Raw genomic sequence first — 57,671 nt, 5'->3', positions numbered from 1 at the left:
GCATTTTCAGAAGGCACTAGCATATCATGGAAATTCGAAAAAAACATATCGCCTTTTTTTATCCAAAGACCCCCATCTGATGGGTAAACCATAACCTTACAAAATTTTCCAGTATGAATTCCTATACCCTCAAAAGTTGCTTTATTTAATTTGGAGATTGTAGTTCAACCCCAAGTGCTTTTTCTAAAGAATTCGGTTCATCTTTCAAAGTTCCAGTTAATATTACCTTAACGCTATTGTCCGAATATTTTAGAACCTTAGTGTCAAGCGTTTCAATCCAAGCCTTTAGTTTGTTCATATTTTCGGGATTAGAAAGAAATTGCTTTAAACTTACTCCTCTGGAGTCTTTTAGCATCATTATTACAGAGATCATTCTTTCTTTTGCGTTTTTCATTGCCGCTTCATATGAGCTTTTAAACGGATCGGCACTGTTAAATCCTCCAACGCCAAAACCTATAGCAGTTATTTGATTTTTACCCCAATCAATTGAGGCATTTGGATATTCTTCCACAAGATTAGACGAAAAGGCATCTGTAGAAAAAGAAATTACAGACAACAAAATTAAAGCTGTGATAATAAGCAAATACTTTAAATTTGTTAATTCCTTCACCTTTCCTCCTAAAACACAAAATATTTTATACATTTACATAAATTAATTATACTTCTTCTGACTTATTATGGGACCTTAAGATCTCAATTTGTTCTTCCAGTTTCTTAATTCTTTTTTCAATTTCAGGAAGTCTTTCTATTAATATCCTCTCTTTAAAAAAATCTATATAAGGTCTTGCAGGATATCCCATAACAGTTGACCCATCAGGGACGTCTTTCATAAGGCCTGATTTTGCGAGAACTGTAGCGCCTTTTCCAATTGTCAGATGATCTTTTACCCCTACCTTACCAGCGAGAACAGCGTTTTCTTTAACGTGAACGGACCCAGAAAGACCAACCATAGAAACAAGAATTACGCTTTTTTCAAGAATACAGTTATGTGCAATTTGAACTAGATTGTCAACTTTTACATTGTCCTTTATAACAGTATCAACAAATGAACCCCTGTCTATAGTAGTGTTTGAACCTATATCTACTTCATTTCCTATTGAAACGCCGCCTATTTGAGGAATCCATGTATGATGACCACAAGAATCAGTAGCGTAACCAAAACCGTCGTTTCCTATAGTTGCGCCCGCCTGGATTACACAATTTTCACCAACTCTACACATCTCCCTGATGCATGCGAATGGAAATATCCTTGTACCTTTGCCAATATATGTATTTTTGCCAACATAAACAAACGCAACAAGCTCAACCCTATCCTCTATAACAGCTCCATCCTCTACAACACAATATGGTCCAACATATGCCTTATCAGAAATCTTAGCTCTTTCTGATATTACAGAAGTTCTGTGAATTAGAGGATCTCTAAAACTTCTTGGATAAAAGATATTAAGAACCTTTGACAACGCTAATTTTGGCGAATCAACTTCAATAGTAGGCCTGTTTGATTCAAAGCCTCTATAACAAAGAAAGGCACCCGCTTTCGAAAATCGGGATGCCTCAAAATTGGCTTTATCTAAAACAAAACTTAGATCTTTCTCACATGCTATGTTAAGGGGTTTTACGTCTGTAACTTCTAAATCTTCACCCCTTAATACTCCACCAACTTCTCTAGCTATCTCAGATAAAAGTTTATTGGCCATTCACCTTAGCTATTACCTGATCAGTAATATCTACGCCTCCCCACCAAACAATAGCATTATCCAAAACTATCGAAGCTCCAACTTGTTTTGCTACAGCGTCAATAGCGTTCTTAATCTTGGGGAGTACGGTCTGCAACTTTGCATCTATAGCAGCCCTTGCAGCCTCAACTTCTTTTTCTTTAGCAGCAAGCTCTTGATTGATCTGATCGTATAATTTTTTTAACTGCTCTTGAGATTCTCCTGAGGCCTGAGCCTGAGCAAACTCTTGCTGCTTTTGATTTCTTAATTGTTCAAACTGGATCTCGACTTGATTCTTCTGATCAATAAGAGGTTTTAGCTCGTTTACCCCAGCCTCAACTCTTACAAGATCAATATAGGCAATAACACTATCCTTTGCCATAGCCTTTGTCTGAAATGCAAACAACATCAAAACCAGACACGCAAGAAGCAAAACACCTTTTTTCAAATAAAACCCTCCTTTTAATTTCGACAAACTATTAACAAAAGACACTTAAATTAACCTCTAGAAAGGATTTCCCATCCCGAAATAGCCCTTAAAGTGATTAGAGGAATAAGCTCCATCAATACGGACTGGACCAAATGGAGTATTTAGCATTATACCCATCCCGACGCCTGCGTGAAGTTTAAAATTAGGCCAATCAGAATTGCCGCCCCAAGCATCTCCAATATCAGTAAAGAGAGCGCCTCTAGTCCCTCTTATGAATGGGAATCTGTATTCAAAGTTACCAATTGCAAAATATCTACCGTAATATTTATTATCCGTTATGCCTCTAACTGTTCCCTGGCCACCAACATAATATTGATAATACACTGGCATTATTTTTCCTGAGGGTACTATAGAAGTGCCGCCCATCAACCTGCCAGCAAAAACGTGCTCTTTTGATTTATCTAAAGGTATATAGTCTCTAAACTCTGCTATTACCTTTTCAAACGAATACAAGCTTGAACCTCCAAGAAAACCGTTAGTCTGCGAGATGCTTGCGCTTGCAAAGTATCCCTGACGAGGGTCTCTAGTTTGATCTCTAGTATCTCTTGATAGAGTATAGGTTAAAGATCTGTAAGAACCGTTTGGTCTATCATATTGGTCGTTTGGGTTAACAGTTCCAGTCGTAGAGAGGTGAACCCTTTCATACCCAGGAGTAATAGTTTGCCTGGTGTATTTGTCAAAAATTGGGAAACCAAATGACACGTTAAATCCTGCGGTCTTTTCGTCAGTAGTATAACCACCTATTAGCAGACCATAAGTTCTGTAGTTATACAAATTGGCAGCAAATGACATGTTGTGATCGTTGAAATTGGGATCATAAAAACTAATCGAATAGTAAGATTGCTTTGCTCCAAATTGTAGCCCTATAGACATAGTCTGAGCCCTGCCAAACATATTGTTATCAGACAAGCTTATCATCCCAATAGCGCTATATGCAGTACTATATCCTGCCCCAAAGGTAACAGAACCAGTTTTTTTCTCCTTTACATCTATATCTAAAAATATTTCGCCTGGCTTTGTTCCCGGCTCAAACATCACGCCTACGTCACTAAAGATGTTCATATCATAAAGTTTGTTTATATCAGCTTTAACCTTGTTGTAGTTAAATATGTCACCTGGTTTTACAGTTAGCTCCCTTCTAATGACGTGTTCTACTGTTCTGTGATTGCCAAGAATTTTAATTGCTTGAATTTTTCCTTCTGCTATGGTTACCAGCAAATATCCTGAAGGAGAAAGACTTGCATCCATTATTCTCGCTGCTGTATAGCCCTGGCTGGCATAATAATCTTCAACCCTTTTGAGAGCCTTATCCATTTCGTTATAGTTAAATATCTTGCCCGTAGGCATGTTCATTATGCTCAAAATTTTATCAGTAGGGATTACGCTGTTACCCTGTATAAGGATTCCTTCCAAAATTGGATTTTCTGTTACTTCGAAAATTAATTCTACTCCGTCTTCAAATGGTTTGGTCTTAGCTTTTACATCGCTAAAATAACCGAGCGCATATATAGACTTCAAGCTCTCCTGCACGTCGTTAGGAGTTATCATAGAACCTATTCTGAAAGGGACTGCAGACAAGATATCTTCAGTTGCAACGTGTTTATTACCCTCAACAGCAAAAGCAGTTACTTTCATATAACCACTCGGCAAAGTAGTTTCTGCTGCAAAGGAAACTGAACTAATACTTATTAACAAAAACAAAACAAAAATAGTGTTTATAAAAAAACGCCAGGGCATATTTTCTCCCCTCTCAATAAATTTGTAAACCAATAAAGTTATCATATCACAATTGTAAACTTGATAAAAGATAATTAATAGTAGAATCTTTCCAATCTTCGTCGCTATTAAGAGGAAAATTGTCCAAAACAGAGAAGGGTGGCCTTTTTGCAGGGGTCGTAAATTCATCTGAACTTACAGGAGTAATCTTTATGTCTATTTTCAAAAAGTCAAAGATAAATTTAGCCCATTCAAATCTTGAGCAATATCCAGAATTAGTAATATGATAGATACCATATGGCATATTTCTAATAGTATACATAGTCTTAGAAGCTAAATATCTTGCACTAGTCGGGCTAGAAAACTGATCGCATACAACTTTCAAGTTATCTTTGCCCTTTGACCATTCTATTAGCTTTCTTGGGAAAGAGTTTGGTCCGTCGCCAAAGACCCAACTGGTTCTAATAACATAATATTTTGAACACAAAGAAGAAATCTCTCTTTCTCCTGAAAGCTTTGATCTTCCATAAACCGAGATAGGATTTGGTTCATCATATATCAAATACGGTTTGCTTTTAACCCCGTCAAAAACGTAATCTGTACTGAAGTGAACAAGAATATAATTAAATTCATTTGAAAGGACAGCAAGATTTCTTGGGCCAAGCGCATTAACTCTGTAAGCTGCCTCCCAATTAGATTCGGCCTTATCAACAAGATTATACGCAGCACAATTTAGCACTACATCAGGCATAGATTTTTTTATTGCCTCTTTTAGTTCAAAAAAGTTAGTTATATCCAGCATATCTTTTGTAAAGGATACCAATTCAACATTAAAATTTGATGAGTTATTTATGAATTCCTTTGCTAATTGTCCATTTGAACCTAACAGGATTGCTTTCAATTAATATACCTCAACCTGAGCATCGTCGCCTATAAAAAATTTATACGCTTTAACTAGGCCCTGCTTTTTTATAATTTGTGCTCTTCTCCCTATCAAAGAAGCATCTATTCTGGCCACAGCAAAAATTCTACTTTCTTCAAGAATCACAGAGTGTTCGATCTCGCTTTTTGAGATATAACACCTGTCTCCGATACTAGTATATGGCCCAATAAATGAGTCAACTACAACAGCCCCCTCTCCAATAACAGCCGGCCCTCTTATTTCACTCCTTTCAATTTTTGCAGAACTGGCAACCTGCACTCTACCAATAATTTTAGAATCAACGACATCTCCAAGAATTTCTCTTTTTATTCTCTCATCCAAAACTACCCTATTTGCCTCTAAAATTTCATCCTTTTTTCCTGTGTCCAACCACCATCCTTCTAATATCTGAGCCTTTACAGAATTCTTTTTTGAAACCATCATATCTATTGCGTCTGTAATCTCAAGCTCGTTTCTCCAGGATGGCTTTATAATCTTTATAGCATCGTGAATCTTGTTTGAAAAAATGTATACTCCTACAAGAGCAAGATTGGATGGAGGGTTTTTTGGTTTTTCTATAAGCTTTTTTACATTACCTTCATCATCTAAGACAGCCACCCCAAATCTTGTAGGATCGTCAACTTCTTTTAGGAATATTAAAGCGTCAAGGTTTTCAGTAAAAAATCTATCTACATAAGAACTAATGCCATTTTCAATAAGATTATCGCCCAAAAACATTACAAAAGGACTATCTTTTAAAAAGTCTTGGGCAGTTTTTACCGCATGTGCCAAACCCAAAGGCTTTTCTTGTAAGATAAAATTAAAGCTTACCCTTTTATTTTCAAAAGTATATTCTGAAAGTACCTTTCTTACCTCTTCTCCTGTCTCAGGAGCTATTATAATACCAATGTCCTCTATACCGGCTTGCAATATGTCATCTATAACAAAATAAAGTATAGGTCTGTTAGCTACAGGTATTAGTTGTTTTGTAAAGGTATAGGTAAAGGGTCTAAGTCTTGTACCCTTACCCCCGCTCAATATTAAGGCTTTTGCTCTCTCCATATGAACCCCTTCAATTTTTTCTTACTATTATAAAGCACAATTATTAATTTTGTTTATTCTTAAGCATTTTAACTCTTAATCCCTTTCCCTAAAAAAATAGAAAAATATTTGTTAAGAAACCATATTATAAAAACAGATAGAATAAGTGAGATAGCTGTTAAGCTAAAGCCGCTAATACACTCTTCTATAAAAAAATTTTTTCTTGTTATAAATAGATCTGGAAAACCAAAGTGATAAAAAAGGATCTCATTAACTTTTTGAAAAAAATAAAATATTGCCTCATGAAGAGTAAATATGGTTAACGTATTTCTACCGAGATAAAGCATAAAATTATTGTTCTTTGTAATATTTGAAACGTAAAGCCAGAGAAAAATTCCGCTAAAAGTTACTATATAGCCAAAAAAATTAGAGAGAAATGAACCGTTAAAAATACCAAATTCATCAAATAACAAAAAAAGAGCAACATTTAACGTTAGAAGAAATAAAGGAAACAATAATTTTTTTATCCTCAAAAAACTATTTAACAGTTCATTAAGAAATTTAGAACTTTTGAAAAAATACCCCAAACCAAACCATATAAAGCCAGCAGTTATTCCCCAAAAGAATAAAATTGAATAGCTTCTAATAGCTTTCAACCATAAAACTTGAGTGTCTTCAAAAAGTTTGAGAGATGAGCTTATTGCTTCTACCTGTGATCCAACAAAAATACAAAAAATAAAAACTAAAAGAAATATGTATTTAGCTTTTGAAAATCTTAGAATAAAATCGTATAAAGTAGAGACAAAAAATAATGCAGGCAAAAACCAAAGAGGTGTTGTAAACTGATTTTCTTTCACTATTAAAAGATTGGTAAAATACGTAAGGAAATTTGGTCTGTGAGAGGATAGAATAACAATAGAATATATGTAAATAAGAATACCAAAAAAGAAATAGGGGATGATATATCTGTATATATTTCTTAAAAAGACCTGAGTTGGCGCCATTTTGAACTTTGGATTAAATACAAATCCTGCTATAAACCAAAAAAGAGCTAAATGAAACGAATAGGCATATTTAATTAAAATTTCAGGGGAAAAATAAGTAGTATGTCCAAATGCTATCCAAAAAATTCCATAAAATCTTGCTTTATCAACCCAATCAATTCTTTTCTGCATAAACAAATATATTAACATAAATAAAATTTATTAAATACTGCTTTTTAAAGTTTATAAATAAAAATTAACTTAAAAAAGGCAGCCACAAATTTTAACATTTTTGTGACTGCCAAAATAGATTAAATTAAATCCAAAAATTAAAAATTTTTACTTAATGCTCTTGTGACAAAACCACCAGTCAAAACAATCAGCTTGATTTGACCTTTCAGCAGCACCCTTTACGTCAGAAGGAGGAGGAATTATTACGTTAGAACCGATCATATCACTATTGGGCCAATTTGCAGGAATTGCAACTTTATTGTTGTCAGAAGTTTGCAGGGCTCTGACAGACCTTAGAATTTCATCAATATTCCTACCCAATTCCTGCGGATAATACAATATAAGCCTTAATATAGCTTTATCGTCAATTACAAATACAGCTCTGACTGTATTCGTTCCCTTTGCAGGTTGTATCATCCCAAAGGACTTTGCAATCTCGCCCATGTCATCTGCAATTATAGGAAACTCAATATTCACTCCAAGTTTTTCTTTAATCCATTCAACCCATTTGATGTGAGAAAATACTTGATCTATTGAAAGACCAATTAATTCTGTATTCAAAGCTTTAAACTCGTTTAATTTCTTTTGAAAAGCTACAAATTCAGTAGTGCATACTGGCGTAAAATCAGCTGGATGACTAAATAGAACAACCCACTTCCCTTTATAATCTTCAGGAAGGTTAATTAAGCCATGAGTAGTTTTAACCTTTCTGTTTTCAATCTTTTCTCCTAAAAGTGGAAAAGTCATAAAATTACCTCCTTTTAATAATAATAATTATTATTAATAATAATCTAAATTAGGAATTTGTCAAGGTTTTTGTAGAAAAATTTTTTTAGGATTCAAAATGTTTTTCGGATCAAAAACAAATTTTATAGCTTTTGCAAGTTCAATAGTGCTTTTATCAAATTCTAGTTCAATATAAGGTGCTTTCATGTATCCAATCCCATGTTCTCCAGAAAGCGTACCACCAAGTTTAAGTGCTAATTCGAATATTTCTCCTATAGCATCTTGAACTCTTTTCATTTCTTCTTTATTTCTTTTATCAGTAAGTATATTTGGGTGAAGATTCCCATCACCAGCGTGACCAAAAATTATTATTTTCAAAGAGTATTTCTTTGCAATCGAATTTATCCCTCTGATCATTTCTACAATTTTCGAACGCGGGACAGTTGCATCTTCAGAAATCTTTGTTGGAGCTATTTTCCCACAAGCGGGAGATATTGCTTTTCTTAAATCCCAGATTTTATTCATTTCAAAACTATTCTTTGCCAAAATAAAATCTAAACCTCTCAAAGTCAAAAAATTTTTAAGAGTACTTACAAGAGATTCTACCTCTTTCTGTGTACCATCAACCTCAAGGATAAGAAGAGCATTTGTATCAATAGATAAATCAAAAAAAACATACTCTTTCACTATGTCTATAGCAGTTCTATCCATTATTTCAAAAGTTTTGGGAACTATACCCAAGCTAATTATATCGTTTATACAAGCTGCGGCATCTTCAAGATCTTTGAAGTTTATTAAAAAGAGTTCTCTTGCTTCAGGTTTTCTTAAAAGTCTTAAACCCACTTTTGTAAAAATACCAAGAGTACCTTCAGAACCAATAAACAAAGAGAGAATTTCTGGATTTTGAAATGCGTCAACATTTATAATGCTCCCATCTGACAGGACAACTTCTATAAATTCAACATAATCTCTAGTTACCCCATATTTAAAACACATTGGACCCCCTGCGCACTCAGATACATTGCCACCAAGAGTACACCATGCACTGCTTGCTGGATCAGGTGGATAAAACAGATCGCTTTTGGAAGCTAAATCTGCCAGATCCTTTGTTACCACACCAGGCTCTACAACGGCCAAATAGTTTTCTAAATCAAGCTCAATAATTCTATTCATTTGCGTTAGCACAAGAGAGATGCCACCTTTTAATGGCACGCTCCCGCCTGAAAGGTTAGAACCAGCTCCTCTACAGGTAACAGGAATATAATGTTTGAATGCAAGATTTAGAACTCTGGATATCTGTTCAGTGCTTTTTGCAAAAACAACAACGTCCGGCAAGGAACTTTTAAAAGTTGCATCATAAGAATATAAGTATAAATCCTCTAAATTGTCAGTAATATATTTCTTATCTATAACTTTTTCAAGCTCTCTTTTAAAATCAGAGTATGAAATTTGGCTTTTAAAATCGCTAAAGCTTAGATTATTTTTTTCTAATGTGTTTAAAATATTTTTCTTTAAAAGATCAATTTTGTAATTTGAGTTAAGATCATAGTAGTAAGTTTTATCCTTTTGAAATTTTTGCAGAAGTACTCTTTCAAAAGCTTTTAAATCGTTTATGTTTTTAAAAATCAAACAGCACAACCCTATAAGTGGAAAGAGTATTTCATAGCAGTTAATGTTTAAATCCTTTACTATATTTTCAATTTGTGTTGTCTTACTAACAAAATCTGTTTTGTTTAATTTTATTTTTTTAATCAACCCTTCTTCATTTGGGAAATCCAGGTTAAAAATTTCATTGCTTTCCAGAATATCTATATTCAAAAAGTTTAGTTGATTTTTAAGGTATTTTTCTAACTTTTTTTCAACAACAATTGATGCAATAAATTTACCAAAAAATTCTTTTTTCCGGATCAAATAGAAAGAAAACGGTTCATATTTTAACTTTTTTAAAGTAGAACACAGGTTTACAAGCTGAGTAATATCTTCAAGGAAGAAATTAAAATCTATTTTTTCCTTTTTTGGATGAATCCTTAAGATTATTTTTTTTGGGAAAGCTAAATCCTTAAAACCTAATAAAAACCTTGTAAAGTCGTAGCCGCTTGCACATTTTAATACCTTTTTATCTAAGTTTATTTCTCCTCCAAAGTTTGTTTCAAAAGTTGCGCCCAAAGCAAAGTTAAAGATAGTACCATAGAGATGATGCGATGGGTTGGGCAACTTTAAGTGAAACAAGTCAACAACTCTCAATTGCAAGTAAAGTTGATTAAGAGTTGGCAAGAATACAAGAGCTTCTTCAGACAACTTTTTATTTAAGTCTTTAATTAGAATATTTGGATCAACAACAAGTACTTGATTTATATTATCTATTTCTAATAACATGCAGGATACCCATCGGCTCTTGGCTCTGATCCCCCCACATAAACTTTGTTGTCCAATTTTATAATTATTTGCCCTCTACCAAAACTTATTGAGTCAGAAGTAACCTCAATATCGTGCCCTCTTCTTACAAGATCATCAACTATGCTTTTGTCAATTTTGTTCTCAAAAAGCACCTTTTTCCCGCCAAGCCATTGAAATCTTGGAGCATCAAGTGCAGCCTGTGGGTTATCTAAAAAGTTAATCATATTTACAAGAACCTGAACATGTCCTTGTGGCTGCATAAAGGCGCCCATCACCCCGAATGGGCCAATTGCATTGTTATCTTTCAATATAAAACCAGGAATAATCGTGTGATATGGTCTTTTTTTAGGAGCTATACAATTAGGATGCCCTTCTTCAAGCACAAAATTAGCCCCCCTATTATGCATTGAAATTGCAGTGTCTTCTATCACTATTCCAGAACCAAACCCCATGTAATTGCTCTGTATATAACTTACCATATTTCCATCTTTATCTGCTGTACAAAGATATACAGTATTGCCACAATAGGTATTCTGAACTTTTGGCAAAAAGGCTTTATCCAATATAGCTCCCGCTTTGTTAAGACCGTACTCCTCACTAAGAAGCTCTGAAATGTCTTTTTTCATGTATTTAATATCTCCAACTGAAGAGAGAGCTTCCTCAAAAGAGAGCTTTATTGACTCAATACACCTGTGAAAATACGAACTATCTCTTGAAATATCAAAATGCTTTAATATATTTAGAGCCATAAGAACAACTAGGCCCTGAGAGTTAGGCGGAATCTCAACAATATCATATCCACGATAATTTAACTTTAGTGGCTCTACCCATTCGCCTTTAAAATCTCTTAAATCAGTCTCGATTATATAACCGTTATGTTTTTTGAAAAAGGAAACAATCTTCTCAGCTATCTTGCCATCATAAAAGGACTTACAATTAGTGAGGGCTAATTCCTCCAGCGTTTTAGAAAGGTTTAGATTTTTAAATATTGAAGCAGGCTTTGGAGGGCCATCCTTTGCGAAATTCTCAAACCAGTGTTTGAATTCATCGCCTTTTTGTTCTAGAATGGCGTTATAAAAGCTCTTCCATAACCTAGAAATTGTTGGCGATACAGGATACCCATAGCGCGCCAAATCTATTGCAGGAGCAAATACTTCAGATAGCTTTAATTTTCCAAACTTCGAGGATAGCTCTCTCCAGCCCCACACTACTCCTGGAACAGTAATAGGCTCAAAGCCAAATTTAGGCATCTTTTTGAAGCCTTTTTTGATTAATAGATTAAGATTTATATTTGAAGGAGCAAAACCGCTTGAATTTAGAGCATAAAGTTGTGAATCTTTCCAGACTATGACAAAACAGTCCCCTCCAATTCCGCATGAGGTTGGTTCGACCACAGTAAGAGCAACAGCCGCAGCCAAAGCCGCATCAACAGCATTACCTCCCTTTTGCAGAATAGTTAACCCCGCCTGAGATGCAAGCGGCTGAGTAGTAAGAACCATTCCATTTTTTGCAAAACAAACGTGTCTTTCTGAAGGGTAGGGGTATCTTTGAAAGTCAAACATCTTTCACCTCGTTTTTTATAGTGGTTTCTTAAAATTATATATTGTTATGAGAAAAATTCTTCTATAATATTATTATTAAAAATAAAAAATACTGGGGGAAAAATGAACAGGTTAAGAGTGGTATTGCAAGGATACCCCCTGAAGTCAAACAGGGGATGGCTTGGATGGTGCAATGTAGTCTTGATGTTAACTTCTGAGGGCTATTTTCTCTTTGATACAGGAAGCTATGGAGATAGAAGAGAACTTTTAGACTCTTTAGACAATTTGGGGATTGCTTTATCAGAGATAAAGGGAATATTCCTTACTCACTTTCACTTTGATCACGCAATAAATATTGAGCTTTTTGAAAACGCTAAAATTTATCTATCTGAGAGAGAATACAACTATATTACAAGTTCGTCTTTCGAAAAATCATCAGATCTTTATGTGCCCAAATCTATGATCAGCTATCTTCTAAGTAGAAACCCAATTCTCCTAAGGGACAATGAAAGAGTATTAGATGACATTGTAGCAGTAGATTTGCCAGGTCACACTCCAGGCTCTATGGGATATCTCTTAGAGAGGACAAAAACTTTGATCGGAGGAGATGCTATAAAAAACATTAAAGAATTTTATAATGAATTAGATACCCTTCTAGTTTTTGGCGACATAAAGGATTACAGAGAGTCGCTAAAGAGGGCAAAAAAAATAGCAATTAACTTTGTTCCAGGTCATGACTCAATCTTTAGTTTTGAAAAAGACGTCAAGAAATTAACAGATTTAGAGGTTATAATTTATAGCAACACAAATTGGAAAGAGACAGCTCCAAAGGAATTTAAAATTACTTAAAATATAATGAAGGAGAATAATTTATGAAAAGGTTTACATTTATCTTTTTAATCTTAACGTTACTTGCTTTTACAAACACTTCATACGCAGAATTTAGCTTTAACAACATATCTCAAAGCGATTTTTTGCTCAAGCAAGGGGAGACAAACCTTGTTTTACCAGGAGAATACTTTGAAATCAAAATCAATGAAAAAGATAACAGTAATTTTTCCATAGATTATGATAAAAGTCTCGTAGAATTAACTAGAGAAGAAAGTTTGCCAGATAGCAAAATCTATTATTTCAAAGTAATTTCTGATAAGACTTCATACACAAAGATAGTTGCCAAGTCAAACAAAGAGAATTTAAAGCCTCTTACGTACGACGTTTACATATCAACGCCGCATGACATACCTTTAGTAACAATTAAGGATATACATGACAATCCCGAGAAATTTGTAAATAAATTTGTCAGGTTAAATGCTAGATTTCTTGGCTGGTCTAGGCCAACCAATACGAACGATATTTGGGGTGCTCTAGTCACTAAGTCAGATACTGTAATAGAAGACAACACTGGCGCCGCCTTCATATCAGGAACAAACTTTATGTATAAAACTGACAGTGCCGTTTCTTTTATAGCAAAAGTAAAGCCAGATGAAAAAGCTGGATTTGAAATTAGATTGGTAAAGCTTCTCAAATGATTTATTTTTCTTCTCTGCCATATAAGTATTCAAATATATACGTAATTAAAGAAAATGACTTTGTTACAAGACTTTTTCTTAATGACTCTAGCTTTTCATATTTTTATGAGGAGTTTAAACCAAAAAGAAACGACTTAATTTTAGAAGATGAAATTACACAATTAGCTGAATATTTGAATAGAAAGAGAAAAAGTTTTAATATTAAATTTAAACTTTTGGGCACTAACTTTGAAAAGCTTGTTTGGGAAAGAATATTATCCATAGAATACTCAGATGTCAAAACATATTCTGATATTGCAACAGAAATCAAAATGATCTCTGCTACAAGAGCAGTGGGCAATGCCTGTCGGAAAAATGTACTCCCAATTATTGTTCCATGTCACAGGGTTGTTTCAAAAAAAGATTTAGGCGGATTTTTTGGCAAAAAAAGTGAATTTCTTACAATTAAATCCTATCTTTTAAATTTAGAAAGGGCTTCTTGAAGAAGCCCTTTCTATAAGAACTTTAAGTTTTTAAAATTCTATAGCTTAAATTTATCCACTTCTTTGTCAAGTCCTTCTACCTTTTCCTTAAGAGATGCCGAAATCCCTTTAAGCTGCTCCATCATTCCAGTCTGCTCCTGGGTGGTAGCACAAATCTCCTCTGTAGATGCAGCGCTCTCTTCTGCTATTGCAGCTACGTTTTCAACCTCTTTTTGAACCTCTAGTGCAGCATCGTTCATTTCATTGGCACTAGCTGAATACTCTTCTGAAAGGGCAGCAAGGTTACTGACATTTGTTTCAATATTTTTTATACCACTTGTAACTTCGTTAACGCTCTCTCTTGCCCTTGTTATCTGCTTTAAAAGTCCAGCAATGTTAACAGTGATCATATTAAAGGACTCCATAACTTCGGAGGATAAAGACCTGCCCGCATCTACCTCAGAAAGCGCCTCTGTCATAGAAGCTGATGCAGCTTTAGTTTCCCTTCTAGTTTCGTTAATCAAGTTAGCTATTTCGTTTGCTGCCTTTTGTGACTCTTCAGCAAGCTTTCTAACTTCATCAGCTACTACTGCAAAGCCTCTTCCCGCATCTCCTGCTCTTGCCGCCTCAATAGCAGCATTCAAAGCCAAGAGATTTGTTTGATCGGCTATATTTGAAATCAAGTCAACGATCTTTCCAATATCATCAGACCTCTGATCGAGAGTGCCAATATTTCTGGACAAATCGTCAACTGCTTTTGCAATCCTCTCTGCCAGCTCTTCTCTCTTTTTAAGTATCTCATGACCGTTTTTGGCCTTTTTATCAACTGTATTAGCAAGGTTATTAACTCCCAAAGCAGCCTTTTGAAGCGTATCGGTGCTCTTTGCAATATTTGCAATGCTTTCTGCAATTGAAGAAGCGTTTGTGGCTTGTTCCTCTGCTCCCTTTGCAATAGCGCTAATACCTCTAATGAGCACCTGAGCGCTATTGGTCAACTTTTGTGCAATATTAGAAAGATTTTCTACACCCTTTGCAGTTCCTTCAGAGGTTCTAGATGCCTCCTTTGCTGCAGATGATACAGAATCTGATACTTTAAGCAATTGTTCTGAAATCTTTAGGATCTCATCCGATGAAGAGTTGATGTTAGAGATAATGCTTACAAGACTCTGCCTCATTTTTTCAATGGATTTCGCAATGGTTCCCATCTCGTCTTCGTATACCCGCTGCATTTTAGTGCTAATATCCCCTCTTGCTATCCTCTCTATTCCGTCAACAGTTTTATATATAGGTTTCATCAAGAATATCTCCAGGGCAAAGAGAAGAAGGGCCATACCAATAACAATTGCAAGTAAGTTAAGACCAAATTGAATCAAAGTGAAGTTAAACAGCTGAGAATCATAAAATTCAGCGCTTTTTGCTACAAAAAACATTCCTATTACTTTACCATCAATATCTTTCAATGGTGCATAGTATGAATAGTAAGGCTTGCCAAATAAAGTATTTTTAATCTGCAAAGGCTTACCTTCCTTTAAGACAGTGTCTATAACCTTTGGGTTATCCATCTTTGTTCCAATAGCCCTTGAACCATCTTGTTTTTTAAGAGTGGTACTCACTCGCGTGTCGTTATCAAAAAACGTTGCCTCTGCGCCCATCTTTTCTTTGATCTGATCTACGATAGAAGTAGACCCTGATATCATCATTCCTGTAGAAACAGCGCCAATAATCTTACCTGTTTCATCCTTTATTGGAGCACCAGCTCTAATAGAAAGTCCACTAACATTACCTTTAGAAATCCCCGCTACCACCTCTCCTTTAAGAGCTTTCTCTACTTCAGCAGCCTCTTTTAACACGTCAAGTCTTTTTCCAGGATCGTGTCCTCTCATTAAAACCTGTCCCTGAGGGTTTACAACTGTAACGAAAAATCCGGGATGGTCTTTTACATAGTTAACTAAGATAGTCTGAAGTTGCGCCATGTTATTAGTCTTGATCGCAGAAATTACATCTTGCTCCTTTGAAACCAATATAGCCATTTGCTTTGCTGTTGAAATGTCGCTATCAAGAAGCATGTTTGCACCGTCATAAAGTGTTTTTACGTCATAGTTTGCAGAGATATCAAATGCATTTTTTAGCTGCAAAAGCCCTCCGCCCGAAAGAAATAGACCAAAAACAAGAAAGCTTACAAAGACAGAAAATCCTAACTTCTTTCTTAAAGATAGATCTAAAAAAAACTTAAAGAACTTTTTCATATACTGCCCCCTTAAAAGCGTAATGATAATTATTTCTAGATATAAGTTACTTTTATAATAGTATTATATAGCAAAAAAATAAAAAAAATTAATTTTTAATATAATTTAGTATATTCTAATTACTAGTTATTAAATTTATAAAACAAAAACCCCTCCATTTCTGGAGGGGTGAAGTATTTAAAAGTAAAATCTAACTAGTCTTTAGAAATCTCCCATGCCGCCCATGCCGCCCATGCCGCCTGGTGCTGCAGGAGCTGACTCTTTCTTTGGCTTATCGGCAACAAGAGTATTAGTAGTAAGTATCATACCAGCGATTGATGCAGCATTTTGGACTGCTGAACGAGTTACCTTCGCAGGATCTACAATCCCACTTTTAACCATATCAACATATGTTCCGTTAGAAGCGTCAAATCCAATACCAGGTTTTTCCTCTTTTAGTCTTGCAACAACAACTGACCCTTCAAATCCAGCATTTGAAGCTATTTGCTTACAGGGAACCTGAAGCGCCTTCTTAACGATGTCGAGTCCTACCTTTTCCTCACCCTCAAATTGCAAATTGTCAAGAGCCTTCAAGGCGTGTATCAAAGTTGCACCGCCTCCTGGGACAATCCCTTCTTCAACTGCGGCACGAGTAGCCGAAAGAGCATCCTCCATACGGTGTTTCTTTTCCTTAAGTTCAGTTTCTGTAGCAGCTCCCACTTTGATTACAGCTACTCCGCCTGAAAGCTTGGCCAAGCGTTCTTGAAGCTTTTCTCTGTCATAATTGGAATCTGTCTGCTCGATTTCCTTTTTGATCTGGGCAATTCTTCCTTTGATAGCTTCAACAGAGCCCTTTCCATTGATTATTGTAGTCTTTTCCTTTGTAACTTTTACTTTTTCAGCTCTTCCAAGGTTCTCAATCTTGGTATTTTCAAGCTTCAAACCTACATCCTCTGATATCACATCTCCACCAGTGAGTATAGCTATATCCTGAAGCATAGCCTTTCTTCTATCGCCAAATCCCGGAGCCTTTACAGCAACTACGTTTAGAGTCTTTCTCAGTTTGTTTACAACAATCGTCGCAAGTGCCTCGCCTTCTAGATCTTCAGCAATAATAAGCATCGGCTTGCCATTTCTAGCTATTTCTTCAAGAATAGGCAAGATATCTTTCAAGGCACTTATCTTTTTATCGGTAATTAAGATATATGGTTCATCGAGCTCCGCTTCCATTCTTTCGGGATCAGTAACAAGATATGGAGACACATAACCTTTATCAAACTCCATACCTTCAACAATATCAACGCTAGTTTCAATGCCTTTAGACTCTTCCACAGTTATAACGCCATCTTTCCCAACTTTGTCCATTGCTTCAGCAACCTTTTCACCAATAAACCTATCGTTGGCTGAAATGGTTGCTACCTGTGCGATAGCCTCTTTGGTCTCAACAGGCAGACTCATTTTCTTGATCTCTTGAATTACAACATCAACTGCCTTCTCTATTCCTCTCTTAATTGAAAGAGGTGAAGCGCCCGCTGCAACCATTTTAAGTCCTTCTTGAACCATAGCCTGAGCGAGTACAGTTGCGGTTGTTGTACCATCACCCGCTATATCATTAGTTTTAGAAGCAACTTCTTTTAAAAGCTGAGCTCCCATATTTTCATATGGATCTTCTAACTCAATTTCCTTAGCGATGGTTACGCCGTCATTAGTAATGGTAGGCGATCCCCACTTTTTCTCCAACACAACATTTCTTCCTTTTGGTCCTAAAGTTACCTTTACAGCATCAGCAACAGCATTTACACCTTTTTCAAGTGCTCTCCTTGCCTCTTCATCAAATGCTATCATTTTAGCAGCCATAAATTCACCTCCTGATTATCCTTTAATAGCGTATATATCGCGTTCTGAAAGGATTAGATAATCCTTCGAGTTAATCTTAATTTCTGTGCCACCATACTTGGCAAACACAACTCTGTCCCCTACTTTTACTTCCAGTGGGACCCTCGTCCCATTGTCAAGAATCCTTCCTGGTCCAACCGCTACAACAATACCTTCTTGTGGTTTCTCTTTTGCGGTGTCTGGCAGCACAATGCCAGATACAGTCTTCTCTTCAGCTTCCACAGGCTCTACAATTATGCGATCGCCCAATGGTTTAAGATTCATAGAATCACCTCCATAAGTTTTTAACAATTGTTAGCACTCAATTAAGATGAATGCTAACAATAGATATTATATTGTCTCAGAACTAAATGTCAAGAGGCAAAATACAGATATTTTAAAATTACAGGCTGTCAGTTGGACGTTTTTTTGGCAGTGTAAAAATTAATATTCCGGAAACGATTAAACACAGGGCTAAACACAAATATGCCAGAGTATATGATCCTGTATAACTTTTTACAATGCCAATTAAAAATGGACCTACCCATCCTCCAATATTTCCAATAGAATTAATCAAACCAATTGCTCCCGCAGCTGCAGTTTCTGATAAAAAAGTAGTAGGAATAGACCACCACACTCCCATTCCACTATATACTCCTATTGCAGCAAAGTTAATAAAAACAAAATTTAAAACTGGGTCGTGAATAAGAACGGTACCGGCAAGACCAATTGCTCCTATAAAAAGAGGCAAAGCTACATGTAATCTTTTTTCACCTTTTCTGGAAGACGAATTGCCAACAATTAAAAATCCTATTAAAGAAAGAACCATTGGGATTGTAACCAAAAAGCTAACATTGGCGTTAGATAAACCTGAAACAGATTTCAATACGGTAGGCAGCCAAAAGCCAAAACCCCAAAAACCTACAATCCACATGAAGTATATAAAACCAAGTTTCAAAACTTCTAAATCTTTTAACCCATCCCACAAAGTATATTTCTTTACATTGTTTTTTGCTGTTATTTCATGTTGGTAAAGTTCTGAAAAAATTTTCTTTTCTTCGCTGGATAGCCAGTTTACATCCTTTGGCCAATCCTTTATCCAAAACCACAAAACTATACCAAGTACAAGAGATAAACATCCCTCTACTAAAAATAAGAGCTGCCAACCTGCCAAATTAAAAATTGACATTCCAATTAAGATCCCGGCCAAAGGCGATCCTAAAATGCTTGCAACCAATAAGGATGTGAGCATAACGGAAATTGCTCTGGCCCTTTCGTTTGGAGCAAACCATCTTGGGAAAAAGATGGCATAGCATACAGGGTAAAAGCTTGCTTCAGCAGCTCCTATTAAAAATCTAACAATATAAAATTCAATGGGAGTTTTAACAAACATCATCAAAGTTGTAGCAATGCTCCAGGTGATAAGAATTCTTACAATCCATTTTGAGGCGCTCCACTTTGCTGCAAATATTGCACCAGGCACTTCAAAGAGTACATATCCCCAAAACAAAATGCCTGCACCAAAACCAAAAACCTCTGGAGTAAAGCCCAAAGCTTTATTCATAGTTAGCGCTGCGTAGCTCAGATTGAGGCGATCGAGAAATGCCAATACAGAAGCAATAAATAATGGCAAAATAACATTGAAATACCTCTTGCCTAAAGTTCTTTTCAATACCTCATCTACCTGAGTTTTATCCACCACCAAAACCTCCCTTGAAAATAGTATTACGTAATTATATAGTAAAAACTTATAAAAATTTAAAATTACATTTATAAACAAGATTGATAATTAATTTGAAAACTTCTAAATTTTTAAATTTAAGATATATAATATGCATATACTAAATTATAAATTTTTAAGGAGAGAACATGATAAGACGCCTTTTTTCTGCAATACTCTTCTTTATTTGTCTATTATTTGCTCCTTTTAACGCTGTAGCAAGTGCCGATATCTTTAACTTGATAATCAGACCTGGAGTTACTCAGAACGAAATTGATAATGTTAATTTAGCACTTAATACCACCAAAGAGATGATCAAAGATTATGGCTTCGTATTGAACGAAAGAATAAATGTGGTCTTAACAAGTGACAAAGAGGACTATAAAAATGCTTTAATTGAGTACTTTCATTATTCAGAGGCTTTAGCAGAAAAGGAAGCAAATATATCAGGAGGGGAAAGCTCTACAAAAGAGCCTATTGTTATAATCAGGGGCTCTGATAGGCTTGACAAGTATAAAGCAGAAGCATTTAGAGTCCTTCCACACGAGATCTTTCACCAAGTACAAAGACAATATGGAAAGCAAACAAATGTGCCAATATGGTTTGACGAGGGAACTCCAGAGGCATTTAGGTATATTGCCCAGGTAAAAGCTGGTATTACTTCAAAAGAGATAGCGTTTCAAGATCCGCTTGCAAGACTGAACATGTACGTAAAGTTAACCCATAACTCTTTACCAAACCCAGAAACTTTAAATGAAGCTACCTGGAGAGATTGTATGTCAAAAAAGATTCCCGTGTACCCTCTTGCCACTCTTATGGTTCTTCACTTAACAGGGGATAATTTTACAAAAATTCAAGAAGTATATAGGCTTATGCACGAAAACGTGTCCTGGAGCAGAGCCTTTACTAAGGTATTTGACGTTACACCCAATGATTTTTACAAAGACGTTATGGAAAAGATAAACTTTGAAATTGAGCACTCATAACTTTTAATTAACTAAAACATTTCTACACAAAGCCAATATTGCAAATTTTATTTGCCTAAGAAAACGTTCTCTTTCCAAAGACCGTCATAAATAATTTTGCCCTTAGAATCTCTAAAAGTTCCATAGCCGTCTCTTAGACCATTTTTAAACTCGCCCGTATAAACATTGCCATCTTTATATTTTATCGAACCCTTTCCGTTATAAAGGCCTCTTTTAAACTCGCCTTCGTATGAAACAACGTTTGAATTTTTGTTTAAATATTCGATCTTGCCAAAACCGTCAAAAACGCAGCCTTTTACATCTCCTTCATATTTATAGTTTGGGGTCTCAATTGTTGCATGTCCTTCTCGCACGCCGTCTTTCATAAATCCAGAATATTTATAAAGCTCGTTTCCATTCTTGCCATAGAGAACAAAAACGCCTTCACCGTTTGCTAAACTGTTTTCACATGGTCCTGACCACGAGAGTGACTCACCATCTTCTAAAGGTCTTAACAACTTAACCTGACAAGAAGAGTTAGGATCTTCTACCTTTACAAAATCAGCAAAAGCAATCCGTTGGAAAACAAAAAGACAAAATAAAATTATTAGCATTTGAAAATATCTCAAAGCGTGTGCCCCCTTCAATCTTTTTTTTAATTTATCATAAAATATCTCAAATGACAATAAATTAAAGTTCCGTTTGATATAATAAAAAAATGGAAGAGAAATTTACGATAGAAACGATTACTGGAAAGACTTCATACATCCCAGGTTCAGTTAACTGTGGATTTTATGAGACCTGTATGATAGACACCCCATGGGAAATGCACAACCACAAAAAGATAAACCCACAATATTTACTTCTAACTCATGGACATGCAGATCACTTTAGAATGGCTTTTTTATTTAGGGGCAAGGGAGCAAAAATAGTTGCTCCTAAAGAGGAGTGCATATTTGTAGAAAACCCGGAAATTAACGTAAGGGCAACATTTAGTTGGGCTATACCACCAGATGCAATGATCAGCTCTCTTATGAAGGGCGTTCCTTGCAAAGTTGATATATATAGCGAAAACTTTTTCTATCCAGGTATTACTGTAGTCCCTTTGCCAGGACATTCTATATCTCAGGTGGGATATCTAACATCTGACAAAATTTTTTTCACAGGAGATGCTTTATACACAAAAGAATTATGGAATACTTTTCCGCTGCCATATTCAATTGATCCTTTGCTTGTAAAAAACTCTCTTGAAAGAATAGCTAACATTGACTTCGATTACCTTGTTCCAGGTCATGGTAAAATTCTATCCAAAAAAGAAGCGATAGAAGAAATAGGGTATCATATAGAGAGAATTAACGAAATAGACAATCTCATTCTCAGGCTTTTAGAATCTCCTTGTTCCACAGAAGAGATAATTTCAGACGTCTTGTCATCACTTGAAATAAACAATTCTCTCGCCCAATATTGGATTGCAGTAACCGTTATAAAGAGCCACCTAAGCGCCCTTACCAGGATAAATAAAGTTGATTTCTTTCTGGAAAACGCAAGGGTTTATTGGGAAAGGGTTAAATAAACTCAAACTTATCGACATTAAAAAGGCCGTTAACAGTAAGCTTTACATGACCAATCACTTCAAGCGCCATAAAGCTTAAAGTGCCAAGAGGATCACTTAAAATAGAACCATTTTTTCTAATAGCATCGTTTAACTTATCCAATTCAGAAATTAGATTGTCTTCGTCTAAGCCTGACAGTATACCGGCAAGAGGCAATCCTACCTGTGTGAAATATTCTCCATCAAAATAGACAAGACCACCTTTTAAGTCGAAAACCCTCTCAACGGTCTTTTTGATAGATAAATCGTCTGCTCCCACACATATAACGTTGTGACAATCGTGAGAGATAGATGTTGCGATTGCCCCTTTTTTTAATCCAAAACCCTTAATCTTACACGCTGAGCCTTTATTTTTTTCATATCTTGATATCACTACTAACTTTAGAATGTCTTCACATAGATCAAATTCTTCTTTATTAGTAACAATCAAATCTGTAATAAGGCTTTTGTCTCTCACAAGAATACAAAGAGATTTTACTTTATCGTCAATTGAAGGCACTGAAATTTCATCTTTGTTTACTCTAAAAGAATTAAAGAATAATTTAGAAAATTTCTTTTTTTTAGAATTAAAATTATCTATTATTCTCCCACTAATTATTATTTTATCTATTTCAAAATCCTTTAAGTCTTTAAATAAAACTAGGTTTGCAAAATTGCCCTCTTTAATTTGAGAATACCTATTCAAACCATAATGATTAAGGGTATTGTAAGTAGCAGCTCTAAGCGCAAAAATAGGATCTGTGCCCAGTTTTATAGCTTTTCTTAAATTAAATATTACACTACCAGTTTTTCTAAGATCAAAAACGCTTTTATCATCAGTACAAAAACCCACTTTATCTGGGTATTGAGCAATTATTTTATAAGCCGAATCTTCAGTAGTCTCAGCGCTACCCTCCCTGATAAAAACAAACATTCCTGCATCTATCTTGCTTTTTAGATCTTCGTAGCTCTCGCTTTCATGATCGTCTGCAATGCCCTTTGAAACGTATCTTTTCAACAATTCAAAATCTTTAAAAGGGAAGTGACCGTTAATTAAGATATTTTTCTTCTTTGCAAGATCTAAAATTGACCTATAAGGTTCATCTTCATTTATAACCCCATATACGTTCATCATCTCTCCTATAGAGATTACATCAGGCTCTTCTACAAGCTTCTTAATGTTTTTAGCTGTTATCTTTGACCCTGATTTCACAAATCTCGTAGCTGGAACACATGACGGTATAGCAAAAAATATTTTTGACAAAGAGTTTTTAGCATCTTTCATAAAGAGCCTTATTCCCTTTACCCCCAATATATTTGCAATTTCATGATTATCTGAAATCACATAAAGAGTTCCTGATTTCGCTACAAGATTGCCAAAAACAGAAGGAGGAAGCATTGAACTCTCTATATGACAGTGGCCATCAATTAATCCTGGAGAAAGTACTTTGTTTTCAGCTTCAACTATTACCTTTGCTTCAATATTTTCTTTGCCTACATATGAAATTAGATTTTCTCTTATTCCAACAGAGGTTTTTATAAATATATTTTTTTTAAAATCAGGTATAAAACAGTTATAAATTGCAACGTCAAACATTAACTTACCTCCAGGTTATTTTAATCTAACAATATTTCAATTGTATCACCAACCTTAACTATGCCTCCCTCTTCTACAGATGCAAAATAACCTTCCCTTGGCATTATACAGTCACCTGTTCTGTTATAGATTGCACACTTTGTATGGCACTCTTTGCCAATTTGAGTAATAGATATTATTGCATTTCCCAATTTCATTTTCGTTCCTACTTTAACTGTATCTAGATCCATATCAACAGTAAAATTTTCTGCAAAATCGCCAAAGTTTAAATCTTTATTTTTTTCTCTTGCCCTATTTAAGCTAAAAATACTCAAAAGACTAACTTGTCTGTGCCCAAATCCAAAATGCGCATCTTTCATGATTCCAAGGTTTTTTACTAACAAAACTTCATTAACAGGCTTTTTAATTTCACCTTTTTTTTTGCTAACGTTTATAGATAGTATCTTTCCCATACGAACTCCTTAATATTATAGTTTATTTATAAACTTTATTATTAGAATATTATAAAAGGCCACAAAAGTGGCCTTTTATGTAAAATTATACAGGTAAATTGAGTTTCTTTCTCTTCTTATTTATATGATTAATCATTAGTTCAGCCATTTTATGTGGATCAGTATCTACTGCAAAGCATGCTCCAACGACATTGGTCAATCCGTCAAGTGCAAGATCTGTAACGAGTTTACTTCCAGTAATATTTGGCGTAACTCCTAATACAGTATAAACGCCACTTGCAACAAAATAAAGTCCAATAGATATTGCTTTTTCTGAATACCATTCAGGCGCTGAGCCTGCTACAGGAAGATCTGAGATGTCAACTCCTAACTCCTTTGCTACCAGCCCGCAAAGATGTAATATTCTTGAATTATCTACACAGCTTCCCACATGAAGTGCAGGAGGAATATTGAGAGCCTTGCAAACTGAACTCAAACCAGGACCCGCAAGAGATGCTGCCTCTGGCATATATAGTCCTGCCTTACCCATAGCTACAGCAGAACAGCCAGTTCCTAAAACCAAAATATCATTTTTTATCAATTCTTTTGTAAGTGTTACGTGACAATAATCGTGTTTTCTTCTGGGGTTGTTACACCCAACGAGTCCTGCTACGCCTCTTATCTTTCCAGATTTTATAGCATCAAGAAGAGGCGCAAGAGAACCGCCCAACGCTTGTAAAATTGCTTCATTTGAAAAACCGCTCATCATTGGAACTGGCTCAACAGGAATCAAAACTCTGTTTTTATCCCTCTTCTTATAAAGCTCAATTGCCATCTCAACAAGCTTTTGTGCCTGAGTTCGAGCATTTCTTACGTTAAATTCTATGTGCTCTGCTCCTGGGAATTTAGCCTTGGGAGAGGTAGTAATCATTTTTGTATGATAACAATTCATCGCTGGAATTAATCCTGGCATAATACACTGATAATCTACTATAACTAGTTCTACTGCACCAGTAGCAATAGCCAGCTCTGTCATAAGATGGTTCCCTGCCATTGGAATTCCCTGTCTCATCAAAAGTTCATTGCCAGTGCAACAAAGACCAGCAAGATTTATGCCATTTGCACCTGCAGCCTTTGCCATCTCAATATTATTTTTGTCTCTAACTGCTGTTAATACTGCTTCTGAAACAATAGGGCTGTGCCCGTGAACGAGTATATTTACTTCGTCTTTTTTAAGAACTCCAAGGTTAACTTTTGACTCAACGGGTTTAGGCGTACCAAAGAGGATATCAGATAGCTCAGTTGCAATCATTGAACCGCCCCAACCATCAGAAAGAGATACTCTTGCAGCATGTAAAAGCAAACTTACAGGATCTTGATCTACTCCCATATGAGTTCTGTGCATCATCTCAACTACTTCTCGATCAATCCCACGAGGATTAATGTTTAGAGAATCCCAAAGCTTTCTTCTAACCTCTGGAGCTCTCATGGTAAAGCCAATATTGCCCTTTTTAATCCCAAATTCCTCCAAAAGCAAGTCGGCTAGCTCTTTTGCAATCTGAAGAGTTTCTTTTCCTTCTGTTTTAATACCAAGCTCATTTGCTATCCTTATGAGCTTCTCCACATCTCTAATCTCATAACTCTGTGTGTCCGAGTTTGCCACAGCATCAAGGGTTTCAAGAAGATCCCTTCCGTGATCAGAGTGAGCTGCAGCACCTGCCGCAACGCCCCTACCGAAGTTCCTTGCTACAATGGTATCTGCATTTGCACCGCATACGCCAAGACTTCTTTCCTTACCAGGCAATATCCTACAGGGTCCCATAGAACAATTTCTACAAGAAAGTCCCTGTTTGCAAAATGTACACTGTGGTTGCTGGGCTTTAAACCTATCCCAAACAGTCACAACGCCGTCCTTTTCGGCCTTTTCGATCATAATCTGAGCGTCTTTACAAATACTTAACTCTTCGATCTCTTCTTGGCTTCGTGCCATTTTAGTCCTCCTTGTTCATAAATTTAAAAATGTCAGAAAAAACAGGATCGCAAACCTTTCTTTGATCAATATCTAAAATACATGAATTAGAAACGCTTGAACTTACAAGATCGGGAAGAAAATCTATAAAACTTACGCTATTAAAGTAGCCAGAAACATCAAACTTAAGGTTATTATGGTTTACTTTGTTAAATATAAGAAATTTTTTTGTTAATCCAAGTTCAGATGCCATTAAAGATATATTCTTTGCTGTCTTAAAACTTACCACTGTTGGCTCACTTACAACTATCAAGGCATCCATACCCTCTACAGTACCTCTTCCTAAATGCTCTATCCCCCCTTCTAGGTCTACCAAAATTATTTCGTCTCTTTCCAAAACTACATGTGCAAGAAGGGCTTTTAGAAAGGCATTAGCATTACAAGAGCAGCCGCTACCGGCAGCTTTTATCCCGCCAAGTACTAGTAACTTAATATTATCCTTTTTGACAGAATATTTTTCAGGAATGTCTTCTACCTTGGGGTTAAGATTTATTATTCCGCTTCCCACTCTTGAATTTATCAAGTCCAATTCTTCTGATATAGGAGTTGGCAACTGCTTTTCAGAAAAACCCAGCGCCAGGCCAAGCGTAGCATTTGAATCGGCATCTATCAAGAGCACGTCTTTGCCTTGCCTTGAGAGATAGTCAGCAAACCATGCACAGACAGTAGTTTTTCCTACCCCGCCTTTACCAGCTACAGCTATCTTCAAAGTTTACCCTCCTTTGGGTAAATCCTAATACTATATTAGATATAAACTAGTATATCAATAATTCTATATATAAAGAATTAAAATATAAATTAATAATTGTTATTAATTCATAAAAATATTATATAAATAAACAATAAAACATGAAAAATTACTTTTCTACTAACTCGTCTTCCTCCCAGATGCCATTTTCAATCTTCCCATCAGGAAAAACAAGTTTACCTTCTCCATGTTTTAAATCCTCTTTCCACCCACCAACATATCTTGTCATATCTGGTAAAACTAGCACACCAAAACCGTGTCTTTTGCCGTTAAGATAGCCACCTGCATACCACGAACCATCGCTATACGTAACAACAGCTCTACCTTCAGTTCTATTCATGTTAAATGTCCCCGCAAATCTCGTTCCGTCAGCCTGGCAGAATATCCCCTGACCGTTAAAATGATCCTGATAAAATTCTCCTATATAAAAAGTTCCGTCAGGCCATGAAAACTCTCCCTTACCCTGTTTTTTTCCTTCTACCCAATCTCCTTCGTAGTAGCGCCCATCAGGGAAGCTGAGCCTCCCATAACCGTTTTCCTTATCATTTTTCCATTCGCCGACATATTGTCTTCCATCGTGAAAGGTAAAAGTGCCGTAGCCATTTATTCTATCATTTGACCACTCGCCATCATATTCATCGCCGGTGAGCCATATTATTTTTCCTCTTCCATGTCTTTTGCCCTGGACAAAATCTCCTTCGTAGATTGTGCCATCAACATAAATCAGTTTTCCTTTACCATGAGGTTCGTTATCTAAAGTAGCCCCTTCATAAACCGCACCATTTTCAAATATAATTTTCTTGTTGTCGCTGTTTCCCATAAATATCCCCTTTCTATTTACATTTTTACCTAATATTGAGGTTACAATATTATAAGAATTTTAGTATAACAAATTTTTTAATACTGGGGTTAAATAAAAAATTCAATATATAAAAAGTTTTGAAAATAAGTTATATAATACAGAAATATACAAAAAACCAGTTATCGCTATGGAGGTTTTAAATGAATTTTAAGTATCTTTTCTTGCTAACAATGGGGCATCTCTTCACCGACCTAAACCAAGGTGCTCTTCCTGCTTTGTTACCATTTATGATAACGTATCATGGTCTAAATTATGCAGCAGCTGCAGGACTTATTTTCGCTGCTAATTTCTTGTCTTCTGTAGTTCAACCAATTTTTGGAGTAATGGCAGATAAACATGCAAGGGCATGGATGATGATACTTGGAATTTTTTTGGCAGGACTTGGTATCGGCTTTTCAAGTTATATATCAAACTATTTAATACTATTTTTTATTATTTCTATAAGTGGCCTTGGCGTTGCGATGTTTCACCCTGAAGGCGCCCTTCTAGCGAACAAGTTAGCAGGTCAAAAGAAGGCAAGTGGCCTTTCATTATTTGCGCTTGGGGGCAACGGTGGATATGCCTTTGGGCCAATTATTGCTACTATATCAATACTAAATTTTGGATTTCACGCTACCATTATTTTGTTTTTCTTAAGCTTATTTATGGCAATTATATTTCTGCCTCACATTTCGTTTTTTGACAAAATACTCCAAAGTCCAAAAGAGACTAAAACTACTTGGGCAAAAAATACCAAAAATCAGATTAAAGCATTTTTTACACTAACTATGATAGTCTTTTGCAGATCTAGTATATTTTTTGGTTTAAATACATTTATTCCCCTTTTTTGGATACATCACTATCGCTCCACACAAACTGAAGCAAGTATTGCATTAACCATTTTCTTTTTAATGGGAGCAATTGGGACAATTTTAGGCGGCAATTTAGCCGATAGATTTGGATACGTCAACATTGTTAGACTTGGCTTTATTTTACTTTTGCCTGCCCTTTTTGCATTTGTATTCGTAGACAATCAAAATTTAGCAATGTTGCTTTTAGTCCCTATAGGTTTTGCTGTATACATGGCATTTAGCCCTATGGTAGTTTTAGGACAAAAATATCTTCCAAATAGCATGGGTCTTGCATCAGGAGTAACAATAGGACTCGCTGTTAGCGTGGGGGGCATAATTGCACCTTTATTAGGAGTACTAGCCGATAGCTTTGGTCTAATTTCTGCGTTTTACGTGATAGCTATAATACCTTTTATAGCTGTGCCCTTATCCTTTTGTTTGCCAAAAGACTAAGATTCTATGCCTCTTTCTTTTGCATATATTTTTAAAACATTATATACAGCCTCATGATGTGATCCTTTATCCATATACATCGCATCATCGGCTCTTCTAAAGATTTCTTGCATATCATCTCCCGGCACGTGCCCAAATGCTACGCCAAAAGATATATACAGCGGCACGTGATCGTCTTCTGCCAAGCCAGAGCTCTTTTTTAATTTGTCTATAGCATTGTTTAACTCGTCGTTTCTATAATCGATACAAATTACTGCGAACTCGTCGCCACCAATCCTACAAACTTCTCCAAGTTCTTTAAAAATACTTTCTAATAAACGAGCAGTTCGAATTATTAAATTATCTCCCTCTGCATGACCAATCCTATCGTTTGCCCACTTTAGACAGTCAATATCAACTACAACTATAGCAACTTTTCTTTTTAGCCTTGAAATGCTAAGCTTGGCTAGTTCCTCTTCGAAAAATCTTCTGTTGTATACTCCCGTAAGAGAGTCTCTATAGCTTAAAAATTCAAGGTTTCTCTGATAAGCAACCTTGTCTGAAACATCTGCAGCTGTTCCAAATAGATATATGCCGTCATCGTCAAGTAAATATGTCAAAAGTATCTCTAAATAAATCAGGTTTCCGTTTTTATGAACACCTGTAATTATAGAATGAAAGCGATCGTCCTTAATTGTGCCCTCATCAGTAACAACAGACCTTATTGCCTCTTGCCCATCCTGAGTAAACAGATCAAGTGGAGATTTTACAAGAAGTTCTTCAATAGAGTAGCCAAAAATACTTGCAAATTGTACGTTTGCGTATCTGAAGGTAAAGTCAGGCGCAAGCATAAATATTCCAGTAAGAGAATTATCAACCAAGGCCCTATATCTTCTTTCTGCAGATCTAAGCTCCTTATTGGCAGCTTCTAGTTCACTATCCTTTTTGTCCAGTTGTGTCCAGATATTTTTAATGTTGTAAAAAAGTTGTCCAAACTCTAAAGTAAGCCTTTCTGGATTTATAGAATTTATCTCTCTGACACCTTTTCTTATATCATTAAAAACTCCTTCCAAAACTTTAAGGGGTCTTGATAGCTCATTGTAAACAAAAAAGTAACTTAAAAAGAGCAATACAAGAAGCACAAACAAGCTAAATAGTATTCCAAAAAACGCTAATCTTACAAGGCTTAAAAAAGATAAGGAAGAGATGGCACAGTAAATCGACCAATTAGTGTCTGCTAATTTTACTTCACTGCAAAGCCATCTGTCAAAAAATATTAGCGAGAAAAAATTAATAGGATTAGACAAAAAACTCTTGTAATCGTTTCTGGTAAACTGATAAGAATTTCCAGGAAAAGAAACAATAACGTTTGAGTTCTGGTCGAGCAAAGCAAACCTAATATTATATCCATTACTAGTTAGTGAGCTATTTATTGGGGCTGTCAGCTTATACAAGGTTTCAACAGGAATTTCTGAAATTATCACACCTGTTATAAAGTTTTTTTCTGAAAAAACTGGCACAGCAAACGTTATTATCTTTTCATTGCTGATCCTTGACAGAAGAAGCCCAGAGAGTGCTCTTTCTCCTTTCATAGCATTTATAAAGTAGCTTCTATCTGCTATAGAAATGTTTTTTAAGTTGTTTGAAGAATATATAATTTGGCCAGACATATTGACGTAGGCAACACTTTGAGCCTCAGGAAATGAACCCTTTAGATTTCTTAGAATTGTTTCTGAATCTTGAGATGAGTTCTTTATGCTTTCAAGAGAAGAAATTATCTCAAGCTTATAGAATTCGCTTGAAATGAAATTCTCTAATGAGCTTTTATATCTTTCGGCCGTAGAGTCGAGAGCATTTGAAATATCGTTTTTTAAGTCCTGATATTCAATAAAGAGAGTGCACAAAAAAAATAAAAAAGGAACTAAAAAAGATACTACAATTACAATTAGAAGTCTGCACCTTAAACTTCGTAAGTTACAATTTCTAATAAATTTCAAACTATGCCCTAAACACGTCTAAACTGAAACCGAAACCATCAAACTCTTAACGCGCCTAATATAGTTTATGGTTTCAGCATAAGGAGGTATTCCGTTAAACTTTTCAACAGAACCAGGTCCGGCATTATATGCTGCAAGCGCTAGATCTACGCTTTTAAAAGTCTTTAAAAGGTTAGAAAGATATTTAGCCGTACCTCTTAGATTTTCTATGGGATCAAATGGATTTTCTACCCCTAAGCTTCTTGCAGTAGAAGGCATAAGTTGCCCCAATCCTACTGCCCCATCGGGAGATACTGCATTTGGGTTACCATTGGATTCAGCTAAAACTATTGCCTTTAATAAACTTGGCTTTATGCCATATTCATTGGCTATCTCTGGTAACTCTTTTTCCCAATCGCTTGAAACGGTGGCCTCTTTTAATTGAGTTTTATCAAAGCTCTTGTCATCATTCTCAACCTGAGACATAGTAGGACTAATTTCCGATGAGAACACACAGCCTGAAGACGATATCAAACCGCTAAATTTTGAAGGTGAGTTATTAGGTACGTCTTTTTTGTTTTTTACGCTTTCAGTTTCCTTTAAAACCTTCTTAAAGTCTACTTTATAGTCCTCTTTAAAGGAACCAGAACTAGATATCAAACTTGAAATATCAAGTCCCTGTTTCTGGACTACCCTTTTCATCTTAACCTCCACTGATATTTTAAAGCTATTTTGTTTATAAAATTTTTTTAATTACTTTTTACCCTCTGATACCACGTTCATCCATATTGTAAATTCTTTCGAAAGGCTTCCTAAAAGCGATTCATAATAAAGAGCGTTGTCTAGCAGCATCGCGTTTTCTCTTTCTGGATCGACGTCATTGCCATTAATATATGTGCCTTCATTTCTTTTCACTACTTTAAAATCCTTATTAAGATTAGGAGTATCTGACATGTGAAGTGGATTTGTTCTCTTTAATGGGATGTTGTCCTGATCTTCTTCAAGGGCTTTCTTTAATTCAGACATAAAGTTAATGTCGTAGGACTTGTAGCCGGGAGTATCAGCATTGGCTATATTTTGAGCGAGAACTTCGTTTCTTTTATAAGCACCCGAAAGGCCAAATCCCAGTATTTTAAAAACAGGATCGTTAATAATCATTAGTCTAACTCCAACAGCTGTCTGTGATCTATAAAAGCCTGAACCACCTGTGTGTAAATGCTTTCAAGATGTTCTTCTTTAATATTTAAAACCTCCATAGCCTTTGGTTCTAATCTGTATAAAAGACCATCCGCACCAATTCCTTGACCGCTCATTAGAGCAACCGCATCCGCAATATGTACTATACAAACAATATCAAGGTACTCCTTAGCGTCCATAGGATTGTGATGATAAGAAATAGCCTCAATTAACATTGTAGGTAAATTCCATTTTTCTGCAACCTTTCCACCAAGATAGGCATGATCAAAACCAAGAACAGCAATTTCAGCTTCTTGAAACGTCTTTCCTTCTTCTACCAGTTCATTTATAGTCTGGAACTCTTTTTGAACAAATTTGCCAATTATGGTCTTCCCTATATCGTGAAGTATGCCAGCAGTAAACGGTTCTTCAGGCTTAGGGTACTTCACTAATTTTGCAAGAGTTTTAGCTCCAATTGCGACTGACATCGAGTGCTCCCAAAGTGCTCCCTTTTGAAGCTCATATCCTTCAACTTCCTTGGACAGGTGTGCGTGAAGCGCTGCTGCATAAAGAATGTTCTCAACAACCCCAAACCCTAAAATCACAATTGCTTCAGTAACAGTTTTGATCCTTCTAGCATAACCAAAATAAGCAGCATTTGAAAGTCTCAAAACTCTAGCAGTGAGCGCCTGATCCTGACTTATGATGTTTGCTAAATTAACAGCTGTTGACTTTGGATCCTTTATTACATTTAGGGCTTCTATTACTATGTGGGGCAAAGGAGGTATATCTGATACCCTATCTAAGATTTGCTTCATATACTCCTGTGCTTTTTGAGAAAGATCTATCATCTTTAGCCCACCTTTATGAAGTTTTTCTCTTTAACAGCGCTCATCAAAGAAACGGTATCTACAATTAAGGCAACTTTCCCATCTCCTAATATAGTAGCGCCAAAAAAGCCCTTTACCCTATTTACTATATAACCCAAAGGCTTTATAACAACTTCTGAATTTCCAATAAGGTCGCTTACAGACAAAACAACATTTTTGTCAGAAGTGGAAACGACAACAAGAAAATTATCTTGAAAATCTTCTTTGCCTGGAGTGTCAAATATATCAGCAAGCCTTAAAACAGGCAAAACCTCTCCTCTAAACAGAGTTACTTGCTGTGATTGTATGGATTTGACCTCTTCTTCTTCTAAAAATCTTGTTTCCAAAACCACATTTAGAGGCAGGGCATAAACTTCTTTGCCAACTTTAACGAGTAGGGCTTGTATAATAGCAAGCGTAAGAGGGAATTTTAGCGTAAACCTCGTATACTCACCAAGTTTGCTACTAAGAGATACAGACCCATTTAGCCTTTCAACTACAGATTTTACCACGTCAAGGCCCACTCCTCTTCCAGAAACTTCAGATACTTTGTCAGCCGTTGAAAAACCAGGAAGAAAGAGGAGTTCAAACAATGCCTGATCATCCATCTGATCTAATATATTGGGAGATACTATATCTCTTTTTTTTGCTTTTTCTCTAATCTTGTCAGGATTTAAACCCCTTCCGTCATCTTCAATCTGGATTACAACATATCCTTCTTCTTGCTTAGCTGAAAGCTTTAGTTTGCCCTTTTCTGGTTTTCCCTTAGCTTTTCTTTCCTCAGGCGGCTCAATACCGTGGTCCAAAGAATTTCTTATAAGATGAACAAGCGGTTCACCAATTTCGTCTATTATAGATTTGTCAAGTTCTGTCTCCTCGCCAGAAACAATAAAGTCTATTTGTTTATTTAATTGATGCGACAGGTCTCTCACCAATCTTGGAAATCTTTCAAATATATGTGATACAGGAAGCATTCTAGTCCTCAGTATCTCGTCTTGAAGAAGATTAATCGTCCTACCCATATGTGTAGTTACTTCAGCAAGAGAAGTTACCGACTCCGAACCAGAGAGAGCCTCTTCTACGTCTTCGCTAATTTTAATAAGTCGAGTCCTATCAATAACTAACTCACCTACAAGATTCATTAAATTATCAAGTCTTTCTACACTAATTCTAATAGTCTGACTCTTTTTGAAATCAGCTTTAACCTTTATTTCGCCCTTTTCATCCTTTTCAATGCCTTCTTGGGACGCTTTTTGTATTTGTTCTGTTCTTGCAGATTCATATGGCATTACTTCTACCATTTCAACTTCTGCAATGCTTTGTACGACGTTTTTCACTTCATCTTCGCTTGACTTTGTAACTATATAATAAACGAGATCTAGATCAAACTTTTCCTGCTCGATATCAGTCACAGATGGCACAGTCTTGAATATCTCTCCTAGTTGTTCAAGCGACTTTAAAACCATATATGCTCTGGGATATTTCATCTGACATCCTTGAGAAAGAGAAAACTTTACGACAAAGACATTAAGTCCTTTTATAAAAGCTTCGTTGATAATGCCGGTCTCAATGTCATTTAGCTCTTCTAAGGAGCGCGTAATACTTTTATCTACTTTAGAGGAACTCGCTGAAACGCTTAGCTCTGATGGAGAAGTCTTAGCTTTTTCTATCATATCTACAAGATCTGAAGAGTCTATGTCACCATTGTGCCCCTGTTCTATATCATCTACTGCTTCTTGTATGAAATCTAAACCTTTAAAGAGTATATCTATAATATTTTGATTTAAGGCAAGTTTTGAATTTCTCACCATGTCCATAAGGCTTTCAAGGCTGTGGGTAAACTTAGCAAGAGAGTCAAAGCCAAGAGATGCTGAAGATCCCTTTATTGTATGAGCAGCTCTGAAAAGAGACTGTATAGCGCTTGGGTTATTTGGATTTTTTTCTAATTCCAAAAGAGACTTTTCAAATTGATCTATAAGTTCTCTTGTTTCCTCTAAAAATACCGATCTATATTCGTTTACATCAATATCCATAATTTCCTCCTACTTGCCCGCCTCAAGCATCTTTAGTCCTTCTTCTTCCTCACCTTTAAAAATCAAGTTGATGTCTAATAGGACAATTAGCCTTTCGTCAACTTTTGCAACGCCTTTTATGTATTCTGCATCAATTCCTGAAAAAATTGGCGGAGGCGGTTCAAGAGAGTCAGAAGAAAATCTTAGAATCTCTGTAACCAGATCGACAATAAACCCTACTATATTGCCCGAAGTCTCCACAACTATCACTCTAGTATCTTTAGTGCGCTCTGTTTGGCCTAGCTCAAATCTTTTCCTAAGATCAACAATGGGTACAATTTTCCCTCTAAGATTTATAACCCCTTCTACAAAATCAGGTGCCTTTGGTACCCTTGTAATATCTTGAATCTTAATTATTTCTTGAACTGACGAAATCTCAATACCATAAAACTCGTTGGCTAGCTTAAAAACTACAAGTTGGATCTCATAAACATCGCTTGTTAAAGTGTCTTTTTCCAAGGTTAAATGCCCCCTTTAAAGTCTTTTTTAAGTTTTTCCAAATTCAAAATAAGGTCTACCTTTCCTTTTGGAAGGTTAAGTTTCCTAGAAATTTCAATTTCTGACATGCCTTTATAGAAAAGCTCTATTACACTGTAATAATCACCGTTTTGGTCAAGTGGTTTAGGAGAATTGTTCTCAACATCAGCGTCAAAATTAACTCTCTTATTTCCTTCTGCTTTAATATTACTGTTTGTTTCTAGTCTTTTCACGTTATTAAGAGACTCTTTTAACTCAAAAAGTATTTCTCTCATCTCACTTTCTAACTCTAAAATCTCGTTTTCGGACGGTAGCTTTGAGTATATGTTTCTTAACTTTATTTCTCGAGTATAAAGAAAGAAAATAGATATACCCAAAACAACTATTTGAAACAACAAAATCAATAACTCCATCTTTAAATCACCACATTTAGGCCCCTCTTATTTCTACCTTCTTCTCCCTTAGTCTGTCTGTGAGACACCTTTTTTACTGAGGAGGCTCTTTCAGTTTCCTCTGTTTTCTTTACCTTATTTCTATCTTCTTCAAGGATCTTCTGAAATTGAATAGCCATTGACTGTTGCAAAGCGTCAGCCCTCGAACCAGGATTGGCAAGCTGAGCCCTCCCTGATTCAGTGATTTGCATAAGCACTCCCTGCATATCAACAGAGCTAATCATTTCTCTCACCTCGATTATTGATATTTTAAGTATATCATCAAATTAAAATGTATATGACTCATTGGTCAGTGCCCTTTTTACCCTTCAAAAGATATATTCGGGCAATTATTTTTGCCACTGCTTCATATAGTCCTACTGGTATATCGTCACCAACATTAACTTTGTATAGGTCTTTAAGAAGTTTTGGATCCTTTATTTCTGGCACATTATGCATTCTTGCTATATTTATAATTCTTTCAGCAAGTTCATCCTGTCCCTTGGCCACAACTCTAGGAGGTCCCTTTGACTTATCGTATTTTAGAGCCACAACTCTTTTTTTAAATTAAATCACCTTCTTTTTTTTCTTATATACGGTAGCTAAAATGCTTGCAACAGCTTTATAAAATTTTTCGGGAATTTCGAAATTAATTTCTACTTCTTTAAACAATGCTCTTGCAAGAGTTTCATTTCTTACCAGTGGCACGTCATTTTCTTTAGCAATTTGAATAATTTTCTCAGCAACTATTCCCATTCCTTTGGCTACCACCTTTGGAGCCTTAAATTTTTCTGGATCGTAGAATATAGCAACTGCTACGTGAGTGGGGTTAGTTATAATAACGTCAGCTTTTGGCACCTCTTGCATCATTCTTCTTCTTGCCATTTCACTTTGTAATCTCTTTATTCTCGCCTTTATCAAAGGATCTCCCTCTGTTGTTTTGAATTCCTCTTTAAGTTCTTGTTTACTCATTCTAATACTCTTTTCATATTGCCATCTTTGAAAGAGATAGTCAATTAATGCAAAGAAAAACAACACCACCATCGTCTTTACGAGAATTGATGTAACAATTTTTATTACAATTTGAAAACCCTTATGAACATCTATGAAGCTAAGATTTAAGATTTCTGGAAAGGCTTCTAACAAAGAAGAGGTTAGAATATATGCAAGAATCAATATCTTGATTGTAGGCTTTAAAACTTGATCTACAAGTCCTCTAAAGGACAGTAGCCTTTTAAAATATTTTGTTATGTCTAGATTGGAAAATTTTGGTATTAAAACCTGTGGAGTTATCACAAAACCAACTTGTAAAATGTTTGAAAAAAGCGCCATAAAGAGAGCTCCTACTACTGGTGGAATAGTGAGAAGCAAAAATGCCATTATAAAATTATGATAGTGTAAATTTAAATCAAGGCTATCAAAAGAAAAAAAACCTTTCCATACGTTAAACCAGTTATTAAAGCCTATGACTAAAAAAAATTGTAAAACAATGTAGCTTCCAAAAAAAACCAAAATGCTGGACAGCTCCTGAGATTTTGCAACCTGTCCCATTTTTCTAGCTTCCCGCCTTCTTCTATCTGTAGCAGGTTCAGTCCTGTCTCCCTCATCGAAGGGCATTGATTAACTCCATAGAAACGTTGTTCATATAATTGAAGCATTGGTTTATAAATGGCACTGCAAATCCCAAAAATATTATTATTACTACGCTGGTTATTAAGATCTTTAAAGGCAAACCAAGTAATAAGACATTTAGTTGTGGAGCAGTTCTAGCCATTATACCCAGGCTCAAATCTATAAGAAACAAAATTAAAACGACTGGCAAGGCCATCTCTAGACCCGCTGTCATAGTCCAAATCAAAGTGCTCATCAAAAGGTTATAAGATGGCCCAGATTTTATGAATTGGCCAACCGGCAATACATAATAGCTCTCAACAAAAATTTTTAGAAGTATGTAGTGAAAATTTCCAATTAAAAATATCAAAAGCCCCAGTAGAGTAAAGAAATTGCCGTAAACAGATGTTTCTGACCCCATCTGAGGATCATAAAAGGCAGCCATACCCATTCCTGATTGCATATCAAAAAAGCCACCTGCAAATTCGAGTATCCACAAAAAAAGATAAAAAATAAATCCCATAAAAACTCCTATCAAAACCTCAAATATCGAGGAGAAAACAAAGGTTATGGGATTATCAGGAACGGTTATCTTCATATTCATAGTAATAAGCAGTGAAAAGATTAAAATTATTAAAATTTTAACTCTTGCCGGTATAACTTGTGTACTGAAAAACGGAGCAACAGCAAAAAAGCCAGAGAATCTAAGTATTGGCATTAAAGATCTAATTAACATATCCCAAAAAAGGGATATATCAATCATTTTATAATATCGGGAATGCTTTGGTATAGTCGAATTATATAGCTTGTCAAAACGTTTAAGGTAAATGGGCCCAGTAAAAACATGACCACAATAACGGCTAAAAGTTTAGGTACAAACGATATAGTAATATCCTGAAGTTGAGTTGCGGCCTGAAATATACCCAAAAAAAGGCCAATAAATAATGCTACAAGCAAAACCGGAGCTGTTATTAAGAGAAGAACTAACATCGCATTTCTTGAAAGATCTAAAGCAAGCCCCTGACTCATTAGATCTCTACCTCACCTCGCCCTATTGTTTTAACCAAAAACTTTCTCTTCATAACGTCAAAAGTTACTGTCCTGGCAAAGCTTCCTCCTACATCCTTTGAAACTAATGTAATTCCTGCCTCTTTTAGAGAATTTTCCAAGGCTTCTGCGTTTCTCCTCCCTATATCAAGGAGCGACGATTCCGATACGTTAAACATCTTTGCACCACCTGCCATTTTTGAACTAATATCCATACTAGAGCCGTTCTTCCTTAACTGTTCTAAAAGAAAGTTTACTGCAGTATCAGCATATTTAGTGGGCATGTCAGTTTTTCCATTAGAAGATGGAAGCATAACATGTGCCATGGCTGCCATACGTTTTTTGTTATCAATTAAGACAAGACCAATACAAGAACCTAAGCCTCTTGCACAAAGGATATCACCAGCCTGACCAACCGCCCACTCCCCCATTCCACAAAAGTATTCAGCCATATCAAACGCCCATCCCAATCGATTCTAAAAGTTTTAATAAAGAATCAGGCTCGAATAATACAACCAAGACGCCAGCAATTCTAATCCCATAGGCAACCATGCTAGTTTGTATAACCAAGACTCTGTCACCAACTGCAGTCAAAGATATGATTCCATCCAGAAGTGCCCCGGTCATATCCACTGCTACGGCAGGTGGACTTAATTCAAACGTCATTCCAGTAAAGGACGAAAGTGCTGTTATATATGAGCCAGACATGATGTTGCCAATTTCTGAAATTGCAGACATAGTCATCTCGTCGAATTCAAGTTCATCAGGGTTCATGCCCATAAGCATGCCAGCTATGGCCTTTGCACTTTGAATCGGCCAAAGATAAAGAACATGACCCTTTAAATTCCCAGAAATAGCAAGATATACTCCTGCCACTTCCTTTTCCGGACTACCAAATATGCTGGCAGCTTCATTAAAGGTAGCAAGCTTTGCTTCAACAACTTCCATATTTATCTCGGTATTTAAGAAGGTAGAAAGAGCAGTGACAGCATTCCCAGCACCAATATTTCCCAATTCCTTTAAAGCATCCAGGTGGTCAGCCTCAAGCTTTTCGTATCCCATGGAACCTCCTCAGACCTTTCTGTATATAAATGACGAGACATATTCCAGGGAAAATCTTCTTGCATCAAAAACCCGTTCAGTGGCTCCCACAAAAAGAATTCCCCCTACTTTAAGACACTTGCTGAGATTAGCATAAACTTTATCTTTCGCCTCTTCATCAAAATATATTACCACATTTCTACAAAGTACAATATCAAAATCCAACCTTGGCGGCTCTCCTAAAATAAGATCCCCTTTTAAAAAAGTAGTATGTGTCTTAATTTCATCTTTAATCTGGTATTTGTCCTGTGACATCTTATTAAAGTATTTCTCAATTAAATCAGTCCTTGCACTTTTAAAAAAATCCTTTGTATAGATTCCTAGTTTTGCCTTTTCAAGAGCCTCTTCATCAATATCTAAGCCCCAAATGTGATATTTTGTGCCCTTAAAATACTCATTTAGTATGATTGCAACTGTATAAGCCTCTGCTCCAACAGAACAACCAGCACTATAGACTCTCAAAATGTCAGTCTTCTTTGCCAATTCTGGTATATATTTTTTTAACTCGTCAAAAAGTTCAGGATTCCTAAAAAATTCAGAAACGTTTATGGTAAACTTTTTCTTAAATTCTTCTAGAGCCTTGGGAGATGATTTAAGATAGTTCAAATACTCCTTAAAGCTTTTCAACCCCACAAAGCTCATCCATAAAGTTACTCTTCTTCTTACCTGATTTTCTCTATATAAATGCAAAGGAATATTAGTTAATTTAAATATTTCTTCTGTAAACTCTTTATACTCTTTTTGATCGTCCATTACCTGCTCCTGTGAAATTATTATTAATTTTCAACAAATTCCATTATAGCATTAGGCATGTCAGAGAGAGATACTATTCTGTCATGTAAGTTTGCACGAATAATTGAACCTGGCATCCCAAAAACGACACAAGACGATTCGTCTTCAGCATAAACCTTACCACCAAAACTCTTTACGATCTTTGCACCGTTTGTGCCATCAGATCCCATTCCAGTCATTACAACTACCAAGAGTTTTTCTCTAAAAACTGGAGCTAGAGTCTCAAGGGTCATATCTCCTGCAGGCCTTAAACCAAAATATGCCTCTGTTTTATCATCCAGGTATATTGATTTATCGCTCTTTATTCTTAAATGAAAGCCACCTTTTGCTACAACTCCAGTATTTGCAAAAAGAGATTGCCCTTCTTCAGCTTCACTCACAGGAAAGGGACAAATTGTATTAAGACTTTCTGCAAAAACTTTTGTAAAACCAACGGGCATATGCTGAATAATTATTAGAGAGGCATCAAAATTAGAATCTAATTCAGAAACAACCTTTCTAATCTGGGGCGGCGCACCAGTAGAAGCAATTATTGCAACTGCTTTGTTTGCAACTCTTTTTTCTAATTTAACAACTGGTTTTTTAAGAGGTAAACATTCTGGACATGGTTTTACTCTTATTTTTCCCTTTGCTAGATATGCTGCCCTAATCTTTCTTAAGAGATCGTCCCTAACGTTTATTACTCCCAGTGGTGGATTAATCTTCGGCACGTAATCGAACGCACCGTAGTTAAGCGCATCCACAGTAACCTGAGCGCCTTCAGTAGTAGATGAGCTAAGCATAATAAACGGAATTCCACTATTAGCAAATTTTTTTAGAACGTCAAGTCCAGAACCATCTGGCAAGATAACGTCAAGGGTAACTACATCGGGCCTTAGAGAATTTATTCCTTCAATTGCATCTTTAACTTTGCTGGCCTCTCCTACAACCTCTATGTCGCTTTCATCTTGAAACATTCTCTTTAGAATTGACCTAATAACTAGAGAATCTTCTACAATAAATAGTTTTATTTTCAAATTTTATTCCTCCTAAATTGTGAAACTTGCAATTAAGCTTTTGACCAAAAGAGACCAGCCATCTGCTAACACAAACAAAAGTATTTTTAAAGGCAAAGATATCATCACAGGCGGAATCATCATCATGCCCATAGACATCAATATGCTCGCAACTGCGAGATCAATAATAACAAATGGTAAATATATTACTATACCAATTATAAACGAAGTTTTTAACTCGCTTAATACAAAAGCGCTAATAACAACAGTTGGAGCAATCTCGTTTACAGAATTTGGTCTTGGAGTTCTAGAGAGTTCAATCATCAAAGATAGGTCGCTTTTCCTGGTATTGTGTAGCATAAAATCTCTAAGAGGAATGTAACCTCTTTCAATTGCATCCTGAAAAGTGATCTGCCCTTTTTGGTATGGAGTATAAGCGTCTTGCTCAATTTTTTGAATTATTGGTGTCATAATAAAAAGAGTTAAAAACAAAGACAGTCCAATTATAATCTGTCCGGGAATTATCTGCTGAATGCCTAAGGCGTTTCTTAGAAAACCAAATACTATTACCAGCCTCAAAAAGGAGGTAGTCATTAAAAGGAGCAAAGGTGCAAAGGCAAGAATAGTTAAAATGAATAAAACTTTAAGAGAATTCGCTATATCGTTTGGAGAACCAGCGCCTAGGTCAATATTTATATTTGGAGCAGCATTAGAAATATTATTGAAGTTAAATATTATTAATAAAGCAATAAAAAAGATAAATATTAAACTCTTCTTCACTGTCAGCTTTTATTTAATTGTTTTACTTCTTGTCTAAACCTTCTTAATACGTCTAAAAAGCTACTTTTTACCAGCTTTTTATCAGAATTTTCTTTTTCAGGGAATATACCTATAGTGTCAAATTCTCTCAATAGTCTTATTTCACCATCTTTGGATACAGAAAGAAGAAGATATTTATCCATAACTTCAACTATAAAGAGTTCTGAGTATGAAAGTCTTATTCTGTCTACAACGCGAACAAAGCCATTTGAAGACCTGGGTGTTGAATAATCGACCTTAAGCTTACTCCTAAGTTTCCTAACAATTAATAACGGGACAAGAACTAACAAAATTAAAAATACAAAAAACCTTATAAGATAGCCCATTATATCAGGATTCTCTGAACCTGGTTGAACTTTTTCTGAAGTATTTGGTAAAAATAAAGAAGATTCATTTGAATTTGAATTGTTATTTTCGGTTCCTGAAATTATTGGAGTTTTGATATCCATATTGCTTTGATACGCGCTACCATCGGCGCTGCTATTTACTGAGGTTTTGGAAATTTGATTAACATAATGTGGATCGTAGTTTTGAAGACTCTTTGTTTCAAAACTTTGATTTAAAGTTGGGTTCTTACTAGTTTCTGTTTCTATAGCAGGAGTTTTGCTATGTGTTTTATTGTCCTTTGTTGATAAATCATTGCTTTGATTTACTTTGGTATTTAAAACATATACGTCCTTTGGATTTTTATCTTCAAATTTAATATAGGGTGAGGTTCCACGCTCATTGAAAAAGGAAGGAAGCGGTCCTTCAATATCCTTTTGAGCTGCAAAAGAACAAAAGTTAAAGGAAAAAGTTAGTAATAGAATTAATAGAAAGATATTAACTAAACGTACTTTCAACTTAGGAAAGTGCCTTTCTTACAGCCTCCAATACTCTGTCAGGTTGAAATGGTTTAACGACAAAATCCCTTGCTCCTGCTTGTATAGCTTCAATTACTATAGCCTGCTGGCCCATTGCAGAAACCATAATAATTTTGGCATTTGGGTCAAATGCCTTAATTTCTTTAAGTGCCCATAGGCCATCCCTTTCGGGCATAGTAATGTCTAACAAAGTCAAATCTGGTTTAAGCTCTTTATATTTTTCCAGAGCTTCTAAACCATTTGTTCCTTCTCCAACTACTTCATGTCCATTTTTTGTCAAAATATCCTTTAACATTTTTCTCATGAAAGTAGCATCATCAGTAATTAATATCTTTGCCATAACTGCCCCCTATCATAAGTTTTAGGTAAAATATTATTGCATAACAAGATTGGTAAAGTAAACATCTTTTACAATATCGCGACCTACAATCTGGTTAAATTTTTGAAATAACATCTGTCTAAGCCTTTCTTTCCCTTGTGAAGTAATCAAGTCCTGATATGTCTGGCTCGACAATATAATTATAGCAGCATTTCTTAATTCTGGAGTTAAGGCGTCCAAAATTGGTTTGGCTTTTGGTTCTAAAACAACCTTTTTTCCTTCTGCTGCCTGTGCCTCACTCTTAAGAGGTATTTCTTCGTTTAGTTCAAGAACGATACTCGCCTTTAAAAATCTACCATCTCTGGTATTAACTACAAACTCTTGTAAGGGATAGGTAAAAAATATTGGTTCATGTTTTTCTTTTGGTGCAGGCTTTGGCATCAACATATTTGCCACATAAAAGCCAATTCCTCCACCTAAAACTACAAGAACCACTAAAATAATCAGCATCTTTTTATTTGAAAATAACTTCATATATTCCTCCTAATTGTCAATTTTTTATTTCTTTGTTATTAGGATATCAATTCTCCTATTTTTTTGTCTACCTTGAGGAGTATCATTTGAGGCTACAGGTCTGGTATCGGCATAACCTGCTATAACCAGCCGTGAGGGAGATATCCCCTGTTCTATAAAATACTTCGCCACTGAAGCGGCCCTTGCAGCAGAAAGCTCCCAGTTTGATGGAAATTCTACTGTGTGTATAGGAACGTTATCAGTGTGCCCCTCCACATACACCTCGTTGTCAATCTTTTTTAAAACTGCTGCAATCTTTGTTAAAAGTGGGAAGGCATCAGGTTTAAGGTTTGCCTTTCCGGAATCAAACAAAATCTTGTCAGTTAAGATAGAGATCAAATATCCTCTTTCAGTTTGAATAACCGAAAACTGATTAGGATTTAAAGACTGTCTCAAGATCTCTGCAATTTTTAACGAGGCCTCCTGTGCCTTCAAGGCTGAGTCTGGAACTACAGGAGCGCTTTGTGTGGTTGAACCTGGCTCTCCTATGACAGAAGAACCTCTATCAAGAATAGTATAGCCTCCAAATGCCTCTCTCAGAGCCTGTGCGGTTGCAGCAAATTTGGAAGCGTTTATTGTAGCCATAGAAAAGAGTAGAATAAAAAAGGCCATCAGAAGGGTAATCATATCTGAGTAAGTCAAAAGCCATCTCATGCCACCTGCGCTATCATGACCTGCTCCTCCGCCTCCTTCGGAACCTTTCTTTTTTTTAGCCACCGGATGACGCTCCCATCATATTTAGAAGTTTTGTAGCCTTTTTTGGATCGCTTGATGTTAATTCAGAAAGTATATCTGAAGCTTCTTTGTTGTTCATATAGCTTAAAATTTTTGCTGCCAGAGAAATGTCCATATTGTCTATTATCTTGGCAGCATCTGATGGATCCATATTCGAAAGCACTTTTGCCTCCCTTTGTAATTTTAGTTCTTCCTGTTGCTTTGCCTTTTCTGCAGCAGTTTGAATAATATTCTTTTGATTTTGATTAATTGAAGAGCTGTTGTTATTGATATTTTGCGATTGTTCAGTTTTGGATTGATTTTGTGGCAAAAGAGTTGATTTTTCAGAGCTTTGATTTTGCACAATATCAGGGCTAGATTGGTTTTTTTCAGATTTTTGTGAAGGCAAAAAAGGGAATTTAACAGTCCCGCTAAAATAAAGCCCTGCAGCTGTTCCTACTATAACAATTATTAAAAAGCCTAAAATCATTAACCACTTCATCAGTAGAATTTTAATTCTCCTTCTTCAATTCTAACATTAGCACCTCTTATTTCTTCAGTAATCTCTTGAGATATGTCTGCAATTGTTACAATAACGCCTGGGTATATTATATCCGAAATTATCCTTCCGCCCTTTCTCTCCTCTTTTGTTTTAATTATTTCATCTTTAACCTTTTTTAGAGATTCGACTTGATTAATATAGCTTTCTATTGTTTTTTGGACATTTTCTAGAGCTTCAGCTTGAGACTGAGGAAACTTATCCTTTTGTTTTTTCTTTAAATAAAGAAATTTCTCTTCCAATTCTCTGGCCTTTTTAATTTGAGCCTCAATAGATTTTATTCTATTTACAATGCCCTCGAGCTTTTCTCTTAAACCGGGGACTACTCCTGCGCTTACTAGAGTTTTTGTATGTTTATAAGAGCCAATAACCCTGGCTCTAATTTCTATGCCAGCTTCTACGCTGCCACCAGTTATTTGAGAATTTCTGCCCTGCATAAGAACTTTGCCACCAGCAGTAATTTTAGAAAAAAAGGCTTCAGATTCTACTAAGACGTCTTCACCTGCAAAAACCTTGCCATTGTGAATAAACCTTATATTAACAGACTTGCCAGCCTGAATAAAGCCGTTTGTTCCACCCTCAAAACCAGTTCTTATTATTACGTTTCCCTTTGCTTTAATAACAGCTTCTTCAACTATTCCAGATATTATGACATCTCCGTCTGCTTCTACAGAAAAACCCGACAAAACGCTGCCTCTTATATTAACAGAGCCTTTAAACACGATGTTTCCCGTTGCAAAATCTATATCCTTGTCTATATCAAGCGTTTGTAAGACTACAACTTTTCCCTCAATAAGCCTTGGGGTACCCGCAACTTCTGCGAATATTGAAAGCCCATCCTCAGATAATTTCGCTCCCTTTCCTGCCACAAACTTAGGATTAAAGGGTTTCTTTGGCATCAAAATTTTCCCTGTAACGTCGTGACCGGGTTTCCCTTCTACTGGAGGAGTCTTTGTGGCAAGAAGATCTCCCTCTTTTACGTTAAAGACAAATCCTAAATCAAAATAATCGACATTCCCACTTTTGTCTTCTTTTGGCTTTATTTCAGCTTTCAAAGGAAAATTGTATTCAACTTTGCCGTCTATAGGTTCAGTTGGACTCTCTCCTCTAGCAATTGTAACAATAGATCCAGGATTGTTTACGGCTTGCTGTAGAGCCTTTTCATCTATACCAAAATTTATTCCCCCCTTTGCGAGATATTGTTTTAACTCCTCAATGCTTGGCAAACTTTCCCCCTCTTGAGGTCTGATACATATTGTAGCAAGCATTTTGTCAACAGAAAGATCTAAATCTATATTCAATTCATGCGTCCCCCTCTAGTTGAGATTTCAACTTTATTAGAGCTTTACCGTGGATTTGAGATACCCTTGAAACTGATATATTTAAAATTTTTGCAATTTCATCCAAAGACAGGTCTTCATAGTAATATAAATCTATCACTTGCTTTTCTCTTTCCTCAAGCTTTTCAATAGCCATTGACAGGTCAATATAAGACTTTTCAGAATCTGAAAAGTCACTTTGAAAAGTTGAGAGCGCATCTATTTCAGCATACCAATTTAACAACTCTTCTTTAGTAATATTTAGATAATCAGCAACATCTTTGTCGCTTGGGTCTTTGCCAAGCGACGACTTCAATTCGTTAATTGCTCTATCTATTTTCTTTACCTTAGAACGAGTTCCCCTTTTTAGTGGGTCGATTTGTCTTAAGCCGTCAAGAATTGCGCCTCTAATTCTATGGGTAGCAAAGGTCTCAAATTTAAGATTTCGAGATTCTTCAAATCTTTCAATTGAAGTGAGGAGTCCAAAAATTCCATAGTTCAAAAGCTCTTCAAATTCAACCTTGCCCTGTATGGTTGTGTATATTTTTGCAGCAATTCTTTTTACTAAAGGCAAATAGTTAAGGGCAAGAAGATTCCGGTTTTCCTGAGTTGAGTTGTTTCTATATTTTATCCAGAGAGCTTTTTCATCTACCATCTTTTACTCTCAAAAAATAAAAATAGAATCAAATAGTTCACCTTATCCTTTCAAAGCTTCTACTAAATATTTAGTTTATCAAATAACCCCTTAATTTTAAAATTACTCATCAAACTCTATGCCCTTTTGTTTCATCTCCCTTTGCTTAGCAAAAAGAAATCTGATTATAGAATCTTGGACTCCTCGAGGTATATTATCAAAATAAAAGGCAATAAAGCCAATTTTTGATTCTTCGTCGGTATATGAACTAACAAACTTTATTCTTTGGTATATCTTTTTTCTTTTGTCAATTTCAAACTCGATAAAGGTCTGATACTCTTCTTTTATTAATTTTAAAATTTCGCTGTAATCGGTTAATTTAACTGCAACCTTTACTCCACCCCCAGACAAGTCTTTTGTTTTTCCTTTGAAATTAAGAGAATCTTTTTCTTGAGCGTTTTTTTTAACCTTTATAGTTACATCTAAAACTACAGGTAGTCTGAAAAATTTTCTTCTCTCAATTTTTTTAACTTCTCTTGCAGCCTTTAGTGCAAACAAAAAGAGATTTGTATTAGGTTCCTTTCTTCTTTCTAAAACTAAACTTTGAAATTGATAAATTAATTTTCCCTTTTTAACGTTCACCAGGATTAAATCTTGTGGAGCGAGAATAAGAGGAAATCCTTTGTTCATTGGTGTTTCTATCCATAACACTTCATCGTCATCCAAAAAAGAGATTAGAGAGCCATAAGGTCCATCAAGTTCTTCTTTACCAACAGATCTAAGTACCAAAAAAACGTCAATTTTAGTTCCAGATTTGTAAAACTCTTTTAAATTATTAACTTTTTCTATTATTTCTTCAGGCAATTAAGATACTCTCTCTTCAAGCATTTTGACATAATCCATAAGAGTTTTTGCATATATATTATTAATTTTTAACTCTTTTAGACACTCAATTGCTTTATTTGAATAATATTTTGCTAAATCAACGCTTTCTTTTAGAACGTTGTCGTTTTTTACCATCTCGATAATTTTATTTATTCCATCTTCAAACTTTTTTTCAAGAAGCTTTTCTACTTCCCTACTTTTTTTAGAAAGAAGTAAAACTGGAAGAGTAACAACTCCCGATCTTAAATCTGAACCTGGAACTTTGCCTAGTTTTTTTACCTCTCCAGTAAAATCTAATATATCATCTATTATTTGAAAAGCTATACCTAAATTTAATCCGAATTCAGCAAAGATATTTCTCTTGTCGAGTACATCGATACTTCCAAGAAAGGCAGAAGAACTAATAAGTCTTGCAGTTTTGTTGGTACATCTTATAATATATCTTTCAATAGAAACAATCTTAAAAAGGTCTTCTTGTTGCATTACCTCTCCTTCAGCCATACGCATAATAACTTCTGCCATAAGCCTTACAGGTTCTTTATTTTCTAGTAAAGAAAGAAAGTGAGTTATTTTTGCTAAAATAAAGTCTCCTGAAAGGATGGCCACTTTAAAGCCGTATTTACCATTTACGCTGAGGATCCCCCTTCTTACATTAGATTCATCGATTACGTCGTCGTGTATAAGTGTGGCAAGATGAATGCCTTCAACAACAGCAGCATACTTTATAACCTTTTCTATATCCTGATTAACGCAAAGGGCACTTAAGAATACCAGCGTTGGCCTAATTCTTTTTCCACCTGCTTCTAATAAATGCAAAGAAGCGTTTCTTAAAGTTTCTACTTCTGTTTCTAATATCCTTGCAAGTTCTATTTCTGATAACTTTATGTGAGATTTTAGTTCTAACCCAATTGTTGAAATATTCATAGGTTGTCTTCTATTAGATCAGTATTTGGTCTAACTATAGTAGCATCTAAAACACTATCCGCTTTATCTAACTTCTGAAGTTTTATTCCTTTTGCATTTCTGGATAGTTGTTTTACAGAATCAATATCTATTCTAATAACTTTGCCTTTTTCTGTATATATTATGAGATCCATCCCCTCTTTGTAGTTCAAAATAGTTGCAAGTTTATTCTTTGATACCCTAACTCCTTTTGTTCCCCTTTTGTGACTGGTAAAGTTATCGCTACTAACCTTTTTACCATTTCCATTCTTGTCTATCACTATAAAGTATTTTGAATCAGGAACAATTCCTAGAAGTTTGTCGTCTTTTGATAATCTCATACCAATAACGCCGTGTGAATTATTCCCCATGTTCCTCAAATCTTTAAGATTCGCCAAAGTGGCAAAGCCATTACTAGAATAAAGCAAAAATTTTTCTTCACAAACCATACAAGCCCCAACAACAGACTCTGAATCGTTAAGTTTTATTGCAATTACTCCATTTCTTCTTTTAGAAACAATATTTTCAAGCTTAATCTTCTTCAAATAACCCATAGATGTAGCAAGTATTATGTCTTTTTTTATCTCTTCTTCCTTAATTTGAACCATAAAGGTTATTTTTTCATCTTCTGAAAGAGGCAAAATATTTGCTATACCTGTACCCCTTGAAGTTCTCGAAAATTCTGGGATACTAAACGCAAGAAGGGTATACGCTCTTCCTTTAGACGATATAAACAGTATTCTATCTTTGTTTGACAAAACTATAGATGTTTGGATTCTATCTTGAATTGCACTGCTCTTTTGGATGCCGTCAATACCTTTTCCACCTTTGTTTTGTCTTTCAAAAACATCCTTTTTCATTCTTTTTATAAAACCTAATTTGCTTATTGTAACTATAACTTCACCTTCAGGTATATCTTCTTCAAGGATATCTTCCTCTTCAAAGTCCAAAGAGATTTCAGTTCTTCTCTTGTCTGCAAAATTAGACTTTATTTCGACTAGTTCATTTTCTAAGATTTCTAAAAATTTTCCCTCATCGTTTAATGCAAATTCAGTTTCCTTAATCTCTAACAGGGTTTTTTCAAGGTCTTTAAGAATTTTTTCTCTTTCCAAAGAAGTTAACCTTTGTAATCTAAGATCCAGAATACCCTGTGCGCCCTCTTCTGAGATTTGAAGAAATTCACAGAGTCTCTTTTTAGCTTCCGCTGGATTAAGCGACCTTTTTATAATCTCTATAACTTGATCAATCTTTTCCAATGCCTTAGACAGTGCATCAAGTAGTACTAATCTCTTTTTCAAATCTTCTAAAATCTTTTCTAATCTCTTTCTCTGAATATCCTTTCTAAAGGTAAGAAAGTGTAACAACACATCCTTTACAGGTAATACCTTTGGAACTCCTGCTACTAATGAGAGCATTATTACGCCGAACGTTATTTGCATTGTAGTATGTTTATATAATTTTTTTACAATTTTTTCTGAATTTGCTCCTTTTTTGAGATCTAAGACAATTCTTATCCCTTCTCTCCCCGATTCGTCTCTTATTTCTGAAACTCCATCTAATCTCTTTTCTTTTATAAGTTGGTCTATTTTTTCTACTAAGATAGCCTTATTCACAGAGTATGGTATTTCACTTATAACTAACTTGTTAGTTTTAGAACCCATTTCTATTTTATGTCTTCCTCTTAAAATAATCTTTCCTTTCCCAGTTAAAAAGTATTCTTTGATGCCATTTTTTCCTACTATTATTCCACCTGTAGGAAAATCTGGTCCTGTCAGCACTTTTAACAACTCTTCTTCAGAAACTTGAGGGTTTTTTAAGATTAAAAGAAGGGCGTCAATTAGTTCTCCTAGATTATGCGGCGGGATAGAGGTAGCCATACCTACAGCTATTCCTGAAGCTCCGTTTGCTAATAACTGAGGGAATTTTGCAGGTAAAACCTCTGGTTCTTTCAATGAACCGTCAAAGTTGTCCTGCATTGGAACAATGTTGAAGCCCATTTCTGAAATAAGGGTATTTGAAATTTTTGCAAGTCTTGCCTCAGTGTATCTCATAGCCGCTGCATTGTCACCGTCTAAAGATCCAAAATTGCCATGACCATCAATTAAAGGATATCTATATGTAAAATCCTGAGCCATCCTTACAAGCGCATCGTATACAGCTGTATCTCCATGAGGATGAAATTTTCCTAAAACTTCACCAACCACCCTTGCACACTTTTTATGAGGCTTATCGTATGTCATACCCATTTCGCTCATTGCATAAATAATTCTTCTTTGGACAGGCTTTAGGCCATCTCTTATATCCGGGATTGCCCTACCAATTATTACGCTCATTGCGTAATCTAAATAAGAATCTTTTACCTCTTCTTCTACAATTCTCATAATTTCAGACATCTAAGTTTTTTACCTCCCGAGCATATCTTTCAATGAACGCTTTCCTGTACTCTACGTTATCTCCCATAAGAATCTCAAAAATTCTATTAGCTTCGCTTGCGTCTTCTATACATACCTTTAAGATCGTTCTCTTTTCAGGATTCATTGCAACGTCCCACAGTTGTGATGGGGTCATTTCACCCAATCCTTTGAATCTTTGAATTGAATCCGGACTTTTTATCTCAGAGAGTATATCGTTTAGTTCTTCATCATTCATAGCATATCTTCTCTCTTTTCCTTTTCTAATCATATAAAGAGGTGGCTGAGCTATAAATACTTTTCCAGTTTCAATTAATGGTCTGAAATATCTAAAAAAAAGCGTTAGGAGAAGCGTTCTAATGTGTGAACCATCAACGTCCGCATCGGTCATAATTATAATTTTATGAAATCTAAGATTTTTAATCCAATCAGATACAGGTTTATCTTCTTCATAAAAGGATAAACCAATTGAAGCAGCAAGGGCCTTTATTTCTTGGTTTGCTAAAATCTTATCTATATTAGCTTTTTCAACATTTAATATTTTGCCTCTTAGTGGAAGGATAGCTTGAAATCTTCTATCCCTTCCCTGTTTTGCAGACCCGCCTGCACTGTCACCTTCCACAATAAACAGTTCACATTCTTCTGGTTTTTTTGAAGAACACAACGCCAATTTTCCAGGCAAGGAAATACTTGAGGTAAAGTCGTGTTTTTTTCTTACCATATCTCTAGCTTTTTTTGCAGCTTCTCTAGCTTCCTTTGCAGCTAGAGATGATTTTATTATCATATTGGCTACTTCCGGTTTTGATTCTAATTCTATTATGAATTTTTCCATAAGCTTCTCTACTGCATTTTTAGCCTCTAAAGAAGAAAGTTTGGTTTTTGTTTGACCTTCAAATAATGGTTCTTTTAATTTTACTGAAATTACTGCTGTTAGTCCGCTTCTAATATCCTCTCCTTGAAAGTTTTCATCTTCTTTGAGAATCTTTTTATCCTTTGCATATTGATTAGTTAATTTTGTTAGAGAATTTTTGAATGCAGTTAAATGCGATCCTCCTTCTTTAGTAGCAATGTTATTTGCAAAACAAATTATATTTTCATAGGTTGAATCAACGTGTTGGAGTGCTATATCGACGTAAACCTCTTCATATTCGCCCTGGATAACTATAGGTGGGGAATATAAAGGTTTTGAATTTTTGTTTAAATATTCAACGAAACCCAATATACCTTTTTCATCATAAAAGGTTTCTTTTTCACCAATTCTTTCGTCAGAAAATACTATTTCTAGACCTGGATTTAAAAATGCAATTTCTTGAAATCTTGCCTTTAGTTCGTCTGTATCCCAGGTTATGTCTTTAAAAATTTCCTTATCTGGTAAGAATTTTATTTTTGTTCCGTGTTTATCACTTTCACCTATTATTTTAATTTCTGATACAGGATTACCTCGGGAGAATTCCTGTGTAAAAATTTTTCCGTCTCTATATACAGTTGCAATGAACCTTTCTGATAGAGCATTTACCACTGATACTCCAACTCCGTGTAATCCACCAGATACTTTATAGACCTTATCATTGAATTTTCCACCAGCATGAAGTGTAGTTAGTACTAGTTCAAGAGCGTTTTTGTTTGTTTGTTCGTGTATGTCTGTTGGTATTCCTCTACCGTCATCTTCTATAGTTACATAATTTGATTTATGGATTGTTACAGATATTTTTTTGCAATATCCTGCCATAAATTCGTCTACAGAGTTATCTACTACTTCATATACTAAGTGTAATAGACCTTTGATCCCAATTGAACCAATATACATTCCTGGTCTTTTTCTTACTGCTTCCATTCCCTCCAGAACTACGATATCCTTTGAAGTATATTTCATAAGTTTATTCATCTCCTTTGTTGCCTTTATTTTCTTTTATTTTTAGTGTTTTATATATATTTAATACTTTTTTTCTAATGTTTTCATCCTTTATCTCTATAAAAAAATCGGGATAGTTTATATTAACAGCTTGTCTTTTTTCCTTTTCTTTTACCTCTTCCTCCTCGTTTGTTTCAAAATTTGAAGTTTTAAATTTTAAATTTTCTATAGCTATGTTTAATTTTTTTTTAACTCTATCTATAATTATATTTGAATAAAGTGAAATCTCTCTACTTATTATAGGGTGAGTTGTAGAAATAACAAGAGTTTTATTTGATAGCTTTATTGGTTTAGATATCTTTGATAACTTTAAACCTACTATTTCGTGCCAATTTTTTTCTATAATAAAACACTGCCTTAAATTTTTTGGTATTTGATTTAAAATTATGGAATCTATTTTATCCATGAATCTAATTATAAAAAAATCTTATCAAAATTTTCTAGATCCAATTCGGATGTGGATGTGACAATAACATAACCATCTATTTTCTGGAGCCATTTTAAAAGTATATCTAAATTTGCCTTATCTAGAAAAGAGTTAATTTCATCAAATAGTGAAACACAATTATGTTCTTTAAAAATACTTATTTTTGCAAGGTGTAGTGCTAGTGAAAATTTTTTAATTTCACCGGTAGATAAAAAGGATGAATCTATATTTCTAATTTTTACTGAAAAGTTATCTCTAGAAGGGTTTATTATGTTTCTTTTGGTTTTAGCTTCAATAATTTCTTTATTTTTTATTTCTTTTGATTCTAAACTTTTATAAAACTTTATTTGTATACTTTCTTCTTTAAGGAGTTTTTTAGTATTTAAGATTACGTTATTCAAAACTTCTTCTCTTAAATTTGATATTTCTTGTGATAATTGTGTTAACTTTATATCATAGCTTTTAATAAGTTCTTTGTCTGTTTTGTTTTTTAAGACGTAGTTTTTTTGTGTGTTTAAAATTTTGAGATCTTTATAAAGTTTGATCTTCTCTGGATTTATGTTAATTATAATTTCATCGAGAAATTTTCTTTTGTTTTTTGGTTCTTGTGATAAAAGTAAAGAATCAAATAGATTTATATAAAAGACTTTAAAATATTGCCACAACTTTATACTTGAATTTAATTTTTTGTCATTTATTTTTAAAATTTTATTTTTGTTATTCATCATAATTTCTATTCTTTTTCCATAAACAGTGTTTCTTATAAGCGCGCTTTCTCTTGAGAATTGTATTAGATTTTGGTTTGGTATGTTATTTTTTGTTTTTCCTCTAAGAGTTAAGTATATTGCTTCAAGAAGATTTGTTTTTCCAGATGCATTCTCTCCTATAATCAGGTTTTTTTTACTAAGATTAAAAGTATTATGTTCAAAGTTTCTGAAATGATGTATTTCTAATATCATTCTTAATTTTTATCTTTCTGGTCTTGCAGGTAAAGTTATATAAGTTGTATTTATATTATTTTCAAGAGTTATTGGTTTATTTTCGTCCTTGTATGTAAATAATACTTCCTCTTCGTCAAATATTTTGAGTCCGTCAATTAGATATGATGATTTGAAAAGAAATTCTATGTCTTTAACTTCTTCTACGGATTTTATTAATGTTTTCGTTTTTATTCTTGAATCTGATGATTGGATGTTTAGTGTGTTGTCTTTTAGGGATATCTTTACTATTTCAGACTGTGATGAAGTAAATATCAGTTTTTTTATAAAATCTTCTCTGTTAATATAGAATTTGTATTTATTGTCACTTGGGATGGCTTTCTCATAGTTTGGATATTCATAGTTTAGCTTTTTTACTGAGAGCATTTTTTCATGTGTAGATAAAACCCAGTGTGTTTGTGTTTGATATGATATAGGAACTGTAGCGTCGAATTTTATAACTTCTTGTGCACATTTTTTTGATATTGTAAAATTCATATCTATCTCTTCGTCTAAATTTATTTTGAATATTGCTAGTCTGAAGCCGTCTGTAGCTGCTATAGTGAGAGTTTTTTCTTTTGTTTTAAAATTAACTCCGCTCATTTTTGAGTCTGAACTCTGTGAACTTGAACTTATGACTTTTTCAATAGCCTGTTTTATTAAATTAAAGTTAATTGATTTAGGTTGTGCTTTTGAAGTGTCTATTGGGTCTGGAAAGTTTGGATCTTGTTTTAGCGGTATTGTTGCCGATAAGTCTTCTCCTTCTATTATGAGTTTTTCGTTTTGAAATTCAAAGTTTATTTTTTCGTTTGGATAATTTTTTATTAGATTTGATAGTTCATTTGATTCAATGAGTATTGGATCTATCTTTATTTCTTGTTCCGTTTCAAAAAAATAGGTTATTTCTACTTCTAGATCTGTTGATCTAAATATTATATGTTTATCTTGTGCTGAGATTTGGATATTTCTTAGTATTTCTACAGGATGTTTTTTTATGTTTTTTGAAAGATCTTGAATTATCTTATTTAATTCTTTTGTTTGCAATTCGAGTCTTATTTTTTCTTGGTTTTCTTGGTTATTAACATTGTCTTTAATTTCTCTCATTATCTAACTCCTTTTTAAGTAATAATAATAGTTCTTGTGGATATGTTGATAACTTATTTTTTTCGCATAGTAAAGCGATTTTAATTGTTAAAAACTTGTTTATTAATTATTTAATATGTGGATAATTTTTATTGATCTTGAAGTTATTAACCTTTTATTAACATTTATCCACATAATATTAACAAGTTATCCACAAGTTATCAACATTTGTTGATAAGTAAAGCTTTTTTCAAACTGATTTTAAAAAAGATCTTATTTGTTCTATTATTCTTTTTAAAGTTTGATCTTTATTAATATCTTCTTTTATTCTTTCATATGCGTGTATTACTGTTGAATGATCTCTACCGAAATATTCGCCTATTTGTGGAAGTGAATTTTTTGTCATTTCTCTACATAGATACATTGCAATCTGTCTTGCGTTTGCCTGATGACTTTTTCTTCCTCTACTCTTTAAATCTTCTAATTTGATTTGCATTACTTTTGATACTGCTATGGCAATTTCATCCATGGTTGGTAAATTGTTTAATTTGTTATCCTCTATATTCTTAAGAGCTTCTTGGGCATGTTTTATAGTTATTCTTGATTCTTGATTAATGGAGCAAAGTGCCATAGATTTTGTAAGCACGCCTTCTAATTCTCTTATGTTTGAAGCGACTTTTTCAGCGATTAATACTAAGGCTTCTGGATCTATATCGATATTTTCAATTTCAGCTTTTTTTTGCAATATTGCGATCCTAGTTTCTAAATCTGGAGGCTGTATATCTGCAATTAACCCCATTTCAAATCTTGTTCTTAATCTTTCTTCTAAGGTTCTAATTTCTTTTGGAGGTCTATCAGATGATAAGACTATTTGTTTGCCTGATTCGTATAAAGTATTAAAGGTGTGGAAAAACTCTTCTTGAGTTCTTTCCTTTCCGGCTATGAATTGTATGTCATCTACTAGTAGTATGTCTATGTTTCTATAATGTTCTTGAAATGAATTGATCTTATCGTCTTTTATAGCGTTTATGAACTCGTTAGTGAATTTTTCACTTGTTATATATAAGATATATAAATTTGGTTTTTTACTTCTTATTGTTGTAGCAATTGCTTGAAGTAGGTGTGTTTTTCCTAGTCCTGCACCCCCATAAATAAAGAGTGGATTATAAGCTTTTCCAGGATTGTCAGCTACTGCAAGAGAAGCAGCGTGTGCCATTCTATTTCCAGGGCCAACCACAAAAGTTTCAAATGTATATTTTGATAAAAAACCTTTTTGTTCATTTTTTTCAACTTTATTATTGTTTTCTAAATATTCTTCCTGACTTAGATTACCTATGGATTCATCTACTTCTAAGCTTAATTTTAGATTTTCTCCTTCTAATATGTCTTCAATTATATTTTTTAATTTGCCGGATTTCTGTTCTATATAAGTTTTTATAAATTCATTAGGTACAATTAATGTTAATTTATTGTCTTCTTTATTTATTATTGCTCTAGAAGGTTTTAAGAAAGCTTCTACTGTAGGTTTTCCCATTTTTTCTTCTACTACATCTAAAATTTCCTGCCAAATATTATTCACGTCACCTAACCCTCTCGTTATCTTTTACCTCTTTTAAAATTTGTAGATATA

General features: G+C 34.8%; 59 protein-coding genes (1 of these 59 running past the window's edge). 6 read left to right on the top strand and 53 right to left on the bottom strand.

Annotated elements, in window-relative coordinates:
- From THENA_RS00300 to THENA_RS00250, 11 genes are all read right to left on the bottom strand, one after another.
- Positions 1-158, bottom strand: partial view of a UDP-3-O-acyl-N-acetylglucosamine deacetylase gene (locus THENA_RS00300; protein WP_083816078.1) — the 5' portion only. 637 nt of this gene lie to the left of the window's left edge; 158 of the gene's 795 nt are visible here — the first part of the coding sequence; its start codon is at positions 156-158; its stop codon lies beyond the left edge, outside the window.
- The gene (locus tag THENA_RS00295; protein WP_013755440.1) at positions 146-610 is read right to left on the bottom strand and encodes a hypothetical protein; all 465 of its coding nucleotides are present in this window, start codon (positions 608-610) and stop codon (positions 146-148) included. The genes THENA_RS00300 and THENA_RS00295 overlap by 13 nt, the downstream gene beginning before the upstream one ends.
- 46 nt (positions 611-656) lie before the next feature.
- Positions 657-1,697, bottom strand: coding sequence for a UDP-3-O-(3-hydroxymyristoyl)glucosamine N-acyltransferase (lpxD, locus tag THENA_RS00290; protein ID WP_013755439.1), 1,041 nt, complete (start codon positions 1,695-1,697; stop codon positions 657-659).
- Positions 1,687-2,163, bottom strand: a complete 477-nt coding sequence (locus THENA_RS00285) for an OmpH family outer membrane protein (protein ID WP_013755438.1) — start codon at positions 2,161-2,163, stop codon at positions 1,687-1,689. The genes lpxD and THENA_RS00285 overlap by 11 nt, the downstream gene beginning before the upstream one ends.
- Positions 2,164-2,220: 57 nt before the next feature.
- A complete protein-coding gene (locus tag THENA_RS00280; RefSeq protein ID WP_013755437.1) occupies positions 2,221-3,942 on the bottom strand; it encodes a BamA/OMP85 family outer membrane protein in 1,722 nt (573 codons plus the stop codon).
- A gap of 46 nt (positions 3,943-3,988) precedes the next feature.
- On the bottom strand, positions 3,989-4,822 hold the full coding sequence (gene rfbD, locus THENA_RS00275) for a dTDP-4-dehydrorhamnose reductase (protein WP_013755436.1): 834 nt from the start codon (positions 4,820-4,822) through the stop codon (positions 3,989-3,991).
- Positions 4,823-5,905: a glucose-1-phosphate thymidylyltransferase gene (locus THENA_RS00270; RefSeq protein WP_013755435.1), complete on the bottom strand. Its 1,083-nt coding sequence runs from the start codon at positions 5,903-5,905 to the stop codon at positions 4,823-4,825. It lies immediately after the preceding gene.
- Between the two features lie 68 nt (positions 5,906-5,973).
- The gene (locus THENA_RS00265) at positions 5,974-7,059 is read right to left on the bottom strand and encodes an acyltransferase family protein (protein WP_169309401.1); all 1,086 of its coding nucleotides are present in this window, start codon (positions 7,057-7,059) and stop codon (positions 5,974-5,976) included.
- A 147-nt stretch (positions 7,060-7,206) separates the two neighbouring features.
- Positions 7,207-7,845, bottom strand: coding sequence for a peroxiredoxin (locus THENA_RS00260; RefSeq protein WP_013755433.1), 639 nt, complete (start codon positions 7,843-7,845; stop codon positions 7,207-7,209).
- Between the two features lie 60 nt (positions 7,846-7,905).
- Positions 7,906-10,200, bottom strand: a complete 2,295-nt coding sequence (locus THENA_RS09770) for an FAD-binding oxidoreductase (RefSeq protein WP_013755432.1) — start codon at positions 10,198-10,200, stop codon at positions 7,906-7,908.
- Complete coding sequence (locus THENA_RS00250; RefSeq protein WP_013755431.1) at positions 10,191-11,783, bottom strand: gamma-glutamyltransferase family protein; 1,593 nt, start codon at positions 11,781-11,783, stop codon at positions 10,191-10,193. Before THENA_RS00250 ends, THENA_RS09770 begins: the two co-directional genes overlap by 10 nt.
- Before the next feature lie 102 nt (positions 11,784-11,885).
- Between THENA_RS00250 and THENA_RS00245 the strand changes: the two genes are divergently transcribed.
- Genes THENA_RS00245 through THENA_RS00235 form a run of 3 tightly spaced genes read left to right on the top strand, consistent with a single transcriptional unit; the run spans position 11,886 to position 13,773 of the window.
- A complete protein-coding gene (locus tag THENA_RS00245) occupies positions 11,886-12,611 on the top strand; it encodes an MBL fold metallo-hydrolase (protein ID WP_013755430.1) in 726 nt (241 codons plus the stop codon).
- 23 nt (positions 12,612-12,634) lie between these two features.
- Complete coding sequence (locus THENA_RS00240) at positions 12,635-13,291, top strand: hypothetical protein (RefSeq protein ID WP_013755429.1); 657 nt, start codon at positions 12,635-12,637, stop codon at positions 13,289-13,291.
- Positions 13,288-13,773, top strand: a complete 486-nt coding sequence (locus THENA_RS00235; RefSeq protein WP_013755428.1) for a methylated-DNA--[protein]-cysteine S-methyltransferase — start codon at positions 13,288-13,290, stop codon at positions 13,771-13,773. Before THENA_RS00240 ends, THENA_RS00235 begins: the two co-directional genes overlap by 4 nt.
- A 38-nt stretch (positions 13,774-13,811) precedes the next feature.
- On the opposite strand, the gene THENA_RS00230 is transcribed toward THENA_RS00235, so the two are convergent.
- The 4 genes from THENA_RS00230 to THENA_RS00215 all read right to left on the bottom strand — a co-directional run bounded on the left by THENA_RS00230 (position 13,812) and on the right by THENA_RS00215 (position 19,551).
- Positions 13,812-15,998, bottom strand: a complete 2,187-nt coding sequence (locus THENA_RS00230; protein WP_013755427.1) for a methyl-accepting chemotaxis protein — start codon at positions 15,996-15,998, stop codon at positions 13,812-13,814.
- A 201-nt stretch (positions 15,999-16,199) separates the two neighbouring features.
- Entirely contained in the window at positions 16,200-17,834 is a 1,635-nt protein-coding gene (gene groL, locus THENA_RS00225) for a chaperonin GroEL (RefSeq protein ID WP_013755426.1), read from the bottom strand.
- A 15-nt stretch (positions 17,835-17,849) separates the two neighbouring features.
- A complete protein-coding gene (gene groES, locus THENA_RS00220) occupies positions 17,850-18,137 on the bottom strand; it encodes a co-chaperone GroES (RefSeq protein ID WP_013755425.1) in 288 nt (95 codons plus the stop codon).
- Between the two features lie 118 nt (positions 18,138-18,255).
- Positions 18,256-19,551 (bottom strand): MFS transporter, encoded by a 1,296-nt coding sequence (locus THENA_RS00215; RefSeq protein ID WP_218914882.1) that lies wholly within the window; start codon positions 19,549-19,551, stop codon positions 18,256-18,258.
- A 170-nt stretch (positions 19,552-19,721) separates the two neighbouring features.
- Between THENA_RS00215 and THENA_RS00210 the strand changes: the two genes are divergently transcribed.
- Positions 19,722-20,558, top strand: a complete 837-nt coding sequence (locus tag THENA_RS00210; RefSeq protein WP_013755423.1) for a hypothetical protein — start codon at positions 19,722-19,724, stop codon at positions 20,556-20,558.
- Between the two features lie 47 nt (positions 20,559-20,605).
- Here THENA_RS00210 and THENA_RS09465 read toward each other — a convergent pair whose 3' ends face one another.
- Positions 20,606-21,166 (bottom strand): MORN repeat-containing protein, encoded by a 561-nt coding sequence (locus tag THENA_RS09465; RefSeq protein ID WP_013755422.1) that lies wholly within the window; start codon positions 21,164-21,166, stop codon positions 20,606-20,608.
- 89 nt (positions 21,167-21,255) lie between these two features.
- On the opposite strand from THENA_RS09465, the gene THENA_RS00200 reads away from it, so the two are divergent.
- On the top strand, positions 21,256-22,110 hold the full coding sequence (locus THENA_RS00200) for an MBL fold metallo-hydrolase (protein ID WP_013755421.1): 855 nt from the start codon (positions 21,256-21,258) through the stop codon (positions 22,108-22,110).
- On the opposite strand, the gene THENA_RS00195 is transcribed toward THENA_RS00200, so the two are convergent.
- The 5 genes from THENA_RS00195 to THENA_RS00175 all read right to left on the bottom strand — a co-directional run bounded on the left by THENA_RS00195 (position 22,103) and on the right by THENA_RS00175 (position 27,753).
- Positions 22,103-23,725, bottom strand: coding sequence for an adenine deaminase C-terminal domain-containing protein (locus tag THENA_RS00195; protein WP_013755420.1), 1,623 nt, complete (start codon positions 23,723-23,725; stop codon positions 22,103-22,105). The two genes, THENA_RS00200 and THENA_RS00195, sit on opposite strands and share 8 nt — an antisense overlap.
- A gap of 20 nt (positions 23,726-23,745) precedes the next feature.
- Positions 23,746-24,177 (bottom strand): MOSC domain-containing protein, encoded by a 432-nt coding sequence (locus tag THENA_RS00190; RefSeq protein ID WP_013755419.1) that lies wholly within the window; start codon positions 24,175-24,177, stop codon positions 23,746-23,748.
- 85 nt (positions 24,178-24,262) lie between these two features.
- Complete coding sequence (gene cooS, locus THENA_RS00185) at positions 24,263-26,146, bottom strand: anaerobic carbon-monoxide dehydrogenase catalytic subunit (RefSeq protein ID WP_013755418.1); 1,884 nt, start codon at positions 26,144-26,146, stop codon at positions 24,263-24,265.
- Between the two features lies 1 nt (position 26,147).
- Positions 26,148-26,894, bottom strand: a complete 747-nt coding sequence (locus tag THENA_RS00180) for an ATP-binding protein (protein ID WP_013755417.1) — start codon at positions 26,892-26,894, stop codon at positions 26,148-26,150.
- A gap of 148 nt (positions 26,895-27,042) precedes the next feature.
- Complete coding sequence (locus THENA_RS00175; protein ID WP_013755416.1) at positions 27,043-27,753, bottom strand: MORN repeat-containing protein; 711 nt, start codon at positions 27,751-27,753, stop codon at positions 27,043-27,045.
- A gap of 182 nt (positions 27,754-27,935) precedes the next feature.
- Between THENA_RS00175 and THENA_RS00170 the strand changes: the two genes are divergently transcribed.
- Positions 27,936-29,078: an MFS transporter gene (locus THENA_RS00170; protein WP_013755415.1), complete on the top strand. Its 1,143-nt coding sequence runs from the start codon at positions 27,936-27,938 to the stop codon at positions 29,076-29,078.
- Here the strand turns inward: THENA_RS00170 and THENA_RS00165 are convergent.
- The 32 genes from THENA_RS00165 to dnaA all read right to left on the bottom strand — a co-directional run bounded on the left by THENA_RS00165 (position 29,075) and on the right by dnaA (position 57,641).
- Complete coding sequence (locus tag THENA_RS00165; RefSeq protein ID WP_169309400.1) at positions 29,075-30,961, bottom strand: sensor domain-containing diguanylate cyclase; 1,887 nt, start codon at positions 30,959-30,961, stop codon at positions 29,075-29,077. The two genes, THENA_RS00170 and THENA_RS00165, sit on opposite strands and share 4 nt — an antisense overlap.
- 111 nt (positions 30,962-31,072) lie before the next feature.
- Positions 31,073-31,735 carry a lytic transglycosylase domain-containing protein gene (locus THENA_RS00160; RefSeq protein WP_013755413.1) on the bottom strand — a complete coding sequence of 221 codons (663 nt, stop codon included), beginning with the start codon at positions 31,733-31,735 and terminating at the stop codon, positions 31,073-31,075.
- Between the two features lie 51 nt (positions 31,736-31,786).
- Positions 31,787-32,191, bottom strand: coding sequence for a flagellar basal body rod protein FlgB (flgB, locus tag THENA_RS00155; protein ID WP_013755412.1), 405 nt, complete (start codon positions 32,189-32,191; stop codon positions 31,787-31,789).
- Positions 32,191-33,060 (bottom strand): HDOD domain-containing protein, encoded by an 870-nt coding sequence (locus THENA_RS00150; RefSeq protein WP_013755411.1) that lies wholly within the window; start codon positions 33,058-33,060, stop codon positions 32,191-32,193. Before THENA_RS00150 ends, flgB begins: the two co-directional genes overlap by 1 nt.
- Positions 33,061-33,062: 2 nt before the next feature.
- Positions 33,063-35,111 (bottom strand): chemotaxis protein CheA, encoded by a 2,049-nt coding sequence (locus tag THENA_RS00145; protein ID WP_013755410.1) that lies wholly within the window; start codon positions 35,109-35,111, stop codon positions 33,063-33,065.
- Between the two features lie 9 nt (positions 35,112-35,120).
- Positions 35,121-35,609, bottom strand: a complete 489-nt coding sequence (locus THENA_RS00140) for a chemotaxis protein CheW (RefSeq protein WP_013755409.1) — start codon at positions 35,607-35,609, stop codon at positions 35,121-35,123.
- A 2-nt stretch (positions 35,610-35,611) separates the two neighbouring features.
- The gene (locus THENA_RS00135; RefSeq protein WP_041437871.1) at positions 35,612-36,040 is read right to left on the bottom strand and encodes a DUF6115 domain-containing protein; all 429 of its coding nucleotides are present in this window, start codon (positions 36,038-36,040) and stop codon (positions 35,612-35,614) included.
- A gap of 2 nt (positions 36,041-36,042) precedes the next feature.
- On the bottom strand, positions 36,043-36,303 hold the full coding sequence (locus THENA_RS00130; protein ID WP_013755407.1) for a hypothetical protein: 261 nt from the start codon (positions 36,301-36,303) through the stop codon (positions 36,043-36,045).
- A 58-nt stretch (positions 36,304-36,361) separates the two neighbouring features.
- Entirely contained in the window at positions 36,362-36,610 is a 249-nt protein-coding gene (locus tag THENA_RS00125; protein ID WP_041437870.1) for an EscU/YscU/HrcU family type III secretion system export apparatus switch protein, read from the bottom strand.
- Between the two features lie 15 nt (positions 36,611-36,625).
- Positions 36,626-37,675, bottom strand: coding sequence for a flagellar biosynthesis protein FlhB (flhB, locus tag THENA_RS00120; RefSeq protein WP_013755406.1), 1,050 nt, complete (start codon positions 37,673-37,675; stop codon positions 36,626-36,628).
- Positions 37,662-38,432, bottom strand: a complete 771-nt coding sequence (fliR, locus tag THENA_RS00115; RefSeq protein ID WP_013755405.1) for a flagellar biosynthetic protein FliR — start codon at positions 38,430-38,432, stop codon at positions 37,662-37,664. The genes flhB and fliR overlap by 14 nt, the downstream gene beginning before the upstream one ends.
- Entirely contained in the window at positions 38,429-38,698 is a 270-nt protein-coding gene (locus THENA_RS00105) for a flagellar biosynthetic protein FliQ (RefSeq protein ID WP_013755404.1), read from the bottom strand. Before THENA_RS00105 ends, fliR begins: the two co-directional genes overlap by 4 nt.
- Positions 38,698-39,168, bottom strand: coding sequence for a chemotaxis protein CheD (locus THENA_RS00100; protein WP_013755403.1), 471 nt, complete (start codon positions 39,166-39,168; stop codon positions 38,698-38,700). The genes THENA_RS00105 and THENA_RS00100 overlap by 1 nt, the downstream gene beginning before the upstream one ends.
- A 1-nt stretch (position 39,169) precedes the next feature.
- Positions 39,170-39,778 carry a chemotaxis protein CheC gene (locus tag THENA_RS00095; protein WP_013755402.1) on the bottom strand — a complete coding sequence of 203 codons (609 nt, stop codon included), beginning with the start codon at positions 39,776-39,778 and terminating at the stop codon, positions 39,170-39,172.
- Positions 39,779-39,787: 9 nt separating this feature from the next.
- Complete coding sequence (locus THENA_RS00090) at positions 39,788-40,570, bottom strand: CheR family methyltransferase (protein ID WP_013755401.1); 783 nt, start codon at positions 40,568-40,570, stop codon at positions 39,788-39,790.
- Between the two features lie 23 nt (positions 40,571-40,593).
- Entirely contained in the window at positions 40,594-41,625 is a 1,032-nt protein-coding gene (gene cheB, locus THENA_RS00085) for a chemotaxis-specific protein-glutamate methyltransferase CheB (protein ID WP_013755400.1), read from the bottom strand.
- A 12-nt stretch (positions 41,626-41,637) separates the two neighbouring features.
- Complete coding sequence (gene fliP, locus THENA_RS00080) at positions 41,638-42,384, bottom strand: flagellar type III secretion system pore protein FliP (RefSeq protein WP_013755399.1); 747 nt, start codon at positions 42,382-42,384, stop codon at positions 41,638-41,640.
- Positions 42,385-42,386: 2 nt separating this feature from the next.
- Positions 42,387-43,265, bottom strand: a complete 879-nt coding sequence (locus THENA_RS00075) for a flagellar biosynthetic protein FliO (protein ID WP_013755398.1) — start codon at positions 43,263-43,265, stop codon at positions 42,387-42,389.
- A 1-nt stretch (position 43,266) separates the two neighbouring features.
- Complete coding sequence (locus tag THENA_RS00070) at positions 43,267-43,626, bottom strand: response regulator (protein WP_013755397.1); 360 nt, start codon at positions 43,624-43,626, stop codon at positions 43,267-43,269.
- 33 nt (positions 43,627-43,659) lie between these two features.
- Positions 43,660-44,139 carry a flagellar basal body-associated FliL family protein gene (locus THENA_RS00065; protein WP_013755396.1) on the bottom strand — a complete coding sequence of 160 codons (480 nt, stop codon included), beginning with the start codon at positions 44,137-44,139 and terminating at the stop codon, positions 43,660-43,662.
- Positions 44,140-44,163: 24 nt separating this feature from the next.
- Positions 44,164-44,895 carry an OmpA family protein gene (locus THENA_RS00060; protein WP_013755395.1) on the bottom strand — a complete coding sequence of 244 codons (732 nt, stop codon included), beginning with the start codon at positions 44,893-44,895 and terminating at the stop codon, positions 44,164-44,166.
- Positions 44,888-45,394 carry a MotE family protein gene (locus THENA_RS00055; protein ID WP_013755394.1) on the bottom strand — a complete coding sequence of 169 codons (507 nt, stop codon included), beginning with the start codon at positions 45,392-45,394 and terminating at the stop codon, positions 44,888-44,890. The genes THENA_RS00060 and THENA_RS00055 overlap by 8 nt, the downstream gene beginning before the upstream one ends.
- Complete coding sequence (locus THENA_RS00050) at positions 45,394-46,752, bottom strand: DUF342 domain-containing protein (protein ID WP_013755393.1); 1,359 nt, start codon at positions 46,750-46,752, stop codon at positions 45,394-45,396. Before THENA_RS00050 ends, THENA_RS00055 begins: the two co-directional genes overlap by 1 nt.
- A gap of 1 nt (position 46,753) precedes the next feature.
- A complete protein-coding gene (locus THENA_RS00045; protein ID WP_013755392.1) occupies positions 46,754-47,425 on the bottom strand; it encodes a sigma-70 family RNA polymerase sigma factor in 672 nt (223 codons plus the stop codon).
- Between the two features lie 102 nt (positions 47,426-47,527).
- Positions 47,528-48,268 carry a flagellar brake protein gene (locus THENA_RS00040; protein WP_013755391.1) on the bottom strand — a complete coding sequence of 247 codons (741 nt, stop codon included), beginning with the start codon at positions 48,266-48,268 and terminating at the stop codon, positions 47,528-47,530.
- Entirely contained in the window at positions 48,269-49,213 is a 945-nt protein-coding gene (locus THENA_RS00035; RefSeq protein ID WP_013755390.1) for a polyprenyl synthetase family protein, read from the bottom strand. It lies immediately after the preceding gene.
- Positions 49,210-51,624 (bottom strand): DNA gyrase subunit A, encoded by a 2,415-nt coding sequence (gene gyrA / locus THENA_RS00030; protein ID WP_013755389.1) that lies wholly within the window; start codon positions 51,622-51,624, stop codon positions 49,210-49,212. Before gyrA ends, THENA_RS00035 begins: the two co-directional genes overlap by 4 nt.
- Positions 51,617-53,527: a DNA topoisomerase (ATP-hydrolyzing) subunit B gene (gene gyrB / locus THENA_RS00025; protein WP_041437867.1), complete on the bottom strand. Its 1,911-nt coding sequence runs from the start codon at positions 53,525-53,527 to the stop codon at positions 51,617-51,619. The genes gyrA and gyrB overlap by 8 nt, the downstream gene beginning before the upstream one ends.
- Positions 53,520-53,960 carry a DciA family protein gene (locus THENA_RS00020; protein WP_013755387.1) on the bottom strand — a complete coding sequence of 147 codons (441 nt, stop codon included), beginning with the start codon at positions 53,958-53,960 and terminating at the stop codon, positions 53,520-53,522. The genes gyrB and THENA_RS00020 overlap by 8 nt, the downstream gene beginning before the upstream one ends.
- A gap of 8 nt (positions 53,961-53,968) precedes the next feature.
- Entirely contained in the window at positions 53,969-54,940 is a 972-nt protein-coding gene (gene recF, locus THENA_RS00015) for a DNA replication/repair protein RecF (RefSeq protein ID WP_013755386.1), read from the bottom strand.
- Positions 54,941-54,949: 9 nt separating this feature from the next.
- A complete protein-coding gene (gene dnaN, locus THENA_RS00010; protein ID WP_013755385.1) occupies positions 54,950-56,062 on the bottom strand; it encodes a DNA polymerase III subunit beta in 1,113 nt (370 codons plus the stop codon).
- A 229-nt stretch (positions 56,063-56,291) separates the two neighbouring features.
- Positions 56,292-57,641 carry a chromosomal replication initiator protein DnaA gene (dnaA, locus tag THENA_RS00005; protein WP_041437866.1) on the bottom strand — a complete coding sequence of 450 codons (1,350 nt, stop codon included), beginning with the start codon at positions 57,639-57,641 and terminating at the stop codon, positions 56,292-56,294.
- Between the last annotated feature and the right edge of the window lie 30 nt (positions 57,642-57,671).

The sequence above is a fragment of the Thermodesulfobium narugense DSM 14796 genome, assembly GCF_000212395.1.
GTDB lineage: Bacteria > Thermodesulfobiota > Thermodesulfobiia > Thermodesulfobiales > Thermodesulfobiaceae > Thermodesulfobium > Thermodesulfobium narugense.
This window is presented reverse-complemented; position numbering and strand designations above follow the sequence as displayed.

Bases quoted from the DNA above. Each gene is read 5' to 3' on its own strand.
- THENA_RS00190 (WP_013755419.1), bottom strand. From the start codon at position 24,177: ATGGGAAAGATACTATCTATAAACGTTAGCAAAAAAAAAGGTGAAATT.
- cooS (WP_013755418.1), bottom strand. From the start codon at position 26,146: ATGGCACGAAGCCAAGAAGAGATCGAAGAGTTAAGTATTTGTAAAGAC.
- groL (WP_013755426.1), bottom strand. From the start codon at position 17,834: ATGGCTGCTAAAATGATAGCATTTGATGAAGAGGCAAGGAGAGCACTT.
- THENA_RS00065 (WP_013755396.1), bottom strand. From the start codon at position 44,139: ATGAAGTTATTTTCAAATAAAAAGATGCTGATTATTTTAGTGGTTCTT.
- THENA_RS00240 (WP_013755429.1), top strand. From the start codon at position 12,635: ATGAAAAGGTTTACATTTATCTTTTTAATCTTAACGTTACTTGCTTTT.
- THENA_RS00150 (WP_013755411.1), bottom strand. From the start codon at position 33,060: ATGATAGATCTTTCTCAAAAAGCACAGGAGTATATGAAGCAAATCTTA.
- THENA_RS00130 (WP_013755407.1), bottom strand. From the start codon at position 36,303: ATGATTAGCTCTGTTGATATGCAGGGAGTGCTTATGCAAATCACTGAA.
- THENA_RS00055 (WP_013755394.1), bottom strand. From the start codon at position 45,394: ATGAAGTGGTTAATGATTTTAGGCTTTTTAATAATTGTTATAGTAGGA.
- THENA_RS00270 (WP_013755435.1), bottom strand. From the start codon at position 5,905: ATGGAGAGAGCAAAAGCCTTAATATTGAGCGGGGGTAAGGGTACAAGA.
- lpxD (WP_013755439.1), bottom strand. From the start codon at position 1,697: ATGGCCAATAAACTTTTATCTGAGATAGCTAGAGAAGTTGGTGGAGTA.
- THENA_RS00195 (WP_013755420.1), bottom strand. From the start codon at position 23,725: ATGTTTGACGTTGCAATTTATAACTGTTTTATACCTGATTTTAAAAAA.
- THENA_RS00070 (WP_013755397.1), bottom strand. From the start codon at position 43,626: ATGGCAAAGATATTAATTACTGATGATGCTACTTTCATGAGAAAAATG.
- THENA_RS00170 (WP_013755415.1), top strand. From the start codon at position 27,936: ATGAATTTTAAGTATCTTTTCTTGCTAACAATGGGGCATCTCTTCACC.
- flhB (WP_013755406.1), bottom strand. From the start codon at position 37,675: ATGCCCTTCGATGAGGGAGACAGGACTGAACCTGCTACAGATAGAAGA.
- fliR (WP_013755405.1), bottom strand. From the start codon at position 38,432: ATGATTGATATATCCCTTTTTTGGGATATGTTAATTAGATCTTTAATG.
- THENA_RS00200 (WP_013755421.1), top strand. From the start codon at position 21,256: ATGGAAGAGAAATTTACGATAGAAACGATTACTGGAAAGACTTCATAC.
- flgB (WP_013755412.1), bottom strand. From the start codon at position 32,191: ATGATTATTAACGATCCTGTTTTTAAAATACTGGGATTTGGCCTTTCG.
- THENA_RS00090 (WP_013755401.1), bottom strand. From the start codon at position 40,570: ATGGACGATCAAAAAGAGTATAAAGAGTTTACAGAAGAAATATTTAAA.
- THENA_RS00045 (WP_013755392.1), bottom strand. From the start codon at position 47,425: ATGGTAGATGAAAAAGCTCTCTGGATAAAATATAGAAACAACTCAACT.
- THENA_RS00280 (WP_013755437.1), bottom strand. From the start codon at position 3,942: ATGCCCTGGCGTTTTTTTATAAACACTATTTTTGTTTTGTTTTTGTTA.
- THENA_RS00020 (WP_013755387.1), bottom strand. From the start codon at position 53,960: ATGGATAAAATAGATTCCATAATTTTAAATCAAATACCAAAAAATTTA.
- dnaN (WP_013755385.1), bottom strand. From the start codon at position 56,062: ATGAGAGAAATTAAAGACAATGTTAATAACCAAGAAAACCAAGAAAAA.
- THENA_RS00135 (WP_041437871.1), bottom strand. From the start codon at position 36,040: ATGGAGTTATTGATTTTGTTGTTTCAAATAGTTGTTTTGGGTATATCT.
- THENA_RS00175 (WP_013755416.1), bottom strand. From the start codon at position 27,753: ATGGGAAACAGCGACAACAAGAAAATTATATTTGAAAATGGTGCGGTT.
- THENA_RS00160 (WP_013755413.1), bottom strand. From the start codon at position 31,735: ATGAAAAGGGTAGTCCAGAAACAGGGACTTGATATTTCAAGTTTGATA.
- THENA_RS00035 (WP_013755390.1), bottom strand. From the start codon at position 49,213: ATGAATATTTCAACAATTGGGTTAGAACTAAAATCTCACATAAAGTTA.
- THENA_RS00245 (WP_013755430.1), top strand. From the start codon at position 11,886: ATGAACAGGTTAAGAGTGGTATTGCAAGGATACCCCCTGAAGTCAAAC.
- gyrA (WP_013755389.1), bottom strand. From the start codon at position 51,624: ATGTCTGAAATTATGAGAATTGTAGAAGAAGAGGTAAAAGATTCTTAT.
- THENA_RS00260 (WP_013755433.1), bottom strand. From the start codon at position 7,845: ATGACTTTTCCACTTTTAGGAGAAAAGATTGAAAACAGAAAGGTTAAA.
- THENA_RS00210 (WP_013755423.1), top strand. From the start codon at position 19,722: ATGATAAGACGCCTTTTTTCTGCAATACTCTTCTTTATTTGTCTATTA.
- groES (WP_013755425.1), bottom strand. From the start codon at position 18,137: ATGAATCTTAAACCATTGGGCGATCGCATAATTGTAGAGCCTGTGGAA.
- THENA_RS00235 (WP_013755428.1), top strand. From the start codon at position 13,288: ATGATTTATTTTTCTTCTCTGCCATATAAGTATTCAAATATATACGTA.
- THENA_RS00250 (WP_013755431.1), bottom strand. From the start codon at position 11,783: ATGTTTGACTTTCAAAGATACCCCTACCCTTCAGAAAGACACGTTTGT.
- gyrB (WP_041437867.1), bottom strand. From the start codon at position 53,527: ATGAATAAACTTATGAAATATACTTCAAAGGATATCGTAGTTCTGGAG.
- THENA_RS00100 (WP_013755403.1), bottom strand. From the start codon at position 39,168: ATGGCTGAATACTTTTGTGGAATGGGGGAGTGGGCGGTTGGTCAGGCT.
- THENA_RS00095 (WP_013755402.1), bottom strand. From the start codon at position 39,778: ATGGGATACGAAAAGCTTGAGGCTGACCACCTGGATGCTTTAAAGGAA.
- THENA_RS00105 (WP_013755404.1), bottom strand. From the start codon at position 38,698: ATGAGTCAGGGGCTTGCTTTAGATCTTTCAAGAAATGCGATGTTAGTT.
- THENA_RS00145 (WP_013755410.1), bottom strand. From the start codon at position 35,111: ATGGATATTGATGTAAACGAATATAGATCGGTATTTTTAGAGGAAACA.
- recF (WP_013755386.1), bottom strand. From the start codon at position 54,940: ATGATATTAGAAATACATCATTTCAGAAACTTTGAACATAATACTTTT.
- THENA_RS09770 (WP_013755432.1), bottom strand. From the start codon at position 10,200: ATGTTATTAGAAATAGATAATATAAATCAAGTACTTGTTGTTGATCCA.
- THENA_RS00265 (WP_169309401.1), bottom strand. From the start codon at position 7,059: ATGCAGAAAAGAATTGATTGGGTTGATAAAGCAAGATTTTATGGAATT.
- THENA_RS00230 (WP_013755427.1), bottom strand. From the start codon at position 15,998: ATGAAAAAGTTCTTTAAGTTTTTTTTAGATCTATCTTTAAGAAAGAAG.